Raw genomic sequence first — 47,180 nt, 5'->3', positions numbered from 1 at the left:
ACGGACGAACCACGCCCATCTCTCCCGCCGCCAACCGGAGTTCATGCCCACCCAGCCCGAACTAAACGATCACGTTCGGAAAGCGGATGGCGTCTAAGTCCACACTGCTGGCCCGGCTGATCACTCAGCTCGCACCGCAGCCGGTCGCCCTGGTCGGCATCGACTGCAAGGGAGGCATGGAGCTGGGACTGTTCGCCGGGCGGTTGAGCGCACTGGCCGCCTGCCGACGCGAAGCGGTCGCCGTGCTCTCCGCCCTCGTGATCGACATGCAGGACCGGATGAGTGTGTGCCGTACGGCCGGTGTGCGCTCGATCTGGGAGCTGCCGGACAAGCTGCGGCCGGTGCCGGTCGTCGTGATCGTCGACGAGATCGCCGAGTTGTACCTGTCCGATGGAACCCGTGAGAGCAAGGCGGAAGCCGAGCAGTGTTCCACCCTGCTGCTGCGCCTGGCCCAACTTGGCGCTGCTCTCGGCGTCCACCTGGTCGTCGCCGGACAGCGGGTCGGCTCCGACCTGGGCCCCGGCGTCACCGCCCTGCGCGCTCAACTGGGTGGCCGCATCTGCCACCGGGTCAACGACCCCGGCACGGCCGAGATGGCGTTGGGCGACTTGAACAAGGACGCCGTGGCCGTCGCTCAGGCGATCACGGCGGAGGAACGGGGCGTGGCCGTGTGCACCGGCCCGGACGGTGGCTGGAGCCGTGCCCGCTCCCACCTGACCCCCACGGAAGAGGCCGTGTCGTCGGCCCGGAAGCACGCAGCCCTCACCCCGGAACTGCCCGCCCTGGGCCGCGCTCTGGCAGCCCTGGAAGGAAACGACAAGTGATCAGCGAAGGTACGGCGTTCACGTTCGCGGTGATCTTCGGGATCATCACCGTCCTCCTCGTCCGCTCGCGTGACGTGCGCGCCTGGGAAGCGGTGTGCGTCGGCCTCTTCGGCCTCTACCTCGGACAGACACCGGTGCTCTTCACCATCCACGGCCTCGTCACCTGGGTGATCAACGGCTTCTCCCACACCTGAGCAGAGAAGGGACCTGAGACATGCCTATGCCCCGAGTTAGGTGCCCGCACTGCAAGGGCGACGGAGCACGTAGGACCTGGACCGGACGGAGCCGGCGCTGCCGAGTCTGCAGGGGCACCGGAACCATCCGCTGACACACCCCCGCCCTCACCCGCCCAAGCAAAGGAAGGGGCCCCATGACCCACGGCGCACGACCACTCATCCACCGTGCCGCTGCGGCGGCCCACTCCGGAAGGTCACCACCATCACCTCGGTGTACACCCAGGCTGACAGGCGCGCCGTCCTCGACCGCGCGGCGCGCCTGCGTCAGCTGTCAGAAGCGGACCGTGACGCAATTCGTCTCGCCCAAGACCCTCAATTCCCGCGCTGGCTGGACCAGGTCGCCGCTACCGGTGGCTGCGCACACCCCGTCCACCTGTCCGGCTCGACTACGACCCTGGACGCCACAACGGGGGAAGTTCTCCGTCACTACGACACCCGGAACGAACCAGGTGAACGCCTCCTCGTCCGCTGCCGCAACCGCCGCGCAACCGTCTGCCCGGCATGCTCCCGCCTTCATGCGGGCGACACCTTTCACCTCGTTCGCGCAGGCCTCCTCGGCGGCAAGAACGTCCCAGCCACGGTCCGGCACCGCCCTCGGCTCTTCATGACCCTGACCGCCCCGTCCTTCGGCCCCGTGCACCGGACCGGAGAGCAATGCAGGCCCCGCCGCGACCGTGGGGTGTGCGAACACGGCCGCCCCCTTGGCTGCGGCGCCATGCACGGTTCTGACGATGCCGCCGTCGGACGACCGCTGTGCGCCGAGTGTTACGACTACACGGGCCATGTGCTGTGGCACGCGCACGCGTCCAAGCTGTGGGATCGGTTTGTCATCGACGTCCGGCGGCGTCTGGCCTCCTCGGTCGGCCTCGTGCAGTCCCGATTCGCCGAGCATGCCCGGCTGTCCTTCGCCCGCGTCGCCGAGTATCAGAAGCGGGCGGCCGTCCACGTGCACACCATCGTCCGCCTCGACGGCCCGGCCGGGCCCAGCGACGAACCCCCGGCTTGGGGCACCGTCGACCGCCTGACCGACGCCGTACGGGCATCGGCGCATCGGGTCCAGGTCGGAACGCCCTACAGCCCGGCCGTCGGCGAGGTGGTGCTGCGCTGGGGGGTCCAGCTTGATGTCCGTCGGCTGCGCTTGGACGGTGACGGGCCAGATGACGACGCGGTGGCCGCGTACGTCGCGAAATACGTCACCAAGGGAGCCAGCGAGACAGGCGCCGGCACCGACTATCCGCTCTCGACCTGGCACGACATCGGCATGGTGCCCGTGAGCGAACACGTTCGCACCCTCATGCGGACCTGCTGGCGCCTCGGCGGTCTCCCTGAGTACGAACACCTCCGCCTCCGCGCCTGGGCTCACACCCTCGGCTATCGGGGCCACATCCTCACCAAGTCCCGTGCTTACTCCACCACCTACGCGGCCCTGCGTGCCGAACGCGCCCATCACATGGGCCACGGCGGTGGAGAAGACGACCTCCCCGCCCAGGTCACCGATCGGCACTGGCGTTACGTCGGCTCCGGTCATACCCCCGGTGCAGCGCTCATCGCGGCGGGAATCGCGGATGACCTTGCAGAGTCTCGACGGCTTGGCGTCGAAGCAAAGCAGCAGGGGGAGTGGCGCTTATAGCCGCGCTTCCCGAGCGCGAGCCGCAACAGTCAGGGCGCCAGTTGCCGTCTCGGTGTGGTGACGACAGGGCACCGAGCCTGATCGAAAGCGAGATCGTGATCGTTGACGATGATGGCAGGGAAGAGCCGTTCGACCCTGCGGCCTGGTTCTCGTGAGACGAAAAGCCGCCTCCCCTACAGCTCGGGAAGGCGCCTGTCCGCATATGACGGACGGACGGGTCAGAAGGCTTCCGCGAAGTCGTCTTCCTTGAGTATCAGCCGGTCTCGCACGTCCTTGGGGATCATTAGCTTCATGTGGATGCGCGGGGCTCGTACACCCTTCACCTTGGTCCGCTTGATCACGCACTTCACGCCGACCCGGAGCAGATCGGCGGCCATGGCCTCCATACCGCCTTCCTCCCAGTGGGTGCGGAACGACTTGCCGTTGTGCACAGCCACCCACCGGTCTTTGGTCGACTCGGGGTCGATGGCCTCCAGCTGCTTGATCAGGTCGTCCAGCGTCTTCTCAGCCTGCTCCTTGGTGAAGCGTGTCTTCGTGAAGCGGCCTCCGGGCTCCAGTCCGGTCATGTAGTAGGCGATGGACTGCTCCAGGCGCTGTTGTTCCTTGCGGGCCTCGGCTCCCTGCCGGTACTCGCGTGTCATGACGGGTTCGTCCCCGAGAACCCTTAGGACGTCCTCGACGAGCTTGCTGTAGATCTCATCGGGGTTCGGAGCGCCGTGGCCTCCTGCCTTGCACTTGCCGCACCGCAGGTACGAGTAGGACCAATTCTTGACGCGGTTCTGCTGAACAGTCATGTTCGAGCCGCAGTCATGGCAGATCAGGACGCCGAGGAACTTGGTCGCCCCCTCAGGGCGCCGGGTGGGCTGGTTCCTCCCTCGACGGTCGAGGGCATCCTGAAGGCTGTTGAACTCGTCCTCGGTGAAGATCGGGTCTGCCACGCGGATGGGCTTCGCGTCGCTTCCCAGGACGATCTTCGAGCGGCGTACGCCCCCGTTCTTGTCCTCTTCTACGCGGTAGCCCATGAGCGCCGGGTTCCTGAGTCGGCGGAGCTGTGTCGACGCCGTCAGGCCCGATCCGCAGAGGCCGGCGCGCACCAGGACCTTGACCATGCGCCGGGCGGAAGCAGGCTTGTCCCGCAAGGCGGCCTTGCGGCACCAGTGCAGCGCCCGGTGCGCGTCCTTGTTGATGACGAGTACGACCTTGCCGTTCTCGTCCTCCGCCGTCTCGTATCCGTACGCCGGCTTGCCCACAAGCCAGTCGCTCTGTGTCTTGGTGTAGTTCCAGAGGCTCGCTACGCGCGTGCTGGTGTTGGCGGCCTCGATCTCGGCGATGCCACCGACGATCGTGACCATGATCTTCCCGGCCGTCGTGGTCAGGTCGATCGAGTCGTTCTTGGAGACGAGGTTCTTCCCGTACTTCAAGCACCAGTCGATCATGGTGCTGAGGTCCGAGAGGCGGCGTACGAAGCGGTCCAGCTTCCAGAAGAGGATCTCGTCGAACTCGGGGGCCCGGTTGTTCAGCCAGTCCCCGAGCTCCTTGCGTTTCCACGGTGGAACCTTCGTCGCCGAGACGTTGAGATCGCTCGCGACTCCGACCACTCGGCAGCCGCGCTCCCTGGCGAGCAGACGTAGATCGAGTTCCTGCCGAACGGGCGACGTCGTGTCGTCGGTGAGGATCGACAGACGCACGGACAAGAGTGCCCGCGGTGCGTCGTCCGGCAGGAGGGCTTCCGCCTTCTTCAGCTCCCGTAAGAGGGCTAAGTCCGCCTCGGACCATTCGGCATCAACTGAGTACAACCCGCGGTCAGTCGTGGCGCGGGTCCTCGTTCGTTTCCCCATGATCTGCACGGTAGCGGTTTTGGGTCCGTTGGTGAATGGCCGCAGATGGACACCCAGATCCAGATCGGCCCGACGGGCAAGAAGCTGCTGCCCCTGACGGTCAAGAACGCGGCACCGACGCCGAGCGGGCATGCGCACTGAGATGAGTGACGCGCGCGTCCCTCAGAGCCTGACCGATGGGGTTCTGACGACCACTGAGCCCCCTTCGACCCGGAGGGGGCTCAGTGGTGTCGACGCCGCCGACCCGCGCACCTGTCCCACCCCACCCCACCCCACCCCACCCCACCCCACCCGCCGGACCCCGTTAGGTGAGAGGTCCGTCCTGTGGGGGACCCGCACAGGAGGCCGGGTTTGGTGACGCTCCCCTTGGGGGCCGACTCGGTCAGGTTCCCCCAGTTCAGAATGCGTGCTGGGGGAGCCGTCAGGTCAGGCGGCCCTCCTCGCAGACCCGCCGGGCGACCTCGCGGAGCTTGATGTTCTTCTCCTGGGAGTAGCGGCGCAGCACGTCGAAGGCCTGCTCCTCGGTCAGGCGGTGGCTGCCCATGAGGATGCCCATGGCCTCGCCGATGACATGGCGTGTGGCCATGGCCTGCTCCATCTGGGCGTGGCTGCGGGCGCTGGAGAAGGCCACGGCCGCGTGCGAGGCCAGCAGCCAGCCGGCGGTCTCGCTGTCGTCCGTGAAGGACCCCGCCCGGTGCGAGTAGAGATTGAGCGCGCCGAGATCCTCGTCATCGGTGTAGAGCAGGAAGCCCATCATGCTGCCCACACCCAGGTCGCGGGCCCGCGCGGCGTAGGCGGGCCAGCGGGGCTGCTCGGTGGTGAAGTCGGAGATGCGGAACACGCGCTCCCCGGTGCTGGTGCGGGCCGCGTCGAAGCAGGGGCCCTCCGTGAGGCGGTCCTGGAGCCGGTCGCTCTCGACCACCAGGTCGTGGGTGGGCGCGAGCGTCTCCACGCGCTTGCCGTGCAGGAGGAGGATGCCGGCCGCGTCGCACCCCGTCACGTGCTGCGTGGCCGCTCGGGTGATGTGCTCGAGCGTGGTGCCGGCGGAGTCCTGGGCCAGCAGGTCACGCGCCATGGAGGCCATCTCCCGTGCGAACAGGCGCCAGTCCACTGTCGTCCTCCTCGGTCCGGGTGCCCGGGCATCCATATTTTCCGCCACGGTGTCACGTGTCGTACACACCTGGTGGGCAGCCGCTCACCGGGTTCGTCGTGGATGACGTGTTGGTGAAGGCGCGAACTTCTTGCGTCATCTATCGAATCTCGATAGATTTCCATCGTGGCTCGATCGAGGGGGTGGTGATGGGGAAGCCGGCTGTGGCGGCGTTGCGCGGAGTGCTCGTGGTGTTGCTAGCCGGGTCGCTGTTCGTGCAGGCGGTGGTGCCGCTGCCGGCCGTCGACATGAACGGGTTCAGGCCCGAGTACGCATATCTGCGCACCCCGATCCTCGTGATCACGATCCTGGGTATCGTGACGGCCCAGGTCGTCGTGGTCTGCGTGTGGCGGCCGGTGACGATGGTGCGTCGCGGGACGGTGTTCTCCACCGCCGCCTTCCGCTACGTGCACATCGTGATCGGCGCGTTCGTGGCGGCCGCCCTGCTGGTCTTCGCGCTCGCCGTCGTGCTCGCGCCGGGCGAGGCCGTCGCACCCGGGGTGGTCCTTCTGCTCTGCGGGGTCGTGATGGCCGTGCTGGGCGTCGCGCCGGTCGTGCTCGTGCTGCGGATGCCGCTCGCGCAGGCCGTCGCACGCGACATCGAGGCGGCCCGAATGCAGGCCGAGCTGGAAGAGGTCATCTGATGCCGATCGCCGTCGACATCGACGTGATGCTGGCCAGACGCAAGATGTCCGTGGGCGAACTGGCGGAACGCGTCGGCATCACCCCCGCCAACCTTGCCGTCCTCAAGAACGGCCGCGCCAAGGCGGTCCGCTTCTCCACCCTCGCCGCGCTGTGCGAGGTGCTGGAGTGCCAGCCGGGAGATCTCCTTCGCTGGGAGACGGAGGGCGCGGCGGACCCCACCATCCCCTGATGGAGAACATCGGCATCCTCCCCGCCCGCCCCGCCGAACTCGAGGCCGTGGCCGGCCTGAGGTGGGAGTGGCTCGTCGAGAACGGCTCGGAGGACCTCGGCGAGCCGGCGACTTCGTACGGCACTTCGTCGCCTGGGCGCAGGAGAACGCCCGGACCCACCACTGCACGGTGGTCGTCCGCGACGACCGCGTCATCGGCATGGCCTGGCTCGCGGTGGTGCAGCGGGTGCCCACGCCCCGTGCACCCCGGCGGGCCTCCGGCGATCTGCGGTGCGTGTACGTCGTACCCGAGGCGCGTGACGGCGGACTCGGCGGGCGGCTCGTCCGGGCCGTCGTGGACGAGGCCCGCGAGCTCGGCCTGGAGCGGGTGACCGTGCACTCCGGCTCGCGGGCCGTCCCCGCGTACGCCCGCAGCGGCTTCGAGGAGTCACCCCGGCTGCTGCGTGCGCGGATCACCCGCGCGTGAGCCGTATGATCTTGCGGCCGAGTGGAGGAATCGCGGGAGAACGGGGCGGGGTTGTGCGGTGCTGGATCCGGACGGGCCACTGAGGGCGTCTACGTCGGTATGGATCTGGAGAAGCGTCCCCGCGAGGACTTTGAGGCACGGGTCGATCCGGGCGAACGGCCGGCCGAGCCGCAGGTCCGGCGCGAGGCGGAGGCGGTCGAGGGGTGTCTCGCCGTCGCGATCCGGATTCCCGTGCGGATCATCGTGCTCGTCCTCGTCGTCCCCGTGCGGATGCTGTGGGACGTGCTCGTCGTCACCGGCCGGTTCCTGAACGACGCACTGCTGCGGCCGCTCGGCCGGGCGCTGCTGTGGCTCGGCCGGGCGGTGTTCGTCTGGCCGTTCGTGGGGCTGTGGCGCTACGTCGTCGTCCCGGTGGGCAAGGCCCTCGGATGGCTCGGGAACGTCCTCCTCGTCGTGCCTCTGGTCTGGCTGTACCGCTGCGTCCTGACACCGGTGGGGCACGCGCTCGCGTGGGTCGCCCGGGGTGTCGGGGCGGCCGTCGCCTGGCTTGCGAGGGGCGTCGGAGCCGCGCTCGGCTGGGTGTGCGCCCAGCTGCTCACGCCCGTCGGGCACGCGGTGGCGTGGGTCCTGAAGGGGCTCGGCGCCGGGCTCGCCGCGCTCGGCATCGGCGTCTGGACGGCCGTGGCCCGGCTTACCCGGTACCTCGTGGTCGTACCGGCCGTCTGGCTGTACACCTGGGTGCTCGCTCCCGTCGGCCGCGCGGTCGCCTGGTGCGGCAAGGGGCTCGTGTGGCTGGTGAGCACGATCGTCACCGGCATCGGCATGGCCCTCCACTGGATCGCCCGCATCCTGCTCGTCCTGCCTGCGCTCGCCCTCTGGCGCTGGATCCTCACGCCGGTCGGACGCGTCCTCGCCGTCGTCGGCCGGGAGGTAGGGGACGCCCTGGGCCACGCCTGGCGCGTCGCCGGGCACATCTCGCTCACCGTCGGACGCTTCCTCGGCACCGTCCTTTGGTGGATCTTCGTCGAACCGGTGCGGTGGGTGTACCGCAGCGTGCTGACGCCCGTCGGGCACGTCGTGCGGGACACCGTCCTGCGGCCCGCCGCCGAGGCCGCCCGCAGCGCGGGGCGGGCCACCCGGCAGGCGCTGGCCGCAGCCCGGGAGTCCGTACGTCAGGCCCGCGCCGACTTCCGGCGGATGCTCTTCGGCGAGCTGCGGCAGCCGCAGCCGGTCGGCCGGAGGGAACCATCGGGGCGCGAGGCACGTACTCTTGGTAGCAGTACGACCGCTCTCACGAAGGACTGAACGACACTGGGCAAGCGACAGCCCGAAGGCCCGCCGCCCGCACCCGCGGTGCAGCGCATCCGACTGCGCTACACCAAGCGCGGCCGCCTCCGGTTCACCAGCCACCGTGACTTCCAGCGCGCCTTCGAGCGTGCGTTGCGCCGTGCCGAGGTGCCGATGGCCTACTCGGCGGGCTTCACACCGCACCCGAAGGTGTCGTACGCCAATGCCGCACCCACCGGCACGGGCAGTGAGGCCGAGTACCTGGAGATCGCGCTCACCGCACCGCGCGACCCGGAGCAGCTCAGGGCCCTCCTCGACGAGTCGCTGCCCACCGGGCTCGACATCACCGAGGCGGTCGAGGCCCGCACCTCGGGACTCGCCGACCGGCTGACGGCTTCCGTCTGGGAGCTCCGGCTGGACGGAGTGCCGGTCGAGGAGGCCCGCCGGGCGGCGGACGCCTTCAACGCGGCCGAGACCGTCGAGGTCCAGCGCCTCGCCAAGAACGGCGTCCGTACGTTCGACGCCCGTTCCGCGGTCGCGAGCCTGGAGGTCCGCGGTCCGGAGGAAACGCACAGTTCGCAGGCTGATAGGCCGACCGACCAGCCCTGTGCGATACTGCGGCTGGTTGTTCGGCACGTGACGCCTGCCGTACGACCCGACGACGTCCTGTCCGGTCTCCGCGCCGTGGCCGACCTGGCGCCGCCGGTCCCCGCTGCGGTGACCAGGCTGGCGCAGGGGCTGTTCGATGAAGAGACCGGCACGGTGACCGACCCGCTCGCGCCCGACCGCGAGGCAGTCGAGGCCCACTCAACGGCCGAACCGACTGCCGCCGCGACGGCGTCGGCGTAAGGAAGGTCCCGCGTAGGGACGGACGTCGTAGCGCCGCCCTCGGACTCGGGAGCCACCTGGGTCGGGCAGCGCACCGACCAGAAGACTTTCGCCAGGCCGTACGCATTCGGCGTACGGAACCGGCGAGACAGGACACAGAAAGCTCCCGTGCGGCGCCCGCGCCCCGGACGGCGGCGAACGCGCACAGCGCGCGCCGCGGACGTCACCGGCATCGCCGGACCAGGCGCGGCGCCCGGGAGCCTGACGGGAGATAAGCCCGCATGCTCGAACCGACCGAACCCACAGAGGGTTCCGAACAGAACACTCCCAGCGACACCCTGCCGCCCCGTCGGCGGCGGCGTGCCGCGTCCCGCCCGGCGGGTCCGCCCACCGGTGCCACCTCCGGCGCGCCGGTGGAGACCGTCGCGCCGGCCATACCGGCCGCCGAGGTCGAGGATCTCGCGGCAGACGTCGTGGAGACGGACGAGGCCGAGGAAGCCACCGCCGACGCGGACAAGGCTCCCGAGGCCGTCGTGAGCGACGAGGCCGCCGCGCCCGCCCCGCCCAAGCGGCGTCGCGCCGTGCGCCGTGCCTCCGCGCCCGCCGGCGCCCCGGAGGCGGCCGAGGCCGCCGAGACCGTGGTCACGGCGCCCGCCGGCACTCCCGCCGCCGAGCCGGCCGAGGCCGTCACCCCCGCCGCGTCCGCCGACGTGACCGAGGACGCCGCTCCCAAGCGCACCCGGCGTCGCGCCACCCGCACCGTGACCTCGCCGACCGCCGCTGCGGCGGAGACCGCCGAGACCGTCGCCGCTCCGGCGGAGAAGACCGTCGCCGCCCCGGCCGTGGAAGACGCTCCGGAGCCTGCGGTCGTGGCCGACGGCGCCGCCGAAGGTGCCGAGGCCGCTGATGAGGCTGCTCCGCGTCGGACTCGCCGACGTGCCTCACGGCGGGCGTCCGCGCCCGCCGGGGCGCCTTCCGCCGCGGACGCGGTGGAGGGCAACGCCGAGGAGGCGAAGGCACCCGTGACCGAGACCCCCGCCGCCGAGCCCGCCCGCGCGTCCGAGGCGACCGCCTCCGAGACCGCTGCCGCCGAGCCCGCCCGCGCGTCCGAGGCGACCGCCGCCGAGACCGCTGCCGCCGAGCCCGCCCGCGCTGCCGACGCCCCCGCCGAGACCGCAGCCACCGAGGCCGCCGACTCGGCCGACGAGGCCGGACCGCGGCGTCGCCGCCGCGTGGTGCGCCGGGCCGCCAGTGGCTTCGCCGAGCCCGCTCAGCCCGCCAAGGGCGCGAAGGCCTCGAAGGCCGCCGCCCGCGCGACCGCGAGTGCGGCCGACGGCGGGAGCGAGCCGCCGTCGCGTCCGAGGCGGCCCGCCGTCGCGCTGTTCCAGGCGCCCGTCTTCACCGAGCCCCAGTTCCAGACCCCCGAGCGCGCCGCTGCCGCGGCCGCCGCCGAGGCGGCCGGGGCAGCGGAGCCGCAGGAGGCCGAGGAGTCCGCGCCGGCCGAGGCCCAGCGCGAGGAGCAGACCGGCGGCACCCGCCGTCGGCGCCGTCGCCGGGGTGCCGGCGACGAGCCCGAGACCCAGGCCCCCGAGACCGCCGCCGCCGACACCTCCGCCGACGAGGCGGAGGAGGGCGACGAGTCCGCCGAGGACCAGGCCGACGGAGACGACCAGGACGAGTCCGAGGGCACCGGCTCGCGCCGCCGCCGTCGCCGGGGCGGTCGCCGCCGCCGGCGTGGCGAGTCCGCCGACTCCGACGAGGGCGGCGAGGCCTCGGACGCCGGGTCCGAGCAGACCGCCGCCGGGCAGGACGCCGAGGACACCGACGAGGACGACGAGGACTCCGACGACGCCACCGACCGCGACGAGTCCGGCGGAGGCGGCTCCAGCAGCAGCCGCCGGCGCCGGCGCCGCCGTCGCCGCGCCGGTGATTCCGGCCCCGACGCCGAGCCCTCCGACGACGATCCCGAGCGCACGGTCGTCAAGGTCCGCGAGCCCCGCCCCAAGGCCGAGCCGTCCGACGAGGTGCAGTCCATCAAGGGCTCGACCCGTCTGGAGGCCAAGAAGCAGCGCCGCCGCGAAGGCCGCGAGCAGGGCCGCCGACGCGTGCCGATCATCACCGAGGCCGAGTTCCTGGCCCGCCGCGAGGCCGTCGAGCGGGTCATGGTCGTCCGCCAGCACGGCGACCGCACGCAGATCGGCGTCCTCGAGGACGACGTGCTCGTCGAGCACTACGTCAACAAGGAGCAGGCGACCTCGTACGTCGGCAACGTCTACCTCGGCAAGGTGCAGAACGTGCTGCCGTCGATGGAGGCCGCCTTCATCGACATCGGCAAGGGCCGCAACGCCGTCCTGTACGCCGGTGAGGTCAACTTCGAGGCGCTCGGCATGGCCCACGGGCCGCGCCGCATCGAGTCCGCCCTGAAGTCCGGCCAGTCCGTGCTCGTCCAGGTGACGAAGGACCCGATCGGCCACAAGGGTGCTCGCCTGACCAGCCAGGTCTCCCTCCCGGGCCGCTACCTCGTGTACGTGCCCGAGGGCTCCATGACCGGCATCAGCCGCAAGCTGCCCGACACCGAGCGGGCCCGGCTGAAGACCATCCTCAAGAAGATCGTCCCCGAGGACGCGGGCGTCATCGTGCGCACCGCCGCCGAGGGCGCGAGCGAGGACGAGCTGCGCCGCGACGTCGAGCGGCTGCAGCAGCAGTGGGAGGACATCCAGAAGAAGGCCAAGAGCGGCAACGCTCCGACGCTGCTGTACGGCGAGCCGGACATGACCGTCCGGGTCGTGCGCGACATCTTCAACGAGGACTTCTCCAAGGTCGTCGTCAGCGGTGACGAGGCGTGGTCGACCATCCACGGGTACGTCTCGCACGTCGCGCCGGACCTCGCCGAGCGGCTGTCGAAGTGGACCTCCGAGGTCGACGTCTTTGCCACGTACCGGATCGACGAACAGCTCGCCAAGGCCCTCGACCGCAAGGTGTGGCTGCCCAGCGGCGGTTCGCTGGTGATCGACCGGACCGAGGCGATGGTCGTCGTCGACGTCAACACCGGCAAGTTCACCGGCCAGGGCGGCAACCTCGAGGAGACCGTCACCAGGAACAACCTGGAGGCGGCCGAGGAGATCGTGCGTCAGCTGCGGCTGCGCGACCTCGGCGGCATCATCGTCATCGACTTCATCGACATGGTGCTGGAGTCCAACCGGGACCTGGTGCTGCGGCGCCTGCTGGAGTGCCTGGGCCGGGACCGTACGAAGCACCAGGTCGCGGAAGTGACCTCGCTCGGGCTCGTGCAGATGACCCGCAAGCGGGTCGGGCAGGGCCTGCTGGAGTCCTTCTCCGAGACCTGCGTCCACTGCAACGGACGCGGCGTCATCGTGCACATGGAGCAGCCGACGGCCGCCGGGGGCGGCGGCAAGCGCAAGAAGCGCGCGCGTGCCGGCGCCGCCGAGCAGCCGCACGTGCACGAGGCGGCCGTCGAGACCGCCGAGCAGGAGGCCGAGACCGAGGCCGAGGTCGGAGCCGAGGCCGCCGAGCCGGTCGCGCTGCCCGAGCCGTCCTTCGAGCCCGACGAGGAGCTGTACAGCAGCGCCGCCGAGGCGGAGGCCGCGGCCGGCCGCGGACGGTCGCGTCGCCGCGCGAGCCGGCGGGCGTCGGCACCGGCGGGCTCCCCGCGCGGTGAGGCCGCCGAGCCGAAGGCCGAGCAGGGCAGGGACCGCACCCGGCGTGGCCGGGGCCGGGCCGAGCAGGCCGAGGCCGAGGCGCCGACGGCGCAGGACGTGACCGTCGAGCAGGAGGTCGCCCGTCCGGTGCAGCCGGAGCCTGCCGCCGAGGCCCAGGCCGAGCCGATGGCCGTGGAGGACCCGGTGGTCGAGGCCGCGCAGGCCGCGCCGGTCGAGGAGGCCGCGCCCAAGGGCCGTACCCGGCGTCGGGCCACCCGCAAGGTGTCCGCTCCGGCCGGTTCCCCGGCGGGGGCCGAGGCGGCCGTGGTGACGGTCACCGAGACCGCGCCCGCGGCCACCGACGTGGCCGAGCAGGCCGAGGCCTCCGTGTCGGTCGCCGAGGCGCCCGCGGAGAGCGCCGCCCCGGCCCGTCCGCGGCGCCGCGCCGTGCGCAAGCCCACGGTGTCCACGGCGTCCGAGGAGACGGCCGTCGTGGTCCTCCCGTCGGCAGCGTCCGAGGAGACCGCCACGCAGGAGGCCGTGTCCGCGCAGGCCCCGCAGGCGCCCGCGTCGGACGATGCCGTCGCCGAGGAGGCCGCCGAGGAGTCGGCACCCGCCAAGAAGACGGCCCGCAAGACGGCCAAGAAGGCCACGGCGAAGAAGGCCGCCACCACCAAGAAGACGGCGGCGAAGAAGACCGCCGCCAAGAAGACGACGGCCAAGAAGGCGGCGAAGACCACCAAGACGGCCGTCAAGAAGACCGCGTCGAAGAAGACCGTGGCGGCGGAGCAGTCGGCATCGTCCGCGTCCTCCGTCTCGGCCTCCACCGACGAGGGCTGAGATCCACTGCCTGTGCGACCGGCGTGACCGGTCGCACAGGTGGCGGCCCCGGCTCGGTTTGACCCCTTCGGCCGCGGCCCCGTAACCTTGACCGTCGGCGTGTCGACTGACGCGTCTACATCCCCGTAAACCTCATCCTCCGGGCGCCGGGCGCCGGGAGAGGCTGCTCGCTGAGTCGGGCGGCTGGCCTGCGGGGGTGCCGTTTCCCGAGCGAGAGAGTGAGTCCCGCGTGTACGCCATCGTGCGCAGCGGTGGTCGCCAGCACAAGGTTGCTGTCGGCGACATCGTTGAGGTTGACAAGATTTCCACTGCCAAGGTTGGCGACTCGGTCGAGCTCTCGACCCTGCTCGTTGTCGACGGCGACGCCGTGACCAGCGACCCGTGGGTGCTGGCCGGCATCAAGGTCCAGGCCGAGGTCGTGGACCACCACAAGGGCCAGAAGATCGACATTCTGCGCTACAAGAACAAGACCGGTTACCGCCGTCGCCAGGGCCACCGCCAGCAGTACACGGCGATCAAGGTCACTGAGATCCCCACGGCTGCGAAGTAAGGGACTGAGGAGAAATGGCACACAAGAAGGGCGCATCGTCCACCCGGAACGGTCGCGACTCCAATGCCCAGCGGCTCGGCGTGAAGCGCTTCGGCGGTCAGGTCGTCAACGCGGGTGAGATCCTGGTCCGTCAGCGTGGCACCCACTTCCACCCGGGCTCCGGCGTCGGACGTGGCGGTGACGACACGCTGTTCGCCCTCGAGGCCGGTTCGGTGCAGTTCGGCACCCACCGTGGCCGCAAGGTCGTGAACATCGTTCCGGTCGCCTGATCGGAAGCTTTCGCGAGGCGGACCTCACTTCCCTCACGGGAAGCGGGTCCGCCTTTCGCGTGTTACGCAGAGAGCAATCCCGTACAACCTCGTACACATACGTACGCACCTGGAGGCACACACCATGACCACCTTCGTGGACCGCGTCGAGCTGCACGTCGCCGCGGGTAGCGGAGGCCACGGCTGTGCCTCCGTCCACCGTGAGAAGTTCAAGCCCCTCGGCGGGCCGGACGGCGGCAACGGCGGGCGCGGCGGGGACGTGATCCTCACCGTCGACCAGTCGATCACCACGCTGCTCGACTATCACCACTCCCCGCACCGCAAGGCCACCAACGGCAAGCCCGGCGAGGGCGGCAACCGCTCCGGCAAGGACGGTCAGGACCTCGTCCTGCCGGTGCCGGACGGCACGGTCGTGCTGGACAAGGCGGGCAACGTCCTCGCCGACCTGGTCGGGCACGGCACGTCGTACGTCGCCGCGCAGGGCGGCCGGGGCGGGCTCGGCAACGCGGCGCTGGCCTCCGCGCGGCGCAAGGCGCCCGGGTTCGCGCTGCTCGGCGAGCCGGGAGACCTGCGGGACGTCGTCCTGGAGCTGAAGACCGTCGCCGACGTGGCCCTCGTCGGGTACCCGAGCGCCGGCAAGTCGTCGCTGATCTCGGTGCTGAGCGCCGCCAAGCCGAAGATCGCCGACTACCCCTTCACCACGCTCGTGCCGAACCTCGGTGTCGTCACGGCCGGTTCGACCGTGTACACGATCGCCGACGTGCCCGGTCTGATCCCCGGGGCCAGCCAGGGCAAGGGCCTGGGTCTCGAGTTCCTGCGGCACGTGGAGCGGTGCAGTGTGCTCGTGCACGTCCTCGACACCGCGACGCTGGAGTCGGAGCGTGACCCCGTCTCCGACCTCGACATCATCGAGGAAGAGCTGCGGCAGTACGGCGGGCTGGACAACCGGCCGCGCATGGTCGTGCTGAACAAGATCGACGTACCGGACGGCAAGGATCTGGCCGAGATGGTGCGTCCCGACCTGGAGGCGCGCGGCTACCGTGTGTTCGAGGTCTCGGCCGTGGCGCACATGGGCCTGAAGGAACTGTCCTACGCGCTCGCCGAGCTCGTGGCGCAGTCGCGGGCCGCGAAGCCGAAGGAAGAGGCCACCCGGATCGTGATCCGGCCCAAGGCCGTGGACGACACCGGCTTCACGGTGACGCAGGAGGCCGACGGCCTGTTCCGGGTGCGGGGTGAGAAGCCCGAACGCTGGGTGCGCCAGACCGACTTCAACAACGACGAGGCCGTCGGATACCTCGCCGACCGGCTCAACCGGCTCGGTGTCGAGCAGGAACTGGTGAAGGCGGGCGCCCGGGGCGGCGACGGCGTCGCCATCGGCCCCGAGGACAACGCGGTCGTCTTCGACTGGGAGCCGTCCATGACGGCCGGGGCCGAGATGCTCGGCCGACGCGGTGAGGACCACCGCTTCGAGGGGGAGCGGCCGGCCGCGCAGCGCCGCAAGGACCGGCAGGCCGAGCGGGACGAGGCGCAGCAGGAGTTCGACGACTTCGAGCCGTTCTGAGTCAACAAACAGCACATGCGCAACGGACTTCGGTGCAACCAGGTCGTTCTCCGGTGAGTCGTACAGGGTGGCGCCGTGGGGATCTTGCCCCCACGGCGCTGTTACTGCCCAGCGGATCAGCGGGGTTGGCGTGCCTCAGTCCATGAGTAGCGCAGGGACGGCCGAGCGGTCGCCGCGGCCATCGCCGTCGTCGCGGCCGTGACCACCCCGATGGCCGCCGCGCACGCGCCCCGGGCGAGAGTGTCGGGGACGTCACCCACGCGGGCACCCTCGCCGTGGTGTGGGGCGGGAAGCAGGGCCTGTCCGGCGGCACGGTCGTGGCCACCGGCACCGAGGAGGACCGGGTCGACCCCGAGACCCCGGCCCTCGGTGACTTCGACGGCGACGGCCATCTGGACCTCGCCACCGGCAGCCGCCTGCTCTCCGGGCCGTTCGACCGCACCACGGGCGCCGCGAAGAGCCGGACCCTGGCCATCGAACCCGCGTACGTCACGAACGACGTGGCGGCCGGGGACGTCGACCACGACGCCATCACGGACCTGGTCGCGCTCATCCACGACGTCAGCGACGACGACATGCGCGACCTCGACGACCGGCACCGGCGCGCGGTCTTCCTGCGGGGCACCCGTGACGGCCTGAGCGCCCCCGTCCGGCTCCTCCCTCGGCAGGGGTTTCGCACGCTGACCCGTTACTGATCACCTGTCAGACTCGCCCTGGCAACGGCTTGTTCCGATGCTGGCGGCGAGTCTCTCTTTGTCTGCTTAGTTGTCATGTACGTGAACCCCGGCGTTCAGCGGGCGGACCGCCCGCGAGCGTGAAGCTTCCCAGTGTCCAAGTGGCCAGCGAGGTAAGGGAGTCAGCCGATGACCGGAGCAGTATCCCCCGACCGACGCCGCTTTCTGACCGCTGGAGCCGCGGTGCTCGGCGCCGCGGCCTCCGCCCAGCTGTGGCTCCCGGCCGCCGCCCGAGCGGCCGAGACGCCGTTGCCCGACGGTGTGTTCAGCCTCGGCGTCTCCTCGGGCGACCCACTGCCGGACGGCATCGTGCTGTGGACCAGACTCGCCCCGGACCCGCTGAACGGCGGCGGCATGCCCGACCGGCCGGTGCCGGTGGAGTGGCAGCTCGCCGAGGACTCCCGGTTCAGAAAGCTCGTCCGAGGGGGCACCGCGCAGGCCCGGCCCGAGTACGGGCACAGCGTTCACGTGGACGTACGCGGGCTGCGCGCGGACCGTACGTACTGGTACCGCTTCCGCACCAGCGGGCAGCTCTCGCCCGTCGGCCGCACCCGTACCGCGCCCCACCCCCACAGCTCCGGTGGCTCCCTGCGCATGGCCCTCGCCTCCTGCCAGAACTGGCAGCACGGCTATTTCACGCCATACGCAGACATGCTCGACCAGGACCCGGACGTCGTGGTGTTCGTCGGCGACTACATCTACGAGTCCACGCCCTCGGCGACGGGCGTACGGCGGCACGAGGGCACCGGTGAGCCCGTCAGCCTCGTCCAGTACCGCAACCGCTACGCGCAGTACCGCACCGACCCGGACCTGGCGGCGATGCACAAACACGCGCCCTTCGTGGTGACCTTCGACGACCACGAGGTGGACAACGACTTCGCCGGCGAGATCCCGCAGGACCCGGACAAGCAGCCGCACGACGCGTTCGTCGCCCGGCTGACCGCTGCCTACCAGGCCTTCTACGAGCACATGCCGGTCCGTGCCTCCGCCGTCCCGGACGGCCCGCACATCCGGATGTACCGCCGCCTGGAGTTCGGCCGCCTGGCCCGGCTCAACGTCCTGGACACCCGCCAGTACCGCAGCGACCAGGCCACCAGCCAGGCCGGCGCCCAGGACCCGTCGCTGACCATGCTCGGCGCCCGGCAGAAGCGGTGGCTGCTGAACGGGCTGCGGGACTCGCCCGCCCGCTGGAACCTCATCGCCTCTCAGATCATGATGGCCGAGACGGACCTGAAGGTCGGCGAGGGCAAGCTCTGGTTCTACGACGCCTGGGACGGCTACCAGGCCGAACGCAACGCGTTCATGGAGGAGTTCCGGCAGGTCCGCAATCCCGTGGTGCTCTCCGGCGACCGGCATCTGACGATGATCAGCGACCTCAAGGAGGACTACGCCGACCCGGACTCCGAGGTCGTCGGCGCCGAGTTCGTCGGCACCTCCATCTCCAGCAACGGCGACCAGGACCAGGCCGCCTTCCGCAAGGAGTGGGACCCGCGGCGCCCGGACAACCCGCACTGGAAGCTGCTCGACGCCCACCGCGGCTACCACCTCTTCGACGTCCGCCGTGACGGCATCGACGCCCAGGTGAGGGTGGTCGACACCGTGCGGCAGCCGACCGCGACGCCAAGCACGCTGGCGAGGCTGCGGGTCGAGGCGGGGCGCCCGGGCGTCGAGGTCGTCTGACCGGCCCGCGAGACGCGTGAGCCCGGGACTCCTCGGAGTCCCGGGCTCTTCGTCGTACGGGACGTGTGAGATGTGTGAGAGGTCCGACCCGGTCTCCCGGGCGTATTGCTCGCGCCGAGACCGAAATGCTGCGCAATCGCAACCAGGAATTCTCCCGGCAATGAGCTGCCGGGAGAGCGGTATTCGCGGGCGGCCCGCATGAAGAACGCGGGCCGCCACGGGTCCCGGGAAGTGCGGATCCGCACACCGCGGCCCCCGTGACCGCCCCAACGAGTGGCGACCCTGATGCACGGGGCGCCGCCAAAGCGCGTACCGTGCACAGGACATCGTCCTAAGGGGTCCTTTCACTATGCCCGTCCGGGTCGCGCGGTCTGGCACCGCACCTCGCCGCGTTGCCGAAAAGCCCTAGTAGCTCCGCTACGAGGGCTTCCCGGCGCCTTGCGACGCACGGCACCAGACCACGCGCCCTGATCGGACGCTCATAGTGAAAGGACCCCTAAGGAGCCCGTGAGGGCCCTCGGTCACCGCCGCCCGCGCGGCTCCGTTGTCGCTGGGCTTCTGTGCAGTTACTCACAGCGCATTTCCCGGGGATCGCGCAGCCGTCTCGCAATCAGCGGCGTCTCCAGGTGAATGAGAGGTTGCGCGCACATATGCGGTGGAGGTCGCTCACCTTGCATTGCGGTAACCACAAGTGGGACCATTTCCAAGTTCCCTGTCGCCCCAAGGTAGGTCACCTGTGTCCCAGCACATAGCCAAGCCCCGTACCACCGCAGTGATCCTGGCCGGTGGTACCGGTCAGCGCGTGGGTCTGTCGATCCCCAAGCAGCTGCTGAAGATCGCCGGCAAGGCAGTCATCGAGCACACGCTGACCACCTTCGAGAACGCCGACTCGATCGACGACATCATCGTGCTGATGGCGCCGGGTTATGTGCCCGACATCGAGAAGATCGTCGCGAAGGCCGGATTCAAGAAGGTCTCGAAGGTCATCGAGGGCGGCTCCACGCGGAACGAGACCACCGAGCGCGCCATCGCCGCGCTGGGCGAGGGCCTGGCCGAGGGCGAGGACGCCAACGTCCTCTTCCACGACGCCGTGCGCCCCCTGCTCTCGCAGCGCGTCATCGACGACTGCGTCGTCGCCCTGGAGCGCTACCAGGCCGTCGACGTGGCCATCCCGTCCGCGGACACCATCATCGTCACGCGCACGCACGGCGAGGACGGCGAGTTCATCACCGAGATCCCGGACCGCTCCCGGCTGCGCCGCGGCCAGACGCCGCAGGCCTTCAAGCTGTCCACGATCAAGCGCGCCTACGAGGTCGCCGCCGGTGACCCCAACTTCCAGGCGACCGACGACTGCTCCGTCGTGCTCAAGTACCTGCCGGACGTGCCGATCCACGTCGTCGCGGGTGACGAGTACAACATGAAGGTCACCCAGCCCGTCGACGTCTTCATCGCCGACAAGCTCTTCCAGCTGGCCTCCACCGCCGCCCCCGAGCAGGTCTCCGAGGAGGCCTACCGCGAGCTGCTGACCGGCAAGACCATGGTCGTCTTCGGCGGCAGCTACGGCATCGGCAAGGACATCGCCGAGCTCGCCGAGTCCTACGGCGCCAAGGTCTACGCCCTCGGCCGCTCCACCACCGGCACCCACGTGGAGAACCCGGAGGAGGTCGACGACGCCCTGTCGAAGGCGTACGGCGAGACCGGCCGCATCGACTACGTGGTCAACACCGCCGGCGTGCTGCGCATAGGCAAGCTCGCCGAGACCGACAACGCCACCATCGAGGAGGCGCTGAAGGTCAACTACCTGGCCCCGGTGCAGATCGCCCGGTCGTCGTACAAGTACCTGTCCGAGACCAAGGGCCAGCTGCTGCTCTACACCTCCAGCAGCTACACCCGGGGCCGTGCCGAGTACAGCCTGTACTCCTCCACCAAGGCCGCCATGGTGAACCTCACCCAGGCCCTGTCCGACGAGTGGGCCGGCGACGGCGTCCGCGTCAACTGCATCAACCCCGAGCGCACCGCCACGCCCATGCGCACCAAGGCTTTCGGCCAGGAGCCCTCGGGCTCCCTGCTGTCCTCCGAGGCCGTGGCCCGCACTTCGCTCGACGTGCTGCTCTCCGAGCTCACCGGCCACGTCATCGACGTCCGCCAGCAGGACCCGACGGCCGGCGCGGCCCGGGCCTCCGGCTTCGAGCAGGCACTGGCCACGGTGCTGGACCGGCAGGACGGCGTGTAATAATCGACGCCAAATAGACTTCAGCAATTCAGGCCTCTGCGCCCTCCTGTCAACGGCTTTTGTCGTCGAACGGAGTGTTCGCAGGGGCCTGAATCCATCCAGTCTCGCGAATATTCACAGACCAGCCGCATTCTCGAACCAAGACCGGCACACCCCTCCCAAGAGCAGGTTTCTCCGTGATATCCACCGCTATTCGCGTCGCCCGGGTGGGCAGCGCGGCCGAGCTGGCCGCGGCGATCCTCATGGTGGCGGGCTTCCCCGCCCTCATGCTGGCCGCGCTCGTCCCGAGCGTTCCCGCCTTCGCGGCAGCGGCCGCCGTGACGTACCTGGCGGACCACTATCTGCACCGCAAGGGCAGCTACCTGATCAACCGCCTCAGCAAGGTGCGGGCCGGCCTGTCGATCCGCTTCCTGATAAGGCAGCTGCTGCTCGTCCTGCTGCTGGCCCGGCTTTCCCTCGCGGACAACCTGATCTACTACGGGGCGATCGCCTGCTTCATCGCCTTCTACGGTCTCCAGGCCCCGCACGGCGCGTTGGTCCAGCTGATCCGCAACCGCCGCCGCATGCCGGTCGCCACCCGCAACGTCGACCTGGCCTCACGCATCCGCATCCCGGACGCCCCGCCGCGGGGGCTGCTGCACCGCTCCGCCGAGAAGATGCTCCACCTCGACCTCTTCGCGGTCGCCGGCATCCTGCTCGCCTCGCAGGTGAAGTCCGCCCTCGTCGGTTTCATCGGCATCGGCATCACGGTGGCCCTGGCCACCCTGTACGTGCTGGCGCTCGTGCCGTACGTGCGCGGCCGGAAGATCCCGCCGAACGCCGAGAAGGTCCTGGCCGCCGTCGACGACTGGCTGGCCGAGTACAAGCCGGAGACGGTCCTGTACTTCTCGGGTTCGAAGGACTCCGCCTACCAGGTCAACATGTGGCTCGACACCATGGAGAAGCTGGAGTCCAAGCCGCTGATCATCCTGCGTGAGCGGGCCATCCTGAACAGTCTGGCGCCCACCACGGTTCCCGTCATCTGCGTGCCCGGAGGGGTGCACCTGATGAACCTGGACCTCTCCACGGTGCGCGTGGCGCTCTACGCGGCCAACGTCGGCAAGAACATCCACCTGCTGCGCGTGCCCACCATCAAGCACGTCTTCATCGGCCACGGCGACAGCGACAAGCTCGCCAGCGTCAACCCGTACAGCAAGGTCTACGACGAGGTGTGGACGGCCGGCCGCGCGGGCCGCGACCGCTACGCCATCGCCGACGTCGGTGTCCGCGACGACGACATCGTCGAGGTCGGCCGCCCGCAGCTCGCCCCGATCCAGACCTGGCAGGGCGTGCCCGAGGGCCGCATCCCCACGGTTCTGTACGCCCCCACCTGGGAGGGCTGGGACGGCAATCCGGGCAACACCTCGGTCGTGCTGGCCGGCGAGAACATCGTGAAACAGCTCGTGCAGGCCGACCCGCCGGTCCGCGTCCTGTACAAGCCGCACCCGTTCACCGGCAACGTCAGCAAGGAGGCCGGCGCCGCTCACCGGCGGATCACCGCCCTGGTGCAGCAGGCCGCCGCGGAGCGCGCCATCAACACGCGCTTCATCGCCGACACCGCCGCCCAGGCGCAGGCCAAGGCCGAGCTGGAGCGGATCGAGGCCCGGCTCGTGCAGCTGACCGGATCCGGCGGCGACCGTGGCGACGAGGCCGTGGCCACCCGTGACGGGCTGGTCGACGTCGCCCGGCACGAGGAGGTCGCCCGGCTGCGCGCCGAGTGGAACGACGCCTACTGGCGTTCCTTCCCGTCCTGGGAGCACCGCGTCATCACCGGCGCCGAGCCGCGCCTGTACGACTGCTTCAACGTCTCCGACGCGATGGTCTCCGACATCTCCAGCGTGGTCTCCGACTTCCTCGCGAGCGGTAAGCCGTACGCGGTCACCGACTCCGCCGAGGTGGGCGTCGAGGAGTTCAAGCGGAACAACACGGCGGTGCGCGCCGCGGTGATCCTCTCCAACAGCGCGTCCGAGCTGGGCGAGCTGCTCGGCGCGGTCCGCGCCCCGGACGCCGACCGGCTGGCCGAGGACCGCAAGGAGCTCAAGCAGTACCTGCTGGGCCCGGACGAGCCGACCTCCCTCGAGCAGTTCAACACCGCCGTCGCGAACCTCGCGGTCAAGGCCGAGACGCGCAATGTCGGCCAGCAGTCCCGGGACGAGGCCGCCCTCGCGGAGAGCGAGGCCGAGCTGGCGAACGCCGTGCCCGGGCAGCGGATGCCCGCCGCCGGTGACACGGACGGAGTCGGCGCGGGCTGAACTGCCTCCGCGCGACACAGGGTTCGGCCCCGAGGAGTTCTCCTCGGGGCCGAACCCTTTCGTTTCCCCGGTTCCTGTTCGTTCACGTTGTGACCTGAACCACTAACGCGTGTGTCTGAGGCAACCGCTTGCCTCGATCACCCGTCTATCAAGTAGCGAATGAGGCGATACGGGGGAATATCCCATTGACTAGGGGGAAACGTGACCGTGACGCAGCCTGATGTGAGTGTGATCATCGGTGCGTACGAAGCGATGCCGTATCTGATCGAGTGCCTCTCGTCCGTGGAGGCACAGACCATCGATCCGATGCGCGTCGAGGTCATCGCGGTGGACGACGGTTCGACGGACGGAACGGGGGAGTACCTGGAGGAGTTCGCCGAGCGGGCTCCCATGCACGTGCTGGTGATCCGGCAGGAGAACTCCGGCGGCCCCAGCGGCCCGCGCAACGTGGGCCTGGGCAAGGCCACCGGACGTTACGTGTTCTTCCTCGACGCGGACGACCGGCTGGGCCCCGAGGCCCTGGAGCGGATGGTCGGCATGGCCGACCGCGCCGGCACGGACGTGGTGCTCGGCAAGGTCGAGGGCGTCAACCGCTCGGCACCGAAGTCCATGTGGGGCAGGACGGTGGAGCGGACGGACGTCTTCTCCTCCAACATCAAGTTCACGCTCAGCGCGCAGAAGCTGTTCCGCCGCGCCCTGCTGGACCGGCACGGCATGCGCTTCGAGGAGTCACTGTTCACCGGCGAGGACGCGCTGTTCACCATGGAGGCGTATCTGCGGGCGGACGGCGTCTCCGTGGTCGCCGACCACACCTGCTACTACCTGGTCGGCCGCGACGACGGCAAGCACGTGACGAAGAGCGGCAGTTACACGCTGCGTTTCGACTCCGCGCGGGCCCTGATGGAGCTCATCGCCGAGCTCGTCCCCGCGGGCGGCCGGCGCGACCAGCTGATGATGCGGCCCTTCCTCGTGACGCTGCTGCCGCAGTTCGGACCCAAGTACCTGACGGACAGCGAGGAGGTCCGCCGGCACAAGTTCGAGCTCGCCAAGCCGCTGATGGACACCTACTGGACCGAGGGCGTCGCCCAGCGCCTGAAGGTCCACGAGCGGCTGCGGCTGCATCTGGTCGCCGAGCAGCGCCCCGAACTGCTGCCGGACGTCGTGAAGTTCGTCAAGGCCAAGAAGCAGGCGGCGGCCCTCCTGGAGCGGAAGGGCCGCCGTGTGTACCTGGTCTACCCGCACTTCCGGGACCGCGCCGCAGGCGTCCCCGACGCGGTCTACCTCGCCGAGCCCCGGGAGGCCCGGGCCTTCCCGGGCTACCGCGAGGGAGGTCTCGACACCTTCATGCGCCGGGCGGTGCGCAAGGCGCGGCGGGTGCTGACGTCCCGCGAGGTGCGGCACGCGGCGTGAGCACGCGTGCCGCTGCCCGGCGTGGTGCGGTCGGGGCCTCGGTCGCGGTGCCGCTTGGCGTGGTGGGGTCGGGGCCTGGAGCGTGGTGCCGTTCGGCGTGGTGGGGCCGGGGCCTCGGTCGCGGTGCCGTTCGGCGTGGTGGGGTCGGGGCCTCGGTCGCGGTGCCGCTCAACGCGGTGCGGTCGGGACCTCGGTCGCGGTGCGCTGACCGGGCACCGCGGCCAGCCGCTCCGCCACCCGTGCCCTGTGGTCCCGGGCCACCCCGCACAGCGCCCGGACGGCGTCGTTGAAGCGCTCCTGCGACGACGGCTCCGCCGGGCCGAGCAGCCGCAGCTTCAACTCGGCTCGTGCCTCGGCCAGTTCGTCGCGCTCCGGGTGCCGGACGGCGTCCAGCAGGTCCGGCACCCCGGCGGCGTCCGGCGTCAGTACCGTCGCCGCGACCACTGTCGGGAACGCGACACGGAAGGCGTCCTCGGACAACCCGCTGGTGTTGGCCACGGCGTACGGCTTCGCACTCGCGAGGAAGTCGCTGATCACGCTCGACACATCGCTGATCAGCAGGTCGGCCACGTTGAAGCAGGAGTACAGCGTGGGCCGGGCGTCCGTGATGATCTGGTGCTCCCCCTCCGGCAGCGAGGCCCAGTACGCCTCCTCCCACGCGGCCGTCGCCCGCGCCACCGCCTCCGCGCGGCCCGGCTCCGGCGCCGACTGCACCAGCATCCGCTCCACGGTGTCGGCCCCGGCCCGGAACACCGACGTGGTGAGCCGGTCCAGCTCGGCGGTGCGGAGGGCGAGTTCCGCGCTGTCCGAGGGGCGCGCGGCCCCCCGCTCCCGGTTGGCCGCCCGGATCAGCTCCCGGATCCGCAGATCGGCCGCGCCCGCGCGAGGGTCCACCGAGCCCGTCAGCGGGTGCGGCTTGTACAGCAGCCGCACGCAAGGGTCCGCGAGCAGCGCCCGCACCAGGTTCTCGCCGGCCGCGATCACCGAGGTGTTGCCGGGGTTGCCGTCCCAGCCCTCCCAGGTCGGCGCGTACAGCACGGTCGTGCGCGGCCCGGCCGGCGGCCCCGCGTAGGGCAGCACACCGTCCAGCTGCGGGCGGCCCGTCTCCACCACGTCCTTGTCCTCGACCCCGACCTCGGCCAGGGCGTAGCGCTCGCGCGCGGCGGGCCCGGCCACCCACACCTCGTCGTACGCCTTCGCGTACGGGTTGCAGGACGACAGCTTGTCGCTCTCGCCGTGGTTGACGAAGGTGTGCTTGATCGTGGGGATGCGCAGCACCTGCGAGGTCTTGCCGGAGTTCGACGGGTGGATGAGGACCTGGAGCGTGGAGTGCTCCAGGCGCATCAGCGTCGACACCTTCGGCAGGCACACGATCGGGATGTCCGTCGCCGCGATCTTCTGCACCATGAACCGCTCGCGCAGGATGATGACCGGCCTGCCGTCCAGCCCGGCGAGCGGCTCCAGCCACATGTTCGCCTGGTAGGCCGAGGCGGCACCGCCGGAGAAGTACAGGCCGGCGGTCGGCCGGTACGCGGCCAGCCAGGCGTCGAACCACTCGAGCACCTCCTGCTCGTCCGCCGGGCGGCGGCCCGGCAGCAGGCGCAGGAGCAGCGCGCCGAGGCCGATCAGCCCGAGGGCGAGGGAGAGCGCGATGCCCACCGCCGCGTAGACCGGCCGGTCGCCCGGCGCGCTGGCCAGCAGCCCGGCCGTCGCCGGGAGGCCGAACACCAGCAGCCGGTGGCCGGGGCGGCGCAGCAGCACGGACGGGGCCGGGGACAGCCGCAGTGCCGAGGCGTCGATGTTCCGGGTCACCACGGGCAGCGTGCGAGTGCGGCGGACCAGCACGGAGACCGCCTGGATCGCGCAGTGCAGCACGTAGAAGACGAGCAGCCCGGCCACCAGCGGGGCGTACACCGTCTCCCGGTCCTGCTCGCCGAGCCGCAGCAGCGCCACGACCAGCAGCAGGTCCCGCAGGACGTGCCGCACGGTGATGTCGGCGTGCGACTTGGCGAACAGCGACAGCACCCCACGCTGCCACCGGTACAGCACGCCCTCGGTGGCCAGGGAGACGGCCGTCGCGGCGATCAGCAGCGGGACGTGGGGCAGCAGCGCCGCGACCGCCTGTGCGGCGAACGCGGCGGCCAGGACGACGGTGACCAGCCCCTTGAGGAGGGCCTGCGGACGGGGGAGAGGTACGGGCACTGCGGTCACTCCAGGAGCGTCGGGTCGGCGCAGGTCGCCGTCCGGGTTAACGCACGGCGACCTCCCTACGACACGCGCGTGTCGTAGGGGCGTGGGGGCGGTTGCCGTCTCGCGTGTCGTCGGACCGTAGCGGACGATTGGCCTGCTGTCGCGGGTGGGGTCGAAGAAGGGGCGGGGTGGGGTCCGAGAAGGGCGAAAGGTCCCGGTGCGGGGTGTGAGGAGGGCGGCAGTGCATCTGTGGCGACGGCGGCAGCGCACCCGTGGTGACGGCGGAAGCGTTCCCGTGACCTCAATGGCACCGTCCGTAACGTGGACCGGCGCCGCACCTGTTCCGGCCGTCCCGTAGATTTCCTGGTGAGCGACCGAATCGACGCGAGGGACGGACGGCGACGTGGCAGGGGCAAGGCAGGCCGTGGGCGAGGCCCGCAGGATCGTCGTCAAGGTCGGGTCCTCCTCGCTGACCACCGCCTCGGGCGGCCTGGACGCGGACCGCGTGGACGCGCTGGTCGACGTCCTCGCCAAGGTCCGCAGCGGCGGGGAACGCGAGATCGTCCTGGTCTCCTCGGGTGCCATCGCCGCCGGCCTCGCCCCGCTGGGCCTGCGCCGCCGCCCCAAGGACCTCGCCCGGCAGCAGGCCGCCGCCAGCGTCGGCCAGGGTCTGCTGGTCGCCCGCTACACCGCCTCGTTCGCCCGCTACGGCGTCCGCGTCGGGCAGGTCCTGCTGACCTCCGACGACATGAGCCGCCGCTCGCACCACCGCAACGCCTCGCGCACTCTCGACAAGCTGCTCGCCATGGGTGCCCTCCCGATCGTCAACGAGAACGACACCGTCGCCACGGACGAGATCCGCTTCGGCGACAACGACCGCCTCGCCGCCCTCGTCGCCCACCTCGTCCACGCCGACCTGCTGGTCCTGCTGTCCGACGTGGACGGCGTCTACGACGGCGACCCGGCGAAACCCGGCACCTCCCGCATCGGCGAGGTGCGCGACCTCTCCGACCTCGCGGACGTGGAGATCGGCAGCACCGGCAAGGCCGGCGTCGGCACCGGCGGCATGGTCACCAAGGTCGAGGCCGCCCGGATCGCCGCGGCCGCCGGCGTCCCCGTCGTCCTCACCAGCGCCGTCCACGCGGCCGACGCTCTGACCGGCCAGGACACCGGCACCTTCTTCCACCCCACCGGCAAGCGCTCCGCCGACCGGCTGCTGTGGCTCCAGCACGCCTCCACCCCGCAGGGCGCGCTGACCCTCGACGACGGCGCCGTCCAGGCCGTCGTGGACCGCCGCAAGTCGCTGCTGCCGGCCGGGATCGCCGCCGTCGAGGGCGAGTTCAGCGCCGGCGACCCGGTCGAACTGCGGGACGGCACGGGGCACGCGGTGGCCCGCGGGCTGGTCAACTTCGACGCCAAGGAGATCCCCCGGCTCATCGGCCGCTCGACCCGGGAACTGGCCCGCGAACTCGGACCCGCGTACGAACGTGAGGTCGTACACAGGGACGACCTGGTGGTCCTGCACCCGTAATGGGTCGAAACGTCCGCCCCCGGTGGTGGACGTTCCGCAAAACCGCCACGCGATCCCTTGCGGCCTGCTCAACTTTGTCCCAGGGAACTGTTCCGCAGCAGCGCCGAGCGCAAAGGAGGCCGTCGTGAGACGAGTGCGCCCTGGGACTCAAGTGTCCCGCGGTGGTGCCGGCTCCCGTGCGGCCGGTGAGGAGCGGGCCCTGACGAGCGTGGCGGCCGGGGACCGGTTCCAGGGCGAGGAACCCGGCGACACCCCGCGTCTGTGGCACGTCACCCTCAGCGTCTCCGGCAAACAGGCCCCGCTCCCGGAGGTCCGGCGCGCCCTGGAGCAGCTCGCCCACGACCATCCCTTCTTCCTGACCAGCCGGTACGCGGTCGACCACGCGGAGATCCGCTACTGGGAGGAGGCCCGCGACCTGCACGACGCGGCCGCCGTCGCCCTGCGCCTGTGGGGCGAGCACCGGCAGACCGCCGGGCTGCCGCCCTGGGAGATCGTCGGCCTGGAGGTCATCGACCGTGCCACGTACCACCAGCGCATCGCGGAGGGGTACGGGCCGCCCCCGGCCTCGCCCGTCGGAGTTCACCCGTTTTGATCCGTTCCGGGAAACGTCTCGGGGTGTGAAACGCGCGATGAACGGATCCGCCGGGCGCACTACGCTTCCCTCATGACCACGCTTTCGCCGTACGACTCCATGTCCCCGGTCACCGAGGCCGCCTACCGCGCCAAGGCCGCCGCCGCGACCCTCGCGCCGCTGCCCCGGGCCGAGAAGGACGACGCGCTGCTCGCCATCGCGGACGCGCTGGAGGTCCGTGCGAGCGAGATCGTCGAGGCCAACGCCAAGGACGTCGCCAAGGCCCGCGAGGCCGGCATCAGCGAAGGCATGATCGACCGGCTCACGCTCACCCCCGAGCGGATCCGCGCCATCGCCTCCGACGTGCGCGACGTCGCCGCCCTGCCCGACCCGGTCGGCGAGGTCGTCCGCGGCTCCACGCTGCCCAACGGCATCGACCTGCGCCAGGTCCGCGTGCCGCTCGGCGTCGTCGGGATCATCTACGAGGGCCGCCCGAACGTCACCGTCGACGCCGCCGCCCTCTGCCTGAAGTCCGGCAACGCGGTCCTGCTGCGCGGCTCCTCCTCGGCGTACCAGTCGAACACCGCCCTGGTGCGCGTCCTGCGCGACGCCGTCGGCGGGGCCGGACTCCCCGCCGACGCCATCCAGCTCGTCCCCGGCGAGAGCCGCGACAGCGTGCGCGAGCTGATGCGCGCCCGCGGTCTGGTCGACGTGCTCATCCCGCGCGGCGGCGCCTCCCTGATCAACACGGTCGTCCAGGAGTCCGTCGTCCCGGTCATCGAGACCGGCACCGGCAACTGCCACGTCTACGTCGACGCGCAGGCCGACCTCGACATGGCCGTCGAGATCCTGATCAACTCCAAGGCCCAGCGGGTCGGCGTCTGCAACGCCGCCGAGACTCTGCTGGTCCACCAGGACATCGCCGCCGCGTTCCTGCCCCGCGCCCTGGACGCCCTCGCGGAGGCCGGCGTCACCGTGCACGCCGACGAGCGCGTGCAGGCCTACGCCGAGGACTCCAAGGCCACCGTCGTCGAGGCGACGGCCGAGGACTGGGAGACCGAGTACCTGTCGTACGACATCGCCGCCGCGGTCGTGGACTCCCTGGACAAGGCCGTCGAGCACATCCGGCTGTGGACCTCCGGCCACACCGAGGCCATCGTGACGACCTCCCAGCAGGCCGCCCGCCGCTTCACCCAGCTGGTGGACTCCACCACCGTCGCCGTGAACGCCTCCACCCGCTTCACCGACGGCGGCCAGTTCGGCTTCGGCGCCGAGATCGGCATCTCCACGCAGAAGCTGCACGCCCGCGGCCCCATGGGCCTGCCGGAGCTGACCAGCACGAAGTACATCGTCACCGGGGACGGGCACGTGCGGCGCTGAACCGCGCTTCCCCGGAGTGCGGGGGGTATGCGAGCCGCCGCATGACCGTGCAGGGTCATCCGGATGGCGCAGACGCGCGCGACCGGAGTGCCCCGGCGGGCGTGCGCCGTCCGGCACCCGCGCGAGCCGTCTCAACCGGCGGATGAATTTCCGTACCGTCTGCCCAAATTGACCCCCCAGGTCTACTCTGGATTCGTGCCGGAGGACGTGGGGGGCACGCCGTTTCCGGACGGCCGGGAGCCCGACGACGACCACGACCGCGGGGTGTCGGACGAAGAGTTCGCCTCCGTGGTCTTCGACGAGGCCTTCGTACGCGCGGCCGTGGTGCACGAGCCGACAGCGGTGGAGCGCCTCCTGGCCGCGGCCCAGGCGAGAGCCGAGGCCTCCGAGGCGGAGTCGCGCCGCGCCCACACCAGAGGCGAGCGCTTCGACGACCGGCACGGTCCGGACCGGCGCGGAGATTTCGGCCATGATCCCGACCTCGACGAGTTCGACGACCCCGATGTCATCGAGGGCCACTACGGCAGCACCGGGCCCTACTCCAAACAGGTCCGCTGGCACCGCCCCGTGGCCTGGCTGCTCGCCCTCATGATGGGCATCGGCATGGTCGCCCTGGCGTTCACGGCGGTCTACCGGGGCGCGTCCTCCAACCGGGACGAGCCCGCGCCACCACCCGCCTCCACCGGCCTGGAACAGGGCAGCGGAGCCGCCCCTTCGGCTTCCGCCGACTACTCCCAGCCGGCCGTCTCGGTGATCCCCCGCAGCCCCTGACCGGAACCCGCCCATCCTGGTGAGAACCAGTCAGAACTTGTGGAGCAGCCGGGCGTTTACCCGAGCTTCGGGAGACCTACCCTGAAGATATGGGCGGGCCTGGAAACCCACCTGAGGGGAGTCCCGAGGGCGCCCCCGGAGGTGGAGAGGACGAGTATCGATCCGTCGTCTTCGACGAGTCGTTCGTCCGTGCTGCCCGCCTCCAGGAGTTCTCCGCGCAGGAGCGCATCGCCGACCACTCGCCCGCCGTGCGACGCCGGCCGCCCCTGCGCCGGGGCCTGTCCCGGCAGGCCCTGGTCCTGGTCCTGCTGATCGCCGTCGCCTTCGGCACCGCGATCTACATGGGAGTACGGCACCCCTACCAGGCCCCCGCCGCCCGGGAGCCCATCGAGCCCCTGCGGATGACCGTCATCCCGCTCGCCCCCGAGGGCAAGGTGCCCGGCACGGCCGACCTGGCGAACCTGTACGAGCACAGCCCCGCCGCACAGTTCCGGACCGGCGCGGAGGGCGTGCCGCTGCCCGCCTCGCGGCGCACCGCGCACTTCTCGGACAGCCAGGTCGTGAGCGCCCTGAGCACCGCCAAGGACTACATCGTGCGGTCGGCCCTCGACCCGGAGGTGCTCACGGGCGGCGAGGTCAGGGCCGTCCGCGTGCTGCTCGACCCCGAGCAACAGGACCAGTTCGACCAGAGCTTCACCCGCCCCACCGCCGACGGCCGCCACGCGCCCACCGGCTGGCTGGTCCGCTTCGACCCCTCGCGCGCCCAGCTCGCCGACCACAAGGTCCGGGTCCAGGGCACGCTGCAGGCCGCCGAGGCCGACGCGTCCACCCTCGAGGTCACCGCCGACCACACGTTCGTGTACGCGCTGCGGGCGACCGGGTCCGGCTCCGGTGGCAAGGACGAGGTGTCCCTGTTCACTCTCCGGCGCGAGCTGCACTTCCGCTTCGACCGCGACGACCTGCGGCTGCACCAGGCCCAGCTCGTCGTCTCCTACGTCCAGGCCGGCCCGCTCTCCTGCGCCGAGGACTCCACGAACCATCTGAGACCCCTCCTGGCCGGCCAGACGGCCAAGGAGGGCGGCCCCGCGGGCACCGACCCCTACGCCACGGGCAGCGCGACGGCCCTGTGCGGCACGCTGGCGACAAGCGCGCAGCCGAAGGTCTGAGGGGCCGCAGGGCCGGAAGGGGGTCTAGCTGCCCTCGCTCGGCGGCCGGTCGTCCCCCGAGGAGTCCGACGGGCCCGTCTGTGGCCCCTGGGGCGGCTTCGGGGACGCGTTCGTGAAGCCGCCGAAGCCGCGGCGGACCCGGTCGCCCAGGTCGCCGGCGCCGCCCGCGAGGTCGGTGACCAGCTTCATCAGCGGATCCTTGGAGCTCTTCACATGGCTGCCGTAGTGGTTCGCCGACTCGCGCCAGGAGTCCCGGACCGAGGTGTCCTTGTCCTCGTCGCGCCGCGGGTAGTGGCCGTCCATGATCCGTTGGTAGTCCCGCGACTCGGCCCACTTCTTCAGCTCGGCCGCCCGCACGGTGGTGAAGGGGTGGGAGCGGGGCAACACGTTGAGGATCTTCAGCACCGAGTCGCGCAGGTCACCACCCGCCTCGTACTCCTCGGCCTGCGCGAGGAACGCGTCCACGTTCATCTCGTGCAGGTGGTTGCCGCCCGCGATCTTCATCAGACCCCGCACGGAGGCCTGCAGATCCTGCCCGACCAGCAGCCCGGCCCGGTCAGCGGAGAGCTCCGACTTGCGGAACCACTCCCGCAGGCCGGTCACGATCGCCATGATGGCGAGGTTGCCCAGGGGGATCCAGGCGACCCGGACGGCGAGGCTGGTCAGGAACAGCAGGATCGTCCGGTAGACCGAGTGACCGGACAGCGCGTGGCCCACCTCGTGCCCGACGACCGCCCGCATCTCCTCCTCGTCGAGGAGCTCCACGAGGCCCGTCGTGACGACGATGATCGGCTCGTCCAGACCGATGCACATCGCGTTCGGCTGCGGGTCCTGGTTCACATACATCGGCGGGACCTTCTCCAGGTCCAGGATGTAGCAGGCATCCCGCAGCATCACGTTCAGATGGGCGAACTGCTGGTCCGAGACCCGCACCGAGTCGGACAGGAACAGCAGCCGCAGACTGCGCTCGGGCAGCAGGCCGCTGAGCGCCTTGAACACCGTGTCGAAACCGCTCAGCTTGCGCAGCGCCACCAGGGCGGAGCGGTCGGCCGGGTGCTCGTAGGTGCGCGAGGAGATCCCGGAAAAGCGCCTGCGCTGCCTGCTCGGCACGTGCTCGTGCCCGTTGTGCTCGTGGCCGTCGGACATGTCTTCCCCCAGCGTCTGGTGTGACCTTTGCGGCCCTTTGTGCGGGCTTTTGCTTCCCCGAGGCAGAGCCCAGCCTAGGCGGAGTTACGGTGGTCGGGCAGTACAGCGAAGGAGACCACCGTCATGGAGCACCACCCCGCATCCGCCTGGCTCGCCGGGGCCGCGAACGCCGCCGGGGGACAAGGACCGGGGATGCTGCGGATCGTGCTGATCGTGATGATCCTGGGCTGTGCGGTGACCGCTTGGTTCCTGCTGCGTGGCTACAGACGGAAGGACGACTGAGGCCACACGAAGGTTCCCCGCCGGGCCCCGGGAGCGGCCCCGGCGGCTACGCGCGTGTCCGCCCGCGGCACGAACAAGCGGAGTCGGGGTGATCGCGGAACGGGCGCCCGCTTACGATGAGCCGACGTCTTTAACCCGCCCTCACGCGATAGGTCCTGCCGAAGATGAGCTTCCACAGCACCGCTGCCCAGTTGGTCACCCTCGCCGCCGAGGGCGAAGAGCACGGCGGAAATCACGAGAGCCTCAGCCCCTACCTCACCGGCGGTGGCGCCCTCTTCATCCTGCTGCTCCTGCTGTGGATCACCACCCGCTTCAACCGCGACCGCTGAGACCGGCGGGGCATCCCGCCGAGGATGCCCGGGGGACCACGGGGGCGGCCGGAGCCCTCAGGCAGGGCCGGTAGGGTCTGCACGCATGGGAGAGCAGGACATGCCTACCGGTCCGGCGAACGAGACGCCGCACGACCCGGCACGGGACACGGCGAGCGGAACCGAGCGACACTCGGAGCCCCGCCGTGCCTCCGCGGTGGCCGGCCGGACCGACGGCCCCGGAAAGAGCCCGTCGCGACCGGGCAAGCGCCGCCTCGGTGTCATGGGCGGCACCTTCGACCCGATCCACCACGGGCACCTGGTGGCGGCCAGCGAGGTCGCCGCGGCGTTCCACCTCGACGAGGTGGTCTTCGTGCCGACGGGCCAGCCCTGGCAGAAGACCCACCGCAGCGTCTCCCCGGCCGAGGACCGCTACCTGATGACGGTCATCGCGACCGCCGAGAACCCGCAGTTCTCCGTGAGCCGCATCGACATCGACCGCGGCGGCCCCACCTACACCGTGGACACGCTGCGCGACCTGCGCGCGCTCAACCCGGACACGGACCTGTTCTTCATCACCGGCGCCGACGCGCTCGCCCAGATCCTGACCTGGCGGGACAGCGAGGAGCTGTTCTCCCTGGCGCACTTCATCGGGGCCACCCGGCCGGGCCACCACCTGGACGACGCCGGGCTCCCGGAGGGCGGTGTCTCGCTCGTGGAGGTTCCGGCTCTGGCCATCTCCTCCACGGACTGCCGTGCGAGAGTCGCCAAGGGCGACCCCATCTGGTACCTGGTGCCGGACGGCGTCGTGCGCTATATCGACAAGCGCGAGCTGTACCGCGGCGAGTGAGCCGAGAGGGGCACCGGTGAACGACCGATACGACGCGGGGGCCGCGGGCTACGGCGCCGACCAGTACGAGCTCGTCGGCTACGACGAGTACGGCCAGCCTGTCTACCGCCAGGTCCAGACCCAGCAGCAGACCTACGATCCGTACACCCAGCAGCACCAGCAGGGCTACGGCTACGACCCGTACGCGCAGCAAGGGCAGCAGTCCCCGCCCGCCTACGACTACGGCACCGGCGGGCAGCCCGCTCCCGACTACGGCTCCTACGACCCGTACGGCACCGCCACGCACCAGGGCGGTGCCGCGCAGGGCGCCCCGCACGACCCCTACGGCCACACCGCCGCCGGTACCACCGGCCGGCAGCCCCGGGTCGCCGAACAGACCGCCCAGCAGACCGCCCACATCCCGCAGCAGGCCGGCCCCGACCACGACCGGGAAGCCCCCGCCGAGTCGCAACGGGAGTACCACACCGAGCAGTTCGCCTTCGTCGAGGAACCGGACGCCAACTCCGAAGACGTCATCGACTGGCTGAAGTTCACCGAGAACCGCACCGAACGCCGCGAGGAGGCCCGGCGCCGGGCCCGCGGCAGGATCGTGGCCCTGGTGGTCGTCCTCGCGCTCGTCGCGGCCGGCGGCGTCGGCTACCTCTGGTACGCGGGGAAGCTGCCCGGTCTGTCGTCCGAGGACTCCAAGGCGGGCACCGCGACGGCCGCAGGCGCCCAGAAGCGCGACGTGATCGTCGTCCACCTGCACGACACCAAGGGCGGCGGCACCTCCACGGCCCTCCTCGTCGACAACACCACCACCGAGCGGGGCACCACCGTCCTGGTGCCCAACTCCCTCGCCCTGACCAGCGACGACGGCACCACGACGACGCTCGCCAAGTCGGTCGAGGACGACGGCTCCGACGGCACCCGCGACGCGCTCGACACGGTCCTCGGCACCGACATCGAGGGCACCTGGCGCCTGGACACCCCCTACCTGCAGAACCTCGTCGACCTGGTCGGCGACATCGACGTCGACACCGACGCCGAAGTGCCCGACCCGGCCGCCAAGAAGAAGGGCGAGGCCCCCCTGGTCAACAAGGGCCGGGACCAGACCCTGAGCGGCAAGATGGCGGTCGCCTACGCCACCTACCGCGCCCCCGGCGAGGCCCAGAACGCCCAGTTGGAGCGCTTCGGCCAGGTCATGCAGGGCATCCTGCGCAAGATGTCCTCCGACCCGCGGGCCGCGACGACCACCATCCAGACCCTCGCGCAGATCCTCGACCCGTCCCTCACCGACAAGGACCTCGGCACCTTCCTCGCCGGGCTCTCCGACCTCGCCAAGGGCGGCGACGTCACGACCGACCTGCTGCCCGTCCAGAACGACGGCACGCTCAGCGCCCAGGCGAGCGCGCGGGTCGTCAAGAACGTTCTCGGCGGCACCGCCAAGAGCCCCGACAAGGACGCCGCCGTCAGCGTCTCCGTGCAGAACGCCACCGGAGTCAAGGACAACACCGAGAAGGCCCGTGTCGTGCTCCTCAACGGCGGCTTCACCTTCCTGGAGGGCGGCACCGGCACCGCCCGGACCACCTCCCAGGTCGTCTACACCGACGCCGCCGACAAGGCGAACGCCGCCGAGGTCGCCAAGACCCTCGGCCTGTCCGCGGGGTCCGTCACGAAGGGCAAGACCTCGGGGAGCGCGGACGTCTCCGTGGTCCTCGGCCAGGACTACAGGCCGTCGTCCGGCTAGACGCGGCTAGACGGCGAAAGGGCCCTCCCCACGTGATCCCGGTCATCGCGTGGGGGGCCGGCGGCGGTACGTGAGACCCTTGGTGTCCAGTGTCCGCCGACCGAAAGCCATGCAGTGACCGTGACCGACCGCTCTCACGAGCTGATCAACACCGCCGCCCAGGCGGCCGCCGACAAGCTGGCCCACGACATCGTCGCCTACGACGTCAGTGACGTGCTGTCCATCACGGACGCCTTCCTGCTGGCCTCGGCACCCAACGACCGCCAGGTCAAGGCGATCGTCGACGAGATCGAGGAGCGCCTCTCGAAGGAACTCGGCGCCAAGCCGGTGCGCCGCGAGGGCGACCGCGAGGCCCGCTGGGTACTGCTCGACTACGTCGACATCGTCGTCCACGTCCAGCACAGCGAGGAGCGCGTCTTCTACGCCCTGGAGCGGCTGTGGAAGGACTGCCCCGAGGTCGAGCTGCCCGAGGAGGCCAAGGCCACCCGCGGGAAGGCCGAGGAGCACGCCAAGCTGCGGGCTGCCGAGGAGGCGGCGGAGCTGGACGGTGACTGGCGGTGACCACCTTCGGTGAGGCGTCCGCCGGGAAGGGCCGTGGCCGTCGCGTCATCCTGTGGCGGCACGGCCAGACCTCGTGGAACGTGGAGCGCCGTTTCCAGGGCAGCACGGACGTCGAGCTGACCGAGACCGGTCTCGCCCAGGCCCGCCGCGCCGCCCGGCTGCTCGCTTCCCTCAAGCCGGACGCCATGGTCGCCTCCGACCTGCGGCGCGCAGCGGCCACGGCCGCCGAGCTCGCCACGCTCACCGGCCTCGACGTCATCCACGACGAGGGGCTGCGGGAGACCTACGCGGGCGTCTGGCAGGGCCTGACGCACGACGAGATCCTCGCCCGGCACGGCGAGGAGTACGCCGCGTGGAAGCGCGGTGAGCCCGTCCGCCGCGGCGGTGGCGAACTGGAGACCGAGGTCGCCGACCGCGCCGCCCCCGTGGTGCTGCGGTACGCCGAGAAGCTCCCCGACGACGGCACGCTCGTCGTGGTCAGCCACGGCGGCACGATCCGCACCACCATCGGCCGCCTGCTGGGTCTCGATCCCCACCACTGGGAAAGCCTCGGCGGACTCTCCAACTGCTGCTGGTCCGTGCTCGGCGAAGGCGCCCGCGGCTGGCGTCTGCTGGAGCACAACGCCGGCACCCTGCCGGAACCGGTGCTCGGCGACGACGACTGACCCCCGGATTTCACTTTCCGGCAGGTCGCAGGCTAAAGTTCTTCTTGTTCGCCCCGCCAAGCGGGGCGAGAGACCATGCGGCTCAGCCGCGTGGCGCAAGGGGCTATAGCTCAGTTGGTAGAGCGCCTGCATGGCATGCAGGAGGTCAGGAGTTCAATTCTCCTTAGCTCCACGCCAAGATCCCGTTCCCGCTCAGGGGGCGGGATTTTTCGTGCTCCGGCTTGAGTCACTCGGGCTAGCTCAGGCGTATACCTCTACGGCTCCGCCGGGTGCCGTGTCCGGACTGGTACTGAGGCGTCGCTGACCGTATTGGTCCGGCCGTGGCAGAATCAAACGGCCGGAAGGGGGCGCGGCCCGACGGGAGGAGTAGTGATGCCTGCGAGCATCCGCGAGGAGGTCGACCACCTCCTCGAAGCAGCGTTCACAGGGGAGATGTCCACCCGCCTCAGCTGCCCTTCCTGCGGTTCCGCGCATGTGGCCCAGATGCTCGGCGACAACGGCGGGATTTCCTACGTGTGCACGGCCTGCGGCCACAGCTGGAGCTGATCGATGGGTGCACACAGGCGGAAGTGCGACTGGTGCGGCAGCGGGACTCCGATCGTCCGCGACATGGAGCCGATCAATCCCGACTACCAGTACTGGTGCGAGGAATGCGCGCGGGCGCTGATCATAAAAGGCGACCCGATCGAGACGTACCGCGAGTTGGAGGGCGAGCCGATCTACGGGCGGCTTCTGGAGGAGCACTGCACGCTCAAGCGGTTCTACTCGTTCGTCACGGCATAACGGGCATTTCGGGCAAAGTGAAACCGATTTGGTGTTGGGCCTGATGGGCCAGTAATGTTGGCGTCGCCGCCGGGGAAACCCGGAGGGGCACTGGCAAGGGGCTATAGCTCAGTTGGTAGAGCGCCTGCATGGCATGCAGGAGGTCAGGAGTTCAATTCTCCTTAGCTCCACAGCAGATGAGAAGGCGGGCCATCCGAATCGGATGGCCCGCCTTCTTCGTGTGCGTGGTCCTGCGTGTGCGTCGCCCGGGTGCGCTCACGGCGGGCCCGGCGGGCCCGCCGTGTCTGTGCTCAGCGGCCGAGAGCGCGGCGGCCGCGGCCCTGGGAGAGGACCGGGAGGTTGCGGGACGGCGCTCCCGGCGCGCTCGCCTCCTCGAGGCGCAGCGCCAGTGCCGGGCAGCGGCGCACCGCGCGTAGGGCCTTGGCCTCGGCGTACCGCGGCACCTGTGCCTGCGCCACGGTCGGGAAGCCGTCGGCGCCCAGCTGGAACACCTCGGGGAGGATGTCCGCGCACAGTCCGTGGCCCCGGCACAGCGTCCAGTCCACGTAGATCTTCTGGCGGCTGGGGCCGTTCTCCTCTGACTCTCCGCCGCCCGGGATGCCCGTGGGGGCCCTGCCCCCCTCGAAGAGCGGCAGAACGCCCTCCACGGGCCGTCCGCAGCCGTTGCCGAGGACGTGGGCGGCCAAGTCGTCGGTGAAGGCCTTGATGGTCGACTCGATGAACATCGCGGAGCCGTCCGGGTGCGAGCACGCTCCGCGCCGCTTCACGTTCTTGGCGACCTGCTTGAGGGCCTCCAGGGCGGCCGGTCCGCCGCCGTTGAGGATGTCCTCCAGGCCGCGTGCGGCGGCCGGCAGGCCGAGGTAGCAGGGGCCGCACTGGCCCGCGCTCTCCTCGGCCAGCCACTGCGCCACCCGCAGCGACTCGCCCAGCGGGCAGGTGTCCTGAGTGATCGGCAGAATCGCGCCGGCGCCGAGTGCGCCGCCCACCGCGTCCAGGGAGTTGCGGGAGACGACCGCCTCGTTGACCGTCGCCGCGTCGATCCACTTGCCGTGGTAGCCGCCGGTGAGCACGCCCTGCGGCACCGGCGGAGCGCCGGCGAGCTGCAGGACGTACCGCAGCGGCACGCCCGTCGGGACCTCGATCACCATGGGGCGGGCGACCGCGCCGGAGACCGTGAGCATGACGGTGCCCGGCTCGTCGTACAGACCGGTGTTGCCGTAGCGCTCCGGGCCGATGCGGGCGGCGATCGCCAGCTGGGCGAAGGTCTCGGCGTTGGAGAGCAGGGTGGGTGCGCCGCCGACGCCGTTCTGCGAGGCGCTGACCTTGCGGCCGGGCGGGACGGCCGGGCCGCCGTCGATCGAGCGGATCAGCGACGCGGCGGCGCCGGTGACCATGCGGACCGGATTGCGCTGGACGCGTGCGCGCAGCGCCGACCGGCGGCCGTTGCTCAGGCCGCGTTCGGAGAGCGCGGCCTCCATGGAGCGCTGCGTCGACTCACGGGTGACCCCCACCACGAGCGTGCGGGCACCCAGGGCCTCGGCGCACAGCAGGGCGCCGTCCAGGATGAGATGCGGGGCACGGTTGATCAGCACCGTGTCCTTGCGGCAGGCCGGCTCGTCCTCGCTTCCGTTCACGACGACGACCGGCCGGACGCCGCGCTTGATCGCCGCTTCGGCGACCGAGCGCAGCTTCTTGTGGAAGGGGAAGCCCGCGCCGCCGCGGCCCTTCAGGTTGATGCGTTCGGCGAGTTGCGCGAGCTGCTCGCCGCCCATCGGCTCGAGCGGCCCGTGCACCTTGAGGTGCATGGGCAGATCGAGCCGATCGACAAGGTCGAAGCCCGACGTGAGCTGGGGAAGGCCGACCACGCGGACTTCGGGTACGTCGGGCAGGGCCTCGTTCACTTAAAGCCTCCGGAAGGCGTGTTCCAAGGTTCGCCCGATCCCGGTGCGTCGAAGTCGTAGGACGCACCGGGATTTGTGTCAGTGGCGGGACCGCTGTTGTACGTGTCGTTCGGGTAGTACGTGCCGAAGGCGGCGTTCGACTCACCCGTGTCGTACACGTCACTCGATCCGTAACCGGCGGCGCCTGGATTGCCATAGGCCGGGATGTTTTGCCCGGTGTCCTGGAGGGGGTCGTACGGCGGGATGTTGAAGCCCGTGTCCTGGAGCGGGTCGTAGGCGGACGGCGGGGCCTCGCCGACCGGCGGCGGGGACGGGATCGGCCAGTTGCCCGAGGTGCTGGAAGGGCCGTCCACGGTCGGGATGGTCTCGGTGGGCTGCATGTCCAGCGGCAACTGCATGCTGGTGGTCGGCCCGGGCGCGAAGGCCTGACCGCCCTGGGGAGGGCCCGAGACGGCCCGGTAGGCGGCGGCGAAGCCGTTCGCCGGTTCCTTGGCCGCGCCGCGTTCCGCCTTCTCGTACAGCGGTCCCGTCGGGGACGCCGCGGCGCGCGCGGACGCTCCCCGGCCCTCCTGGTCGCCGCGCGCGAACCCGCCTGCCGCCCGGGCCCGGCTCTCCTCCAGGTCCCTGCGGCCCAGGCCGTCGCCGGGCCCGATCATCGAGGCGATCTTGTCGGCGAACCGGCGCTTGACCTGGCGCGGAGCCGCGCGCAGGGCGAGCGCTCCGGCCACGCCGGCCAGGGACAGGCAGTACAGGATGACGAAGATCGGCTTGGCGGAGCGACCCGCGTAGAGTCCGTGGACCAGGGCGGCGCACCAGGCCGGGTAGGCCAGCATGTGCATGGCCCGCCAGCGTGCCGCGACGGGCGCGGGGGACGCGAAGCGGTTGCGCAGCACGCCGGTGATGCCTACGAAGATCATGAGCATGCCCGCCAGGGTGCCCAGCCCGATCAGGAACGACCTGCCCCCGACCAGTTCCTCGTCGGTGAACGCCAGCCCGAAGGGGATCACCGCGGCGATCCACGAGGTGTGGGAAAGCGCCAGCTTCACGCCGATGTGCACCAGCAGGAAGACGATCGAGGCGACGGCCGTGGTCCGGTGCACGGCCTGCGCCAGGATGCGGCGGCGCGCGTCGAGGAGGACCCGGTCCTGGGCGATCAGGCCCCAGATCACCGAGCACGTCAGACACACGAGGGACAGCACGCCCGCACCGAAGTTGAGGAACTCGGCGAACGAGTCGTCTGCCGTGGAGTCGTAGGGGTTCACGACAGGCCTCCCCACGTCCCGGTGGCCGGGTGTAGGGAGGTGTTACTGCGATGAGGGTTCATGGGGGCAACTCCGAGCGGTTCGGTAAAGCAGCGGTCCCGCTGCCGAACTCTAAGCGGAGTCATACCGATCAGTACGAGGTTTGAGTTATTGCGTTGTTATCAAAGGACAATGTGCTTGCTGCGATGTCCCTTAGTGGTTGTTACGCGAAGTAACTATTGACCTTGGTTCAGGTTTTCGGGCGCCGAGAGGGGCCTCGGAAGTGCGTCGCGACGCGCTGAGGGCCTGCGGTACCCTAGCGCCATGCGTGCCGTACGCCTTCTGCTTAGCGGGCCGCGCTGATCAGTCCCGGCCACCGGACGAGTCGAGTGGCCGGCATCGGCGCGGCGTCCCCTCCTGTGTGAGGGGATTTTTCGTTTCTCGAACCAGACAGCCGCAGGCAGAGACGATCGATGGAGCTTTGAGGATCATGAGCGAGACGAACCCCGCCGTCACCTCCGAGGTGGCGGCGCCGCACCGCTACACGGCCGCCATGGCTGCCGAGATCGAGGCACGCTGGCAGGACTTCTGGGACGCCGACGGCACCTACGCCGCGCCCAACCCCAAGGGCGACCTGGCCGGTGACCCGGAGCTCGCCGCCCGCCCCAAGAAGTTCATCATGGACATGTTCCCGTACCCCTCCGGTGCGGGCCTGCACGTCGGCCACCCTCTGGGCTACATCGCCACGGACGTCTTCGCGCGCTTCCAGCGGATGACCGGCCACAACGTCCTGCACACCCTGGGCTTCGACGCCTTCGGCCTGCCCGCCGAGCAGTACGCGGTGCAGACCGGCACGCACCCGCGCGTGTCCACCGAAGCCAACATGGAGAACATGAAGTCCCAGCTGCGCCGGCTGGGCCTGGGCCACGACAAGCGCCGGTCGTTCGCCACGATCGACCCGGACTACTACAAGTGGACCCAGTGGATCTTCCTGCAGATCTTCAACTCCTGGTACGACCACGACGCCCGCCGGGCCCGCCCGATCGCCGAGCTGGTCGCCGAGTTCGAGTCCGGTGAGCGTCCCGTACCGGGCCACACGCGCGCGTGGAGCGAGCTGAGCGCCGCCGAGAAGGCCGACGTCCTGGGCGAGTTCCGGCTGGCCTACGCCTCCGACGCGCCGGTCAACTGGTGCCCCGGGCTGGGCACCGTGCTGGCCAACGAGGAGGTCACCGCCGAGGGCCGCTCCGAGCGCGGCAACTTCCCCGTCTTCAAGGCCAAGCTGCGCCAGTGGAACATGCGCATCACGGCCTACGCCGACCGCCTGCTGGACGACCTGACCGAGCTGGACTGGCCCGAGGCCATCAAGCTGCAGCAGCGCAACTGGATCGGCCGCTCGGAGGGCGCCCGCGTCGACTTCCCCGTCGACGGCGAGCGCATCACGGTCTTCACCACCCGCCCCGACACCCTGTTCGGCGCCACCTACATGGTGCTGGCGCCCGAGCACCCGCTGGTCGAGAAGTTCACCCCGGCCGCCTGGCCGGAGGGCACCCACGAGGTGTGGACCGGCGGCCACGCGACCCCCGGTGAGGCCGTCGCCGCCTACCGCGCCCAGGCCGCCTCGAAGTCCGACGTGGAGCGCCAGGCCGAGGCCAAGGACAAGACCGGCATCTTCATCGGCGCGTACGCCACCAACCCGGTCAACGGCGAGCAGGTCCCGGTCTTCATCGCCGACTACGTCCTGATGGGCTACGGCACCGGCGCGATCATGGCCGTTCCGGCCGGCGACCAGCGCGACTTCGAGTTCGCGCGCGCCTTCGAGCTGCCGATCCACTGCATCGTCGAGCCGACCGACGGCCGCGGCACGGACACCTCGACCTGGGAGAACGCCTTCTCGTCGCACGACGCGAAGATCATCAACTCCTCGAACGACGAGGTGAGCCTGGACGGCCTGGACGTCGCCGAGGCCAAGGCCCGCATCACCGAGTGGCTGGAGCGGTCCGGCGTCGGCGAGGGCACCGTCAACTTCCGGCTGCGCGACTGGCTGTTCAGCCGCCAGCGATACTGGGGCGAGCCCTTCCCGATCGTCTACGACGAGGACGGCATCGCGCACGCGCTGCCCGAGTCGATGCTGCCCCTGGAGCTGCCCGAGGTCGAGGACTACTCGCCGCGCACCTTCGACGCGGACGACGCCGACACCCAGCCCGAGACCCCGCTGTCGCGCAACGAGGACTGGGTGAACGTCACCCTGGACCTGGGCGACGGCCGCGGCCCGCGCGCGTACCGGCGCGAGACCAACACCATGCCCAACTGGGCCGGTTCCTGCTGGTACGAGCTGCGCTACCTGGACCCGCACAACTCCGAGAAGCTGGTCGACCCGGAGATCGAGCAGTACTGGATGGGCCCGCGCGAGGGACAGCCGCACGGCGGTGTCGACCTGTACGTCGGCGGCGCCGAGCACGCCGTGCTGCACCTGCTGTACGCGCGCTTCTGGTCCAAGGTCCTGTACGACCTGGGCCACGTCTCCTCCGCGGAGCCGTTCCACAAGCTGTTCAACCAGGGCATGATCCAGGCCTACGTCTACCGTGACAGCCGTGGCATCGCGGTGCCGGCCGCCGAGGTGGAGGAGCGCGACGGCGCCTACTACCACCAGGGCGAGAAGGTCTCCCGGCTGCTGGGCAAGATGGGCAAGTCCCTGAAGAACGCGGTCACTCCGGACGAGATCTGCGCCGAGTACGGAGCCGACACGCTGCGCCTGTACGAGATGGCGATGGGCCCGCTGGACGTCTCCCGGCCGTGGGACACGCGCGCGGTGGTGGGGCAGTTCCGGCTGCTGCAGCGGCTGTGGCGCAACATCGTCGACGAGGCGACCGGCGAGCTGACCGTCGTCGACGCCGAGACCGACGAAGAGACGCTGCGCGCCCTGCACAAGGCGATCGACGGCGTCCGCGGCGACCTGGACGGCATGCGGTTCAACACCGCCATCGCCAAGGTCACCGAGCTGAACAACCACCTGACCAAGGTGGGCGGGGCAGTGACCCGACCGGTCGCCGAGGCCCTGGTGCTGATGGCCGCGCCGCTGGCCCCGCACATCGCCGAGGAGCTGTGGCGCCGGCTGGGGCACACGGACTCGGTGGTGCACCAGGACTTCCCGGTGGCCGACCCGGCGTACGTCGTCGACGAGACCGTGACCTGTGTCGTGCAGGTCAAGGGCAAGGTCAAGGCGCGGCTGGAGGTCTCGCCGTCGATCTCCGGCGACGAGCTGGAGAAGGTCGCGCTGGCCGACGAGAAGGTCGTCGCCGCGCTGGGCGGTGCCGGGATCCGGAAGGTGATCGTGCGCGCGCCGAAGCTGGTGAACATCGTTCCGGCGTAGCCGCCGGGAGTACGGCCGCTCCCGGGGTGGTCCGCCTGGGCTCGGACCGTTCTCGGTTCCGCTCAAAAGGCAGGACCGCTCTCGTTTCCGCGCAAAAGGCAGGACCGCTCTCGGGGTGGTCCCCTACGGGCAGGTTCGGGGTTTTTCTGGAACTCCGGACCTGCCCGTTGCGTTTACCGTTGAAGAGCGACGCGAGGCGCCGCGACGTCCTGAGGAGGAGCCCTTGTGGAAGTGATCGCAGTCTTCGCCCTGCTCTTCGTGCTCTTTGTCGGGCTCGGGGCGTACGCCACCGTGAAGGCGGTCGGCGCCGCCAAGCGCGGTGTGGACCGCGGTATCACCCAGGCCCGCCGCACGGTCGAGGACCACACACTGCGCGCCAAGTCCTTCGCCCAGCCCGGCGCCGCGGGCGAACTCGCTCAGCTCCGGCTGAAGCTGCGCACCTCTATGCGGGCCACGCAAGAGGCGCTGCGGGCGGCCGTCGCCGAGGACGAGTCCCTGAAGGAGTCCCTCGGCCTCTTCGAGCGGCTCAGTGCGCACGGGCGCGAGCTGGACGACGAGCTCAAGCGCCTGGAGTCAGAGCCGGACCGTGCCGCGCTCACCGAGCGCCTGCCCGGACTGCGCGAGCGCACCGAACGCATCACGCACTCGGCGGACTCGCTGCGCTGGGCGGCCCGCGACCGCGCCCGCCGCTTCGCGGACGACGACCTGGACTCGCTCAGCGCCCAGATCGACCTGGAGTCCGGGGCCCTGCGGCACTGGACGGCGCCGGAGCCGCAGCCCGCCTCCTCGCCGCAGCCCGCGTCCTCCGGGCAGCACGCGTCCTCTTCGCGGCCGGGCTCCGCGTCACAGTCCGCCGCGCCGCCGCCCTGGCCCGAGGCGCCCGCCGCGGATGCCACCTCGGCCGGGCAGACCTGGCAGGACACCGCGCAGTCGAGCCCCGAGCAGGAGCCGGCGCGGCCCGCCATCACGCCGCCCGCAGCGCGCCCGACCTACCCCTGGCAGAAGAAGCGCCGTCCCGAGAGCACCACTTGATCCGGCCAGTGGCCCCGCAGGGCGCGGGGGCCGGGCTGCCGCACGGGCGCTACGGCAGGTAACCTCCAGCTCATGTCCCGCCATGTCGCGATCGTCACCGATTCAACGGCCTACCTGCCGACCCGGACGATGGAGCGTCACGGCATCACCGCGGTACCCCTGACCGTGGTCCTCGGTGACCGGGCGCTGGAGGAGGGCACCGAGATCTCGACCCGCGCCCTCGCCCAGGCTTTGCAGAAGCGGCGCCCCGTGACGACCTCGCGGCCCGGTCCCGCGGTCTTCGAGGAGACCTACCGCAGGGTCGCCGAGTCCGGCGCCACCGGCATCGTCTCCCTCCATCTCTCCGCCGAGCTCTCCGGGACGTACGACGCGGCCGTCGTGGCCGCGCGGCAGGCGCCGGTGCCGGTGCGGGTGGTGGACACGGGCATGATCGCGATGGCGCTCGGGTTCTGCGCGCTCGCCGCGGCGGAGACCGCGGAGTCGGGCGGGACGGTCGACGAGGCCGTCGCGGCCGCCGAGAAGAGGGCCGCGGGCACCTCCGCCTACTTCTACGTCGACACCCTCGATTACCTGCGGCGCGGCGGGCGGATCGGCGCCGCGCAGGCCCTGCTGGGCTCGGCGCTCGCGGTGAAGCCGCTGCTGCAACTGTCCGACGGGCGTATCGAGCCACTGGAGAAGGTGCGGACCGCGTCCAAGGCGATCGCCCGCCTCGAGGAGATCGCGGCCGACCGTGCGGGCAGCGCCCAGGTGGATGTCGCCGTCCATCATCTCGCCGCCCCGGACCGGGCGTCGGCCCTCGCCGACCGGCTGCGGACGCGGGTGTCCGGGCTGGCCGATCTGCATGTCAGCGAGGTCGGGGCGGTGATCGGAGCGCATACGGGACCCGGGCTGCTGGGGGTCGTGGTTTCGCCCCGGTGAACGTTGCTGTGGGACTCCGGCCGCCCGTGTGAGTGACAGAGTTGTCCACAACCGGGGGATTTTCCCCGGGAATTGACCAAGATCATCGCGGGTGGGCCCGAGTGGCCGATCCTCGTCGCATGGCACTTCGATCACGTTCACGCACAGCGACCGCGACCAGTGGGCCGGGCCGTCATCCGGCATCCGACGGGCGCGTCCGCCATCACCGACGCCCGCCTGTCGCGCGCGGGCGGGCCCGGCAGCGCCATGCCTCTGCGGAGGAACTGCGGCGGCGGGCGGGGGTGTTGTTCGGCGAGCACGCGGGGCAGGCGGATGGCACAGGACACGCGGAGCGCGCAGGGCAGGCGGGGCACGCAGGACACGCGGAGCAGGCAGAGCGGGCGGGGCGCGCAGGGCAGGCGGAGCAGGCAGAGCGGGCGGGGCAC

38 protein-coding genes, 2 tRNA genes and 1 pseudogene are annotated in these 47,180 nt (G+C 70.8%); 35 read left to right on the top strand and 6 right to left on the bottom strand.

Annotated elements, in window-relative coordinates:
• Positions 1 to 92: 92 nt before the first annotated feature.
• The 3 genes and pseudogenes from HDC93_RS26900 to HDC93_RS26890 all read left to right on the top strand — a co-directional run.
• A pseudogene (locus HDC93_RS26900) lies at positions 93 to 824 on the top strand (FtsK/SpoIIIE domain-containing protein); the annotation flags it as partial.
• Positions 821 to 1,018, top strand: a complete 198-nt coding sequence (locus HDC93_RS26895) for a hypothetical protein (protein ID WP_185013378.1) — start codon at positions 821 to 823, stop codon at positions 1,016 to 1,018. The pseudogene HDC93_RS26900 and the gene HDC93_RS26895, both read left to right, overlap by 4 nt.
• A 253-nt stretch (positions 1,019 to 1,271) precedes the next feature.
• Entirely contained in the window at positions 1,272 to 2,690 is a 1,419-nt protein-coding gene (locus HDC93_RS26890) for a replication initiator (protein WP_398986567.1), read from the top strand.
• Between the two features lie 218 nt (positions 2,691 to 2,908).
• Here HDC93_RS26890 and HDC93_RS26885 read toward each other — a convergent pair whose 3' ends face one another.
• Positions 2,909 to 4,528 (bottom strand): recombinase family protein, encoded by a 1,620-nt coding sequence (locus HDC93_RS26885; RefSeq protein ID WP_185013377.1) that lies wholly within the window; start codon positions 4,526 to 4,528, stop codon positions 2,909 to 2,911.
• A gap of 421 nt (positions 4,529 to 4,949) precedes the next feature.
• On the bottom strand, positions 4,950 to 5,639 hold the full coding sequence (locus HDC93_RS26880; RefSeq protein ID WP_311774628.1) for a GAF and ANTAR domain-containing protein: 690 nt from the start codon (positions 5,637 to 5,639) through the stop codon (positions 4,950 to 4,952).
• Between the two features lie 188 nt (positions 5,640 to 5,827).
• On the opposite strand from HDC93_RS26880, the gene HDC93_RS26875 reads away from it, so the two are divergent.
• The 14 genes from HDC93_RS26875 to HDC93_RS26810 all read left to right on the top strand — a co-directional run bounded on the left by HDC93_RS26875 (position 5,828) and on the right by HDC93_RS26810 (position 24,360).
• The gene (locus HDC93_RS26875) at positions 5,828 to 6,322 is read left to right on the top strand and encodes a DUF2975 domain-containing protein (protein WP_185013397.1); all 495 of its coding nucleotides are present in this window, start codon (positions 5,828 to 5,830) and stop codon (positions 6,320 to 6,322) included.
• Entirely contained in the window at positions 6,322 to 6,552 is a 231-nt protein-coding gene (locus HDC93_RS26870; protein ID WP_185013376.1) for a helix-turn-helix transcriptional regulator, read from the top strand. The genes HDC93_RS26875 and HDC93_RS26870 overlap by 1 nt, the downstream gene beginning before the upstream one ends.
• A gap of 67 nt (positions 6,553 to 6,619) precedes the next feature.
• Positions 6,620 to 7,018 (top strand): GNAT family N-acetyltransferase, encoded by a 399-nt coding sequence (locus tag HDC93_RS38760; RefSeq protein ID WP_311774627.1) that lies wholly within the window; start codon positions 6,620 to 6,622, stop codon positions 7,016 to 7,018.
• Positions 7,019 to 7,117: 99 nt separating this feature from the next.
• The gene (locus tag HDC93_RS26860; RefSeq protein WP_185013375.1) at positions 7,118 to 8,323 is read left to right on the top strand and encodes a hypothetical protein; all 1,206 of its coding nucleotides are present in this window, start codon (positions 7,118 to 7,120) and stop codon (positions 8,321 to 8,323) included.
• Between the two features lie 48 nt (positions 8,324 to 8,371).
• Positions 8,372 to 9,154: a TIGR03936 family radical SAM-associated protein gene (locus HDC93_RS26855; RefSeq protein WP_031104801.1), complete on the top strand. Its 783-nt coding sequence runs from the start codon at positions 8,372 to 8,374 to the stop codon at positions 9,152 to 9,154.
• Positions 9,155 to 9,414: 260 nt separating this feature from the next.
• Positions 9,415 to 13,632: an Rne/Rng family ribonuclease gene (locus HDC93_RS26850; protein WP_185013374.1), complete on the top strand. Its 4,218-nt coding sequence runs from the start codon at positions 9,415 to 9,417 to the stop codon at positions 13,630 to 13,632.
• Between the two features lie 229 nt (positions 13,633 to 13,861).
• Positions 13,862 to 14,182: a 50S ribosomal protein L21 gene (gene rplU / locus HDC93_RS26845; RefSeq protein ID WP_030836278.1), complete on the top strand. Its 321-nt coding sequence runs from the start codon at positions 13,862 to 13,864 to the stop codon at positions 14,180 to 14,182.
• Between the two features lie 14 nt (positions 14,183 to 14,196).
• Positions 14,197 to 14,451: a 50S ribosomal protein L27 gene (gene rpmA / locus HDC93_RS26840; protein WP_031107501.1), complete on the top strand. Its 255-nt coding sequence runs from the start codon at positions 14,197 to 14,199 to the stop codon at positions 14,449 to 14,451.
• A 124-nt stretch (positions 14,452 to 14,575) separates the two neighbouring features.
• Positions 14,576 to 16,012, top strand: a complete 1,437-nt coding sequence (gene obgE / locus HDC93_RS26835; protein ID WP_185013373.1) for a GTPase ObgE — start codon at positions 14,576 to 14,578, stop codon at positions 16,010 to 16,012.
• Positions 16,013 to 16,290: 278 nt separating this feature from the next.
• Complete coding sequence (locus HDC93_RS26830; RefSeq protein ID WP_185013372.1) at positions 16,291 to 16,707, top strand: FG-GAP repeat protein; 417 nt, start codon at positions 16,291 to 16,293, stop codon at positions 16,705 to 16,707.
• Between the two features lie 168 nt (positions 16,708 to 16,875).
• On the top strand, positions 16,876 to 18,426 hold the full coding sequence (locus HDC93_RS26825; RefSeq protein WP_185013371.1) for an alkaline phosphatase: 1,551 nt from the start codon (positions 16,876 to 16,878) through the stop codon (positions 18,424 to 18,426).
• Positions 18,427 to 19,162: 736 nt separating this feature from the next.
• The gene (locus HDC93_RS26820) at positions 19,163 to 20,659 is read left to right on the top strand and encodes a bifunctional cytidylyltransferase/SDR family oxidoreductase (protein ID WP_185013370.1); all 1,497 of its coding nucleotides are present in this window, start codon (positions 19,163 to 19,165) and stop codon (positions 20,657 to 20,659) included.
• 176 nt (positions 20,660 to 20,835) lie between these two features.
• Complete coding sequence (locus tag HDC93_RS26815; protein WP_311774626.1) at positions 20,836 to 22,950, top strand: hypothetical protein; 2,115 nt, start codon at positions 20,836 to 20,838, stop codon at positions 22,948 to 22,950.
• A gap of 201 nt (positions 22,951 to 23,151) precedes the next feature.
• Complete coding sequence (locus HDC93_RS26810) at positions 23,152 to 24,360, top strand: glycosyltransferase (RefSeq protein WP_185013369.1); 1,209 nt, start codon at positions 23,152 to 23,154, stop codon at positions 24,358 to 24,360.
• A 168-nt stretch (positions 24,361 to 24,528) separates the two neighbouring features.
• Here the strand turns inward: HDC93_RS26810 and HDC93_RS26805 are convergent, their stop codons facing one another.
• The gene (locus HDC93_RS26805) at positions 24,529 to 26,571 is read right to left on the bottom strand and encodes a hypothetical protein (RefSeq protein WP_398986555.1); all 2,043 of its coding nucleotides are present in this window, start codon (positions 26,569 to 26,571) and stop codon (positions 24,529 to 24,531) included.
• Positions 26,572 to 26,974: 403 nt separating this feature from the next.
• On the opposite strand from HDC93_RS26805, the gene proB reads away from it, so the two are divergent.
• The 5 genes from proB (at position 26,975) to HDC93_RS26780 (ending at position 31,969) form a co-directional block, all read left to right on the top strand.
• Complete coding sequence (proB, locus tag HDC93_RS26800) at positions 26,975 to 28,081, top strand: glutamate 5-kinase (protein WP_185013394.1); 1,107 nt, start codon at positions 26,975 to 26,977, stop codon at positions 28,079 to 28,081.
• 133 nt (positions 28,082 to 28,214) lie between these two features.
• A complete protein-coding gene (locus HDC93_RS26795; RefSeq protein WP_185013395.1) occupies positions 28,215 to 28,673 on the top strand; it encodes a hypothetical protein in 459 nt (152 codons plus the stop codon).
• A gap of 72 nt (positions 28,674 to 28,745) precedes the next feature.
• Positions 28,746 to 30,032 (top strand): glutamate-5-semialdehyde dehydrogenase, encoded by a 1,287-nt coding sequence (locus tag HDC93_RS26790; protein WP_185013367.1) that lies wholly within the window; start codon positions 28,746 to 28,748, stop codon positions 30,030 to 30,032.
• 168 nt (positions 30,033 to 30,200) lie between these two features.
• The gene (locus tag HDC93_RS26785) at positions 30,201 to 30,803 is read left to right on the top strand and encodes a hypothetical protein (RefSeq protein ID WP_185013366.1); all 603 of its coding nucleotides are present in this window, start codon (positions 30,201 to 30,203) and stop codon (positions 30,801 to 30,803) included.
• A gap of 89 nt (positions 30,804 to 30,892) precedes the next feature.
• A complete protein-coding gene (locus tag HDC93_RS26780; protein ID WP_185013365.1) occupies positions 30,893 to 31,969 on the top strand; it encodes a hypothetical protein in 1,077 nt (358 codons plus the stop codon).
• Between the two features lie 24 nt (positions 31,970 to 31,993).
• Here the strand turns inward: HDC93_RS26780 and HDC93_RS26775 are convergent, their stop codons facing one another.
• Positions 31,994 to 33,115, bottom strand: coding sequence for a M48 family metallopeptidase (locus tag HDC93_RS26775; protein ID WP_185013364.1), 1,122 nt, complete (start codon positions 33,113 to 33,115; stop codon positions 31,994 to 31,996).
• Between the two features lie 123 nt (positions 33,116 to 33,238).
• On the opposite strand from HDC93_RS26775, the gene HDC93_RS26770 reads away from it, so the two are divergent.
• The 10 genes from HDC93_RS26770 to HDC93_RS26725 all read left to right on the top strand — a co-directional run bounded on the left by HDC93_RS26770 (position 33,239) and on the right by HDC93_RS26725 (position 38,463).
• Positions 33,239 to 33,397 carry a hypothetical protein gene (locus tag HDC93_RS26770; RefSeq protein WP_185013363.1) on the top strand — a complete coding sequence of 53 codons (159 nt, stop codon included), beginning with the start codon at positions 33,239 to 33,241 and terminating at the stop codon, positions 33,395 to 33,397.
• Between the two features lie 164 nt (positions 33,398 to 33,561).
• Positions 33,562 to 33,726 (top strand): hypothetical protein, encoded by a 165-nt coding sequence (locus tag HDC93_RS26765; protein ID WP_003990192.1) that lies wholly within the window; start codon positions 33,562 to 33,564, stop codon positions 33,724 to 33,726.
• Positions 33,727 to 33,811: 85 nt separating this feature from the next.
• The gene (gene nadD, locus HDC93_RS26760; RefSeq protein ID WP_185013362.1) at positions 33,812 to 34,555 is read left to right on the top strand and encodes a nicotinate-nucleotide adenylyltransferase; all 744 of its coding nucleotides are present in this window, start codon (positions 33,812 to 33,814) and stop codon (positions 34,553 to 34,555) included.
• A gap of 16 nt (positions 34,556 to 34,571) precedes the next feature.
• Positions 34,572 to 36,284 carry an LCP family protein gene (locus HDC93_RS26755; protein WP_185013361.1) on the top strand — a complete coding sequence of 571 codons (1,713 nt, stop codon included), beginning with the start codon at positions 34,572 to 34,574 and terminating at the stop codon, positions 36,282 to 36,284.
• Between the two features lie 114 nt (positions 36,285 to 36,398).
• Complete coding sequence (gene rsfS / locus HDC93_RS26750; RefSeq protein ID WP_031108827.1) at positions 36,399 to 36,845, top strand: ribosome silencing factor; 447 nt, start codon at positions 36,399 to 36,401, stop codon at positions 36,843 to 36,845.
• Positions 36,836 to 37,510: a histidine phosphatase family protein gene (locus tag HDC93_RS26745; RefSeq protein ID WP_185013393.1), complete on the top strand. Its 675-nt coding sequence runs from the start codon at positions 36,836 to 36,838 to the stop codon at positions 37,508 to 37,510. The genes rsfS and HDC93_RS26745 overlap by 10 nt, the downstream gene beginning before the upstream one ends.
• A 99-nt stretch (positions 37,511 to 37,609) precedes the next feature.
• Positions 37,610 to 37,682 (top strand) — tRNA-Ala (locus HDC93_RS26740).
• 200 nt (positions 37,683 to 37,882) lie between these two features.
• Positions 37,883 to 38,056, top strand: coding sequence for a hypothetical protein (locus tag HDC93_RS26735; protein ID WP_185013360.1), 174 nt, complete (start codon positions 37,883 to 37,885; stop codon positions 38,054 to 38,056).
• A 3-nt stretch (positions 38,057 to 38,059) separates the two neighbouring features.
• Positions 38,060 to 38,293 carry a hypothetical protein gene (locus HDC93_RS26730; RefSeq protein ID WP_006136074.1) on the top strand — a complete coding sequence of 78 codons (234 nt, stop codon included), beginning with the start codon at positions 38,060 to 38,062 and terminating at the stop codon, positions 38,291 to 38,293.
• A gap of 97 nt (positions 38,294 to 38,390) precedes the next feature.
• A tRNA-Ala gene (locus HDC93_RS26725) sits at positions 38,391 to 38,463 on the top strand.
• 120 nt (positions 38,464 to 38,583) lie between these two features.
• Here HDC93_RS26725 and HDC93_RS26720 read toward each other — a convergent pair.
• Together HDC93_RS26720 and HDC93_RS26715 are read right to left on the bottom strand one after the other, a co-directional pair.
• A complete protein-coding gene (locus HDC93_RS26720; protein WP_185013359.1) occupies positions 38,584 to 40,194 on the bottom strand; it encodes an NADH-quinone oxidoreductase subunit NuoF family protein in 1,611 nt (536 codons plus the stop codon).
• Positions 40,191 to 41,456 carry a ferric reductase-like transmembrane domain-containing protein gene (locus HDC93_RS26715; RefSeq protein WP_185013358.1) on the bottom strand — a complete coding sequence of 422 codons (1,266 nt, stop codon included), beginning with the start codon at positions 41,454 to 41,456 and terminating at the stop codon, positions 40,191 to 40,193. Before HDC93_RS26715 ends, HDC93_RS26720 begins: the two co-directional genes overlap by 4 nt.
• Before the next feature lie 469 nt (positions 41,457 to 41,925).
• Between HDC93_RS26715 and leuS the strand changes: the two genes are divergently transcribed.
• The 3 genes from leuS to HDC93_RS26700 all read left to right on the top strand — a co-directional run bounded on the left by leuS (position 41,926) and on the right by HDC93_RS26700 (position 46,755).
• Positions 41,926 to 44,805: a leucine--tRNA ligase gene (gene leuS, locus HDC93_RS26710; RefSeq protein ID WP_185013357.1), complete on the top strand. Its 2,880-nt coding sequence runs from the start codon at positions 41,926 to 41,928 to the stop codon at positions 44,803 to 44,805.
• A gap of 231 nt (positions 44,806 to 45,036) precedes the next feature.
• On the top strand, positions 45,037 to 45,837 hold the full coding sequence (locus HDC93_RS26705) for a hypothetical protein (protein ID WP_185013392.1): 801 nt from the start codon (positions 45,037 to 45,039) through the stop codon (positions 45,835 to 45,837).
• Positions 45,838 to 45,909: 72 nt separating this feature from the next.
• Positions 45,910 to 46,755 carry a DegV family protein gene (locus HDC93_RS26700; protein ID WP_185013356.1) on the top strand — a complete coding sequence of 282 codons (846 nt, stop codon included), beginning with the start codon at positions 45,910 to 45,912 and terminating at the stop codon, positions 46,753 to 46,755.
• The last annotated feature ends 425 nt before the right edge of the window (positions 46,756 to 47,180 follow it).

The organism is Streptomyces sp. AK010 (genome assembly GCF_014207295.1).
GTDB lineage: Bacteria > Actinomycetota > Actinomycetes > Streptomycetales > Streptomycetaceae > Streptomyces > Streptomyces massasporeus.
Note: the sequence above shows the minus strand (reverse complement) of the source record. Positions and strands in the feature narration are given on the sequence as shown.

Excerpts from the sequence above, each read along its gene's own strand:
- HDC93_RS26870 (WP_185013376.1), top strand. The coding sequence starts at position 6,322 with ATGCCGATCGCCGTCGACATCGACGTGATGCTGGCCAGACGCAAGATG.
- nadD (WP_185013362.1), top strand. The coding sequence starts at position 33,812 with ATGGGAGAGCAGGACATGCCTACCGGTCCGGCGAACGAGACGCCGCAC.
- HDC93_RS26765 (WP_003990192.1), top strand. The coding sequence starts at position 33,562 with ATGAGCTTCCACAGCACCGCTGCCCAGTTGGTCACCCTCGCCGCCGAG.
- HDC93_RS26730 (WP_006136074.1), top strand. The coding sequence starts at position 38,060 with ATGGGTGCACACAGGCGGAAGTGCGACTGGTGCGGCAGCGGGACTCCG.
- HDC93_RS26770 (WP_185013363.1), top strand. The coding sequence starts at position 33,239 with ATGGAGCACCACCCCGCATCCGCCTGGCTCGCCGGGGCCGCGAACGCC.
- HDC93_RS26735 (WP_185013360.1), top strand. The coding sequence starts at position 37,883 with ATGCCTGCGAGCATCCGCGAGGAGGTCGACCACCTCCTCGAAGCAGCG.
- HDC93_RS26780 (WP_185013365.1), top strand. The coding sequence starts at position 30,893 with ATGGGCGGGCCTGGAAACCCACCTGAGGGGAGTCCCGAGGGCGCCCCC.
- HDC93_RS26775 (WP_185013364.1), bottom strand. The coding sequence starts at position 33,115 with ATGTCCGACGGCCACGAGCACAACGGGCACGAGCACGTGCCGAGCAGG.
- leuS (WP_185013357.1), top strand. The coding sequence starts at position 41,926 with ATGAGCGAGACGAACCCCGCCGTCACCTCCGAGGTGGCGGCGCCGCAC.
- HDC93_RS26875 (WP_185013397.1), top strand. The coding sequence starts at position 5,828 with ATGGGGAAGCCGGCTGTGGCGGCGTTGCGCGGAGTGCTCGTGGTGTTG.
- HDC93_RS26825 (WP_185013371.1), top strand. The coding sequence starts at position 16,876 with ATGACCGGAGCAGTATCCCCCGACCGACGCCGCTTTCTGACCGCTGGA.
- HDC93_RS26700 (WP_185013356.1), top strand. The coding sequence starts at position 45,910 with ATGTCCCGCCATGTCGCGATCGTCACCGATTCAACGGCCTACCTGCCG.
- obgE (WP_185013373.1), top strand. The coding sequence starts at position 14,576 with ATGACCACCTTCGTGGACCGCGTCGAGCTGCACGTCGCCGCGGGTAGC.
- HDC93_RS26885 (WP_185013377.1), bottom strand. The coding sequence starts at position 4,528 with ATGGGGAAACGAACGAGGACCCGCGCCACGACTGACCGCGGGTTGTAC.
- HDC93_RS26860 (WP_185013375.1), top strand. The coding sequence starts at position 7,118 with ATGGATCTGGAGAAGCGTCCCCGCGAGGACTTTGAGGCACGGGTCGAT.
- HDC93_RS26790 (WP_185013367.1), top strand. The coding sequence starts at position 28,746 with ATGACCACGCTTTCGCCGTACGACTCCATGTCCCCGGTCACCGAGGCC.
- HDC93_RS26850 (WP_185013374.1), top strand. The coding sequence starts at position 9,415 with ATGCTCGAACCGACCGAACCCACAGAGGGTTCCGAACAGAACACTCCC.
- rpmA (WP_031107501.1), top strand. The coding sequence starts at position 14,197 with ATGGCACACAAGAAGGGCGCATCGTCCACCCGGAACGGTCGCGACTCC.